Annotated in this window: 57 protein-coding genes and 5 pseudogenes (1 of these 62 running past the window's edge); 40 read left to right on the top strand and 22 right to left on the bottom strand. The window is 42.4% G+C overall.

Going from position 1 to position 57,671, the window contains the following annotated elements; genetic code table 11:
- A pseudogene (locus G343_RS15535) lies at nt 1-523 on the top strand (hypothetical protein); the annotation flags it as partial.
- Between the two features lie 248 nt (nt 524-771).
- On the opposite strand, the gene G343_RS0103195 reads toward G343_RS15535, so the two are convergent.
- The 4 genes and pseudogenes from G343_RS0103195 to G343_RS15925 form a co-directional block, all read right to left on the bottom strand.
- The gene (locus tag G343_RS0103195) at nt 772-1,353 is read right to left on the bottom strand and encodes a hypothetical protein (protein ID WP_020006666.1); all 582 of its coding nucleotides are present in this window, start codon (nt 1,351-1,353) and stop codon (nt 772-774) included.
- Between the two features lie 359 nt (nt 1,354-1,712).
- A complete protein-coding gene (locus tag G343_RS0103205; RefSeq protein WP_156823558.1) occupies nt 1,713-2,000 on the bottom strand; it encodes a hypothetical protein in 288 nt (95 codons plus the stop codon).
- Nucleotides 2,001-2,074: 74 nt separating this feature from the next.
- Nucleotides 2,075-2,350 carry a hypothetical protein gene (locus G343_RS15920; protein ID WP_169336662.1) on the bottom strand — a complete coding sequence of 92 codons (276 nt, stop codon included), beginning with the start codon at nt 2,348-2,350 and terminating at the stop codon, nt 2,075-2,077.
- Between the two features lie 67 nt (nt 2,351-2,417).
- Nucleotides 2,418-3,345: pseudogene (locus G343_RS15925) on the bottom strand (relaxase/mobilization nuclease domain-containing protein).
- A gap of 81 nt (nt 3,346-3,426) precedes the next feature.
- On the opposite strand from G343_RS15925, the pseudogene G343_RS15700 reads away from it, so the two are divergent.
- From G343_RS15700 to G343_RS0103245, 7 genes and pseudogenes are all read left to right on the top strand, one after another.
- A pseudogene (locus tag G343_RS15700) lies at nt 3,427-3,780 on the top strand (signal peptidase II); the annotation flags it as partial.
- 12 nt (nt 3,781-3,792) lie between these two features.
- Nucleotides 3,793-4,104, top strand: a pseudogene (locus G343_RS15705) (mercury(II) reductase); the annotation flags it as partial.
- A 76-nt stretch (nt 4,105-4,180) separates the two neighbouring features.
- Nucleotides 4,181-4,513 (top strand): thioredoxin family protein, encoded by a 333-nt coding sequence (locus G343_RS0103225; protein ID WP_020006672.1) that lies wholly within the window; start codon nt 4,181-4,183, stop codon nt 4,511-4,513.
- Nucleotides 4,514-4,531: 18 nt separating this feature from the next.
- The gene (locus G343_RS0103230; protein ID WP_020006673.1) at nt 4,532-5,611 is read left to right on the top strand and encodes an FAD-dependent oxidoreductase; all 1,080 of its coding nucleotides are present in this window, start codon (nt 4,532-4,534) and stop codon (nt 5,609-5,611) included.
- 89 nt (nt 5,612-5,700) lie between these two features.
- A complete protein-coding gene (locus G343_RS14245; RefSeq protein WP_020006674.1) occupies nt 5,701-6,054 on the top strand; it encodes an ATP-binding protein in 354 nt (117 codons plus the stop codon).
- Nucleotides 6,055-6,897: 843 nt separating this feature from the next.
- Nucleotides 6,898-7,521 carry a flavodoxin family protein gene (locus tag G343_RS0103240; RefSeq protein WP_020006675.1) on the top strand — a complete coding sequence of 208 codons (624 nt, stop codon included), beginning with the start codon at nt 6,898-6,900 and terminating at the stop codon, nt 7,519-7,521.
- Between the two features lie 89 nt (nt 7,522-7,610).
- Nucleotides 7,611-8,960: a dihydrolipoyl dehydrogenase family protein gene (locus G343_RS0103245; protein ID WP_020006676.1), complete on the top strand. Its 1,350-nt coding sequence runs from the start codon at nt 7,611-7,613 to the stop codon at nt 8,958-8,960.
- Between the two features lie 328 nt (nt 8,961-9,288).
- Here the strand turns inward: G343_RS0103245 and G343_RS0103250 are convergent, their stop codons facing one another.
- A complete protein-coding gene (locus tag G343_RS0103250; RefSeq protein ID WP_020006677.1) occupies nt 9,289-9,927 on the bottom strand; it encodes a LysE family translocator in 639 nt (212 codons plus the stop codon).
- A 242-nt stretch (nt 9,928-10,169) separates the two neighbouring features.
- Nucleotides 10,170-10,505, bottom strand: a pseudogene (locus G343_RS14250) (HAD-IA family hydrolase); the annotation flags it as partial.
- 323 nt (nt 10,506-10,828) lie between these two features.
- On the opposite strand from G343_RS14250, the gene G343_RS0103260 reads away from it, so the two are divergent.
- From G343_RS0103260 to G343_RS0103270, 3 genes are all read left to right on the top strand, one after another.
- Entirely contained in the window at nt 10,829-11,026 is a 198-nt protein-coding gene (locus G343_RS0103260; protein WP_020006679.1) for a hypothetical protein, read from the top strand.
- A gap of 302 nt (nt 11,027-11,328) precedes the next feature.
- Nucleotides 11,329-12,168 carry a transporter substrate-binding domain-containing protein gene (locus G343_RS0103265; protein WP_020006680.1) on the top strand — a complete coding sequence of 280 codons (840 nt, stop codon included), beginning with the start codon at nt 11,329-11,331 and terminating at the stop codon, nt 12,166-12,168.
- Nucleotides 12,168-12,866, top strand: coding sequence for an amino acid ABC transporter permease (locus G343_RS0103270; RefSeq protein WP_020006681.1), 699 nt, complete (start codon nt 12,168-12,170; stop codon nt 12,864-12,866). Before G343_RS0103265 ends, G343_RS0103270 begins: the two co-directional genes overlap by 1 nt.
- Nucleotides 12,867-13,227: 361 nt before the next feature.
- On the opposite strand, the gene cudC is transcribed toward G343_RS0103270, so the two are convergent.
- The gene (gene cudC / locus G343_RS0103275) at nt 13,228-13,806 is read right to left on the bottom strand and encodes a choline uptake/conversion transcriptional regulator CudC (RefSeq protein WP_020006682.1); all 579 of its coding nucleotides are present in this window, start codon (nt 13,804-13,806) and stop codon (nt 13,228-13,230) included.
- A 249-nt stretch (nt 13,807-14,055) separates the two neighbouring features.
- Nucleotides 14,056-14,955 carry a glycine betaine ABC transporter substrate-binding protein gene (locus G343_RS0103280; RefSeq protein ID WP_020006683.1) on the bottom strand — a complete coding sequence of 300 codons (900 nt, stop codon included), beginning with the start codon at nt 14,953-14,955 and terminating at the stop codon, nt 14,056-14,058.
- Between the two features lie 383 nt (nt 14,956-15,338).
- On the opposite strand from G343_RS0103280, the gene betB reads away from it, so the two are divergent.
- The 4 genes from betB (at nt 15,339) to fadH (ending at nt 20,586) form a co-directional block, all read left to right on the top strand.
- Complete coding sequence (gene betB, locus G343_RS0103285) at nt 15,339-16,796, top strand: betaine-aldehyde dehydrogenase (protein WP_033426518.1); 1,458 nt, start codon at nt 15,339-15,341, stop codon at nt 16,794-16,796.
- Nucleotides 16,797-17,049: 253 nt separating this feature from the next.
- Nucleotides 17,050-18,735 (top strand): choline dehydrogenase, encoded by a 1,686-nt coding sequence (gene betA / locus G343_RS0103290; RefSeq protein ID WP_020006685.1) that lies wholly within the window; start codon nt 17,050-17,052, stop codon nt 18,733-18,735.
- Nucleotides 18,736-19,043: 308 nt separating this feature from the next.
- Complete coding sequence (locus tag G343_RS0103295; protein ID WP_020006686.1) at nt 19,044-19,592, top strand: DUF420 domain-containing protein; 549 nt, start codon at nt 19,044-19,046, stop codon at nt 19,590-19,592.
- 229 nt (nt 19,593-19,821) lie between these two features.
- Complete coding sequence (fadH, locus tag G343_RS0103300) at nt 19,822-20,586, top strand: 2,4-dienoyl-CoA reductase (protein ID WP_026366253.1); 765 nt, start codon at nt 19,822-19,824, stop codon at nt 20,584-20,586.
- A gap of 243 nt (nt 20,587-20,829) precedes the next feature.
- On the opposite strand, the gene G343_RS0103310 is transcribed toward fadH, so the two are convergent.
- From G343_RS0103310 to G343_RS0103325, 4 genes are all read right to left on the bottom strand, one after another.
- The gene (locus G343_RS0103310; protein ID WP_020006689.1) at nt 20,830-21,768 is read right to left on the bottom strand and encodes a glycine betaine ABC transporter substrate-binding protein; all 939 of its coding nucleotides are present in this window, start codon (nt 21,766-21,768) and stop codon (nt 20,830-20,832) included.
- Nucleotides 21,769-21,875: 107 nt separating this feature from the next.
- Nucleotides 21,876-22,859 carry a glycine betaine ABC transporter substrate-binding protein gene (locus G343_RS0103315; protein ID WP_020006690.1) on the bottom strand — a complete coding sequence of 328 codons (984 nt, stop codon included), beginning with the start codon at nt 22,857-22,859 and terminating at the stop codon, nt 21,876-21,878.
- Nucleotides 22,860-22,940: 81 nt separating this feature from the next.
- A complete protein-coding gene (locus tag G343_RS0103320) occupies nt 22,941-23,780 on the bottom strand; it encodes an ABC transporter permease (protein ID WP_020006691.1) in 840 nt (279 codons plus the stop codon).
- Nucleotides 23,773-24,987 (bottom strand): quaternary amine ABC transporter ATP-binding protein, encoded by a 1,215-nt coding sequence (locus G343_RS0103325; RefSeq protein WP_020006692.1) that lies wholly within the window; start codon nt 24,985-24,987, stop codon nt 23,773-23,775. Before G343_RS0103325 ends, G343_RS0103320 begins: the two co-directional genes overlap by 8 nt.
- Nucleotides 24,988-25,553: 566 nt before the next feature.
- On the opposite strand from G343_RS0103325, the gene G343_RS0103330 reads away from it, so the two are divergent.
- The 8 genes from G343_RS0103330 (at nt 25,554) to G343_RS0103365 (ending at nt 32,917) form a co-directional block, all read left to right on the top strand.
- Nucleotides 25,554-26,468: a daunorubicin resistance protein DrrA family ABC transporter ATP-binding protein gene (locus tag G343_RS0103330; protein ID WP_020006693.1), complete on the top strand. Its 915-nt coding sequence runs from the start codon at nt 25,554-25,556 to the stop codon at nt 26,466-26,468.
- Nucleotides 26,469-26,484: 16 nt separating this feature from the next.
- Nucleotides 26,485-27,306, top strand: a complete 822-nt coding sequence (locus G343_RS0103335) for an ABC transporter permease (protein ID WP_020006694.1) — start codon at nt 26,485-26,487, stop codon at nt 27,304-27,306.
- A gap of 117 nt (nt 27,307-27,423) precedes the next feature.
- Nucleotides 27,424-28,140 (top strand): hypothetical protein, encoded by a 717-nt coding sequence (locus G343_RS0103340; RefSeq protein ID WP_020006695.1) that lies wholly within the window; start codon nt 27,424-27,426, stop codon nt 28,138-28,140.
- Nucleotides 28,141-28,474: 334 nt separating this feature from the next.
- Entirely contained in the window at nt 28,475-29,461 is a 987-nt protein-coding gene (locus tag G343_RS0103345) for an iron-siderophore ABC transporter substrate-binding protein (RefSeq protein ID WP_020006696.1), read from the top strand.
- Nucleotides 29,458-30,537, top strand: coding sequence for a FecCD family ABC transporter permease (locus G343_RS0103350; protein WP_245541928.1), 1,080 nt, complete (start codon nt 29,458-29,460; stop codon nt 30,535-30,537). The genes G343_RS0103345 and G343_RS0103350 overlap by 4 nt, the downstream gene beginning before the upstream one ends.
- Nucleotides 30,537-31,583 carry a FecCD family ABC transporter permease gene (locus tag G343_RS0103355; RefSeq protein WP_020006698.1) on the top strand — a complete coding sequence of 349 codons (1,047 nt, stop codon included), beginning with the start codon at nt 30,537-30,539 and terminating at the stop codon, nt 31,581-31,583. Before G343_RS0103350 ends, G343_RS0103355 begins: the two co-directional genes overlap by 1 nt.
- A 57-nt stretch (nt 31,584-31,640) precedes the next feature.
- Nucleotides 31,641-32,465, top strand: coding sequence for an ATP-binding cassette domain-containing protein (locus G343_RS0103360; RefSeq protein ID WP_033426519.1), 825 nt, complete (start codon nt 31,641-31,643; stop codon nt 32,463-32,465).
- A gap of 5 nt (nt 32,466-32,470) precedes the next feature.
- A complete protein-coding gene (locus G343_RS0103365) occupies nt 32,471-32,917 on the top strand; it encodes a YaiI/YqxD family protein (protein WP_156823561.1) in 447 nt (148 codons plus the stop codon).
- 16 nt (nt 32,918-32,933) lie between these two features.
- Here the strand turns inward: G343_RS0103365 and G343_RS0103370 are convergent, their stop codons facing one another.
- Nucleotides 32,934-33,551, bottom strand: coding sequence for a LysE/ArgO family amino acid transporter (locus G343_RS0103370; RefSeq protein ID WP_020006701.1), 618 nt, complete (start codon nt 33,549-33,551; stop codon nt 32,934-32,936).
- A gap of 446 nt (nt 33,552-33,997) precedes the next feature.
- Between G343_RS0103370 and G343_RS0103375 the strand changes: the two genes are divergently transcribed.
- Nucleotides 33,998-35,854 (top strand): purple acid phosphatase family protein, encoded by a 1,857-nt coding sequence (locus tag G343_RS0103375; RefSeq protein ID WP_020006702.1) that lies wholly within the window; start codon nt 33,998-34,000, stop codon nt 35,852-35,854.
- Between the two features lie 101 nt (nt 35,855-35,955).
- Here G343_RS0103375 and G343_RS0103380 read toward each other — a convergent pair whose 3' ends face one another.
- A complete protein-coding gene (locus G343_RS0103380) occupies nt 35,956-36,906 on the bottom strand; it encodes a threonine/serine dehydratase family protein (RefSeq protein WP_020006703.1) in 951 nt (316 codons plus the stop codon).
- Nucleotides 36,907-37,054: 148 nt separating this feature from the next.
- On the opposite strand from G343_RS0103380, the gene G343_RS0103385 reads away from it, so the two are divergent.
- The 10 genes from G343_RS0103385 (at nt 37,055) to G343_RS0103430 (ending at nt 45,734) form a co-directional block, all read left to right on the top strand.
- A complete protein-coding gene (locus G343_RS0103385; RefSeq protein ID WP_245541929.1) occupies nt 37,055-37,333 on the top strand; it encodes a DUF3219 family protein in 279 nt (92 codons plus the stop codon).
- A gap of 15 nt (nt 37,334-37,348) precedes the next feature.
- On the top strand, nt 37,349-38,317 hold the full coding sequence (locus tag G343_RS0103390) for an LLM class flavin-dependent oxidoreductase (protein ID WP_020006705.1): 969 nt from the start codon (nt 37,349-37,351) through the stop codon (nt 38,315-38,317).
- Nucleotides 38,318-38,835: 518 nt separating this feature from the next.
- The gene (locus G343_RS0103395) at nt 38,836-40,053 is read left to right on the top strand and encodes an MFS transporter (RefSeq protein ID WP_020006706.1); all 1,218 of its coding nucleotides are present in this window, start codon (nt 38,836-38,838) and stop codon (nt 40,051-40,053) included.
- Between the two features lie 33 nt (nt 40,054-40,086).
- Nucleotides 40,087-40,668 (top strand): TetR/AcrR family transcriptional regulator, encoded by a 582-nt coding sequence (locus tag G343_RS0103400; protein WP_020006707.1) that lies wholly within the window; start codon nt 40,087-40,089, stop codon nt 40,666-40,668.
- 163 nt (nt 40,669-40,831) lie between these two features.
- Complete coding sequence (locus tag G343_RS0103405; RefSeq protein WP_020006708.1) at nt 40,832-41,821, top strand: zinc-binding dehydrogenase; 990 nt, start codon at nt 40,832-40,834, stop codon at nt 41,819-41,821.
- 136 nt (nt 41,822-41,957) lie between these two features.
- Complete coding sequence (locus G343_RS0103410) at nt 41,958-42,656, top strand: TMEM164 family acyltransferase (protein ID WP_020006709.1); 699 nt, start codon at nt 41,958-41,960, stop codon at nt 42,654-42,656.
- 124 nt (nt 42,657-42,780) lie between these two features.
- The gene (locus G343_RS0103415; protein ID WP_020006710.1) at nt 42,781-43,479 is read left to right on the top strand and encodes a YwaF family protein; all 699 of its coding nucleotides are present in this window, start codon (nt 42,781-42,783) and stop codon (nt 43,477-43,479) included.
- A 92-nt stretch (nt 43,480-43,571) separates the two neighbouring features.
- Nucleotides 43,572-44,297, top strand: coding sequence for a hypothetical protein (locus G343_RS0103420; RefSeq protein ID WP_020006711.1), 726 nt, complete (start codon nt 43,572-43,574; stop codon nt 44,295-44,297).
- Between the two features lie 86 nt (nt 44,298-44,383).
- Complete coding sequence (locus G343_RS0103425; protein WP_020006712.1) at nt 44,384-45,163, top strand: Cof-type HAD-IIB family hydrolase; 780 nt, start codon at nt 44,384-44,386, stop codon at nt 45,161-45,163.
- Nucleotides 45,164-45,278: 115 nt separating this feature from the next.
- A complete protein-coding gene (locus G343_RS0103430; RefSeq protein ID WP_020006713.1) occupies nt 45,279-45,734 on the top strand; it encodes a Dps family protein in 456 nt (151 codons plus the stop codon).
- Nucleotides 45,735-45,804: 70 nt separating this feature from the next.
- Here G343_RS0103430 and G343_RS0103435 read toward each other — a convergent pair whose 3' ends face one another.
- Entirely contained in the window at nt 45,805-47,370 is a 1,566-nt protein-coding gene (locus G343_RS0103435) for a BCCT family transporter (RefSeq protein WP_020006714.1), read from the bottom strand.
- Nucleotides 47,371-47,536: 166 nt separating this feature from the next.
- On the opposite strand from G343_RS0103435, the gene G343_RS0103440 reads away from it, so the two are divergent.
- Entirely contained in the window at nt 47,537-47,980 is a 444-nt protein-coding gene (locus G343_RS0103440) for a MarR family winged helix-turn-helix transcriptional regulator (protein WP_020006715.1), read from the top strand.
- 32 nt (nt 47,981-48,012) lie between these two features.
- On the opposite strand, the gene G343_RS0103445 is transcribed toward G343_RS0103440, so the two are convergent.
- The 7 genes from G343_RS0103445 to G343_RS0103475 all read right to left on the bottom strand — a co-directional run bounded on the left by G343_RS0103445 (nt 48,013) and on the right by G343_RS0103475 (nt 53,729).
- On the bottom strand, nt 48,013-48,672 hold the full coding sequence (locus tag G343_RS0103445) for a metal-dependent transcriptional regulator (RefSeq protein ID WP_020006716.1): 660 nt from the start codon (nt 48,670-48,672) through the stop codon (nt 48,013-48,015).
- A 49-nt stretch (nt 48,673-48,721) separates the two neighbouring features.
- Entirely contained in the window at nt 48,722-49,813 is a 1,092-nt protein-coding gene (locus G343_RS0103450; protein ID WP_020006717.1) for a metal ABC transporter permease, read from the bottom strand.
- Nucleotides 49,806-50,690 (bottom strand): metal ABC transporter permease, encoded by an 885-nt coding sequence (locus G343_RS0103455; protein ID WP_020006718.1) that lies wholly within the window; start codon nt 50,688-50,690, stop codon nt 49,806-49,808. Before G343_RS0103455 ends, G343_RS0103450 begins: the two co-directional genes overlap by 8 nt.
- A gap of 1 nt (nt 50,691) precedes the next feature.
- A complete protein-coding gene (locus G343_RS0103460) occupies nt 50,692-51,411 on the bottom strand; it encodes a metal ABC transporter ATP-binding protein (RefSeq protein WP_020006719.1) in 720 nt (239 codons plus the stop codon).
- A 4-nt stretch (nt 51,412-51,415) separates the two neighbouring features.
- On the bottom strand, nt 51,416-52,336 hold the full coding sequence (locus G343_RS0103465) for a metal ABC transporter solute-binding protein, Zn/Mn family (RefSeq protein WP_020006720.1): 921 nt from the start codon (nt 52,334-52,336) through the stop codon (nt 51,416-51,418).
- A 215-nt stretch (nt 52,337-52,551) separates the two neighbouring features.
- Nucleotides 52,552-52,977, bottom strand: coding sequence for a hypothetical protein (locus G343_RS0103470; protein WP_020006721.1), 426 nt, complete (start codon nt 52,975-52,977; stop codon nt 52,552-52,554).
- 29 nt (nt 52,978-53,006) lie between these two features.
- A complete protein-coding gene (locus tag G343_RS0103475) occupies nt 53,007-53,729 on the bottom strand; it encodes an SDR family NAD(P)-dependent oxidoreductase (RefSeq protein ID WP_020006722.1) in 723 nt (240 codons plus the stop codon).
- 153 nt (nt 53,730-53,882) lie between these two features.
- Here G343_RS0103475 and kynU point away from each other — a divergent pair, with 153 nt between their 5' ends.
- From kynU to G343_RS0103500, 5 genes are all read left to right on the top strand, one after another.
- Nucleotides 53,883-55,148, top strand: a complete 1,266-nt coding sequence (gene kynU, locus G343_RS0103480) for a kynureninase (protein ID WP_020006723.1) — start codon at nt 53,883-53,885, stop codon at nt 55,146-55,148.
- Complete coding sequence (gene kynB / locus G343_RS0103485) at nt 55,145-55,780, top strand: arylformamidase (RefSeq protein ID WP_020006724.1); 636 nt, start codon at nt 55,145-55,147, stop codon at nt 55,778-55,780. Before kynU ends, kynB begins: the two co-directional genes overlap by 4 nt.
- Nucleotides 55,773-56,615: a tryptophan 2,3-dioxygenase gene (locus G343_RS0103490; RefSeq protein WP_020006725.1), complete on the top strand. Its 843-nt coding sequence runs from the start codon at nt 55,773-55,775 to the stop codon at nt 56,613-56,615. The genes kynB and G343_RS0103490 overlap by 8 nt, the downstream gene beginning before the upstream one ends.
- A 25-nt stretch (nt 56,616-56,640) precedes the next feature.
- On the top strand, nt 56,641-56,961 hold the full coding sequence (locus tag G343_RS0103495) for a hypothetical protein (RefSeq protein ID WP_020006726.1): 321 nt from the start codon (nt 56,641-56,643) through the stop codon (nt 56,959-56,961).
- 164 nt (nt 56,962-57,125) lie between these two features.
- Nucleotides 57,126-57,671, top strand: the 5' portion of a protein-coding gene (locus G343_RS0103500) for a TAXI family TRAP transporter solute-binding subunit (protein ID WP_020006727.1). Its footprint extends 519 nt past the window's final position; the window shows 546 of its 1,065 coding nt (coding positions 1-546); the start codon lies at nt 57,126-57,128; the stop codon falls past the right edge of the window.

A 57,671-nucleotide genomic window follows, 5' to 3' on the forward strand; every position in this document is an offset into this window, starting at 1 on the left:
CATTGCACAGGCCATCGGTTGTCACCGTCAAACAGTAAAAAATGAACTGGATCGCGGATCGGTGTCACAAGTGAAGGCACAGACGCAAAACGGTAAAACATATCGCTATACGCATACTGTTTACTTCCCGGATGCCGGCCAGCGTCAGTACGAAGAAAACCGATTAAATTGCGGGCGCATATCGAAATGGGCCAGTATCCCTGCATTCATGGAATGGGCGGATACAAAGATGCTTGAAGCGGGATGGTCTCCCGACGCTGTCATCGGTTATTTGAAAATCCATTTCCCGTATGCCACAGCACGACTGCCGTGTCCGACGACGCTCTATCATTGGATTAACATCGGGTTGATGCGGACGAAGAATATCGATCTGCTTGAGAAAGTCAGCCGGGCGCCCAGAAAGACCGGCCGGTTAACCCTAAGTTCTCATTTTGGCGATTTTCTTCGTTTTTCATATAAAAAACTCCTTTTCCATTCAGAAAAAGAGTCAGCTATGTTTGATTATTTACGAAACATGATATAATATCATTACGTAAATAAAGAAAACATAAAGTTCTAGTAATCTTCGGTCGCCAAACTTTCGGATTACTTGAACAAACTCTTTTTCAAATTATTGATGAGAACAGTATAGCATATTGCTATACTGTTCTTTTTTTATTATCAATCTATCTATATCTATAAAAAAGTTAAAAGATTGAAAGTACTCTTTTGTCGATATGTACAAGTACTTTCAATCTTTTTCTTTAATAAATAAAAGATTAATATTATTAATTATAAAATAGGTATAAGTAAACTTAGAGTTTTAGAAACTGTCCAAGCTGCCCAATTCCACATTCCACGATCAACCAAGAATTGATGTATCCATCCTTCTACATTACTTCCAAATGCAACATAATGATCAGCAGTATTTATCAAAGCTGTAACAGTTATAGCTTCTTTCCAATTATCTTTAATAGACTTTGATACAGGCAATTTATTAATTGCTGAATCAATAGCATTATCTACTTTGTCTTTATTCGCTTTCAATACTTTGACTGCTTGTTTTACAGTAAATCCTATCTTCCCTCTAGTCTGAAAAGTATTTTCGTCTTCAACAATACTTTGATTTAATGTAATTTCCTCTTCTGAATAACCAAGATCTTTAAGTACATCCATACTAAATTCTTCTTGATCGAATCCTACTGGATAAAATACCTTTTGATTAAGATCTAAATTTTTTTCTTCCTGAACAACAGCTTCTCTCTCACTTTTAATTAAATCATAATTTTCTCTTGCTGATGCAGCATAAACACTACTACTCAAACTACTAATAATAAGAGTTCCTGATAATACTGAAAGTAAAGTTTTTTTCATATTTCTACCTCTCCTTTAAATATTATATTTCTTAACCAGTGTACAAAAAACTCCAAAATTAGTAAAATTTGTTTGAAAATAAAAATAAGGTGGTAATATTCATCCTAATATACATATATCAATTTCTTTTATTTACTGGTATCGCTATAGTCTATGGATTAACTTTAGAAGGTACTGCTGAACTAAAGAATGAACATATCTTTATCCTAGTTTTAATTATCATTAATATCTTATATTTATACTATATAAATATTTTTGATAAAAAAAAGGAAACATTCATTTCCAATAAAAAGTCTATAAAAATAAGTACAATTGTTTTTATCGCCTTAACTTTGCCATCAATACTAATGACCATACATTTACTCTTCATCATTAATTAAATTCATAAATACCATTCTAGAAAATATTGAACCTAAAATAAAAAGCCAAACAAAAAAAGAATCCATCATATCTGTATAATATAAATACAAAGAACCAACAATTGACAACATCAATAAAATATCAATAACTAACCCCACAAAAAATTTCAAACTGACTAATACTCCTTTTTTTATTCCAATTTCCTTTTGTTCCAATTTCCTTTTGGTGTGAACCAACGGCACCCCTAAAAACCCAAAAGCTGTCGGTAGGCATCTTTGATACCTCACGGTATCTGCCTACCGGCTTTTTAGTTTATTCAGGGGGGCTTTTCCCACCAAAAGTTTTCTCGGCATAAATGGATCTAGAACCGCATTTCTTCAAATCCTTTGATAATTAAGACTACCAACCCACCAACCAGACCGACAAGAATTACTACAGTCAAAGCACTCCAATACCAACCCTCCAAGTTCCAAAGCTGTGATAGAAAAAGCCCTTCCCACACACCAATCGCAAGCGTCCGAGCAATCAAAGCAATAAGTAATACCATTGCGATAATCGATAAAGCAAAGTATGAATATCCTTGTATCTTATGGAATTTCTGACTTAACTTATTTTGATTTTTAAAACTCTTTTCCAATTCTTCAAAGTTTCTCCTCTGTGTATTCAGCAACTGCTCACTGACCTTCTCCGTCGCTTCATGGACTTTATAATTCCAATCCGTTGTCCCTTTTTCTAGCTTTCCTAACAGGTTGTCTATCCTCTCGTTCCGTCCCTCTTGTGACTTCTCTATCTCTATCATTCTTTCTTTCAGCAGTGAGTTTTGCTTTTTCACTTCTGACAATTCGTTTTCCAGATGTGTCTCTCTCGAACTGCTCCCAATCGTTTGAGGTGCTGATTGTTCTTTCTTCTGGTTCAGTCTGTCTTGCAAACTCATTTTCCAACCCTCCCCACTCATAATCAGACCCTAATTTCTTTGCACGCACCCATTTATTCAGGTCAGGGTGCTTATAAGAGACCGTAGAGCCTCTTAATTTCGTTTCAATGCCCAAATCCCCCCAAATCGTCCTGAAAGCTCTCAAAATCGCTTGTATGGCTTTTAGAGAGATCTACTGCTTGTCTTAATTCATCTTTCCAGCTGGATTGTCCTTTTTCTAATACTGCTTTTTCCGCTTGTGTATATCTGACCGCTGCTTTTTGTCCCTCAACCACAGACAGCCCATGTGCTTTACACAGTTCATCATTTGCTCGTCGAATGTCATGCAACGCTTTTTTATTATTATTAAATTTCTTACCTGTCTCCAAATTCACAGCATTAATCACGATATGATTATGGATATGGTCTTTATCATCATGCGTATAGATACTGACTTGATGTTTAGGTGCTATCTTCTGCGCCAACTCAAGCCCCAGTTCATTACATTTTTTCGCATCGACTTCGCCCGGGGAGAATGATTGGATCACGACGTGCCCCTCATTTCCTCCTGTCTTGCCATAGAGCTCTCTGGTGGCTTTAAAACTACTTTTGGCATAATCGACATCACAATTTAAACCCGACTTCTCCACAGCTCTCTTTTCAGCGTAATTAATGGCTCTGGCAGTGGATTTCGCACTGCTTATTTTAGTTGTTGCCATAGTGCATTCACTTCTTTAGGCAATAAAAACATCTAATTATATAGTAGACTTAAAAGAAAAAGGAGAAACCTATGAAAAAGAATGTTTATTTGGCTAACATTGTTTTTCCTCGCAATCGATTTAGGAACAAAAACTTGGGCTGACATTGCGTTGGAAATCGGTGAAGGACAGGAAACGACAATTCCTTATATAACTTGGCAGTTACTCTACAATGAAGGAATGAGTTTTAGCTTACTTGCATATTATCCTCAACTGGTTCTGATATTGAATTTTGTGGCAATTTGTGTTGTTTTTGTTTTGATTAAGTATATAGCTTACTCGTTCATGTGGAATATTACGAGTGCCCTTATAATTGCAGGCGGATTTGGGAACTTTATCAATCGATTATTTTCAGGACATGTAGTCGATTTCATCTCCGTTCAAGGATACCCAGCTATCTTTAATATGGAAAAGGGCTATCAAGTAAAGACTTCTGTCATACCGCTGGACGCTGTACCAAGAGCGTTAGTTAATCATGAAACGACTGGCGTATTTAAAATTGTAGCAGAGGCTGATACATTAAAAGTTCTTGGAGTACATCTAGTTGCAGAAAATGCAGGTGATGTCATTTATGCTGCGACATTAGTCGTGAAGCATGGATTGACAATAGAAGATTTACAAGAAAGTTTTGCACCTTATTTAACAATGGCTGAAGGACTTAAATTAACTGCACTAACCTTTGATAAGGATGTATCAAAGCTGTCTTGCTGCGCTGGGTAATCGGCCAATATGTAAGTTAGCTTACGGAATATATATGGGAAACGTTTTATCCTTTTATCTAAGGATTTGATTAAAAATGGCAGAAGATATTATGAACAAACAACAATTTGATAAACATATTGCTGGTAAAAAACGAGTTGTGATTAAATTTTTTGCGGATTGGTGCCCGGATTGTAAACGAATGGCCTTTTTCATCGAAAGTGTACTAAAAGAATTCTCATCTTTTACATTTTATCAAATAAATCGAGACAATTTTCCGGAATTAACAGAACAGTATGAGGTTATGGAGATTCCTAGCTTATTGGTTTTTAAAAATGGTATAAAGATTGGTCACTTGCACAGTGCTAATGCAAAAACACCGGAGGAAGTTACTGATTTTTTAGCTGGATATTTTACGAATACACGGTAGAAATGTAGGGATTACGTAATGAATAGAACATTGATTCTAGCAGGAGGAGGGCATGCACACCTATTTGCTGTGCATGCCCTTTTAAAAGAGAAAGTAGATTTCCGTATCATACTGATCTCACCATCACGCTATCAATATTATTCAGGCATGTTTTCTGGATTTACTGAAGGGATTTATGGTGAGAAGGACATTCGTATAGATTTGAAAGATCTTTGTGAGCGGGCCGATATTACTTTTATTCAGGACCAGGTAGTTAGCTTCGATCCAACCGTCAAAAAAGTACAGTGCAGCAGGGGGCAACCCGTTTTATTTGATGCGGTCTCTTTTGATATTGGATCCGTATCAGAGATAGGCTCGTCTATTCAAGATCATATCATACCTATCAGGCCAAACTATCTATTTACAGAGCGCATAGAAAACATTAAAAGATCGCCTAAGCCGGTTGTTGTTGGTGGTGGAGCTGCGGGTGTAGAACTTGCCTTGTCTATGCTTGCATGGAGAAAAAACCATGCCGAACAAAAAAATGTGACCTTAGTTACATCTTCCAAACTATTACATTCCTTTGGCGTTTGCACTTCTAAAAAAATAAAAAGGATAGCAACTTCAAAGAGCCTGCATGTAATAAAAGAGGAAAAAGTAACGGACATAACCTCTAGCCATGTACACACAGACAAGCAAAACAGTCTGGAACATACAGGTGTTCTATGGCTGACAGGCGCTAATTCGTCCGATTTATTTGAAGATGCAGGAATGACAACGGATGATTCAGGATTTCTGCTTGTCAATAATTATTTGCAAGGTGAAGATTGCCCGTTTGTATTTGGTGCAGGGGACTGTGTGACCATTAATAAGCATAGAAGCTTGCCCAAAAATGGTGTTTACGCTGTACGACAGGCACCAGTTCTATGGGAGAATATAAAAGAGTACTTGAATGGCGGGGAACTAAATGAATTTATACCACAAAAAAGATATGTAGCTATTTTATCCACTGGAAATAAACAAGCGTTATTCACGTATGGTAATTTTTCAGTTCATAGTAGCCTGGCTTGGAAATTGAAGCACTTTATTGATGGGAAATTTATCCGTAAGTTTAAATAAACCAATAAAAGAAGGGAACGGATTAGTCAAAGTCATATAATTGAATCAATTTCATAATTGCTCCTTCTTTACGCGAGCAGGATGGTTGGATGGATTACAGATTAGGATTGTTTGAAGAAATAATAAAAGAGGGCAGGAAATTCGGTTTTTTCTTAACGTTGGCAAGTCAACGTCCTGCCGATATATCACCTACAATCCTTTCACAAGTGCATAATTTCTTTCTACATAAATTGGTGAATGAAAGGGACCTACAGATCATAGATAATTCCATATCAACATTAGACAAGGTTTCTAAATCTATGTTACCTGTCCTTGCACAAGGAGTATGTATCATATCCGGCACAGCTTTAACAATGCCTGTAACTGTTTCTGTAGATTTTATTGATAACATTAACTTAAGACCCGAGAGTGATACTGTTTTATTAACTGATTTATGGAAATGATTTTACTTGATTTTTTTATAAGGTGATATCCAATTGACGAACGTCTGAACCAACCATCAATTAATCGGCATTTAACGAAATTGATTGAGAACATAGCGAAAGATAAATCCTGTTACATCGATGGTTTGATAGACTAAGAGATTTATTGATAGTAAATCCAATAACTATGGCAAAGAAAATGTCATTTATTTGAATGGACGGTCTTATCAAAAAACTTGAAATTAAATGCGACAGAAGGTAAAAAGTATGTCCAATTTTATTTTAGCTACTTTATAAAACCTGTGGATAAGTTCATGTAACATACAAGTAGCATACAAAAACACCTGCAAACGTTGATTCTACTGCCTCCCACAGTTCTCAAAACGTTAAGAAATCAAAAATTGAAAATCCCCCAACCGCCTATGGTTGGGGGATTTTACTATATATGCGTTGCTTTAAAAACTTCCAAGTAAAAGTGTATAGATCCCAAGTTTAATCCTCCCTGAAACAATATGGCCTTGGAACGCAATAGTGGGCACATTATTGCGTTCCATTAAAGCGGCAGTTTCCGGAACAGTTCATATCTGATGTCAAGGGCAACTTATAATTGTAGGTTAAGGGCAGAATAAAAATGACCACTAAAAGACCCAATATTTTGGGGGTGCACCTCAATATCTCCAAGTAAACGAATAAGCAACTTTATTTTCATTAGAAATAGTATTCTTTTTTGCCTTATGCATAATGTAATTAATCTTACATAATCAAAAAAATGTAAGATAGATTACATTATTAGATGTTTTAGGATTTCTATAAATAATTAATGGGTATTGTTAAATTGTAATGAACTTAAAGGAGGAATATGAAATGAATGATTTAAAAGTTTTGTTTTTGAATGGGTCCTTAAAAGACAGTAAAGAAGGATCCAACACGGAAGCGCTGTTTGAACAATCCAGAGATATTTATGAACATGAAGGAGTCGTAACTGAAAGTATTCGGCTGGCAGATTATCATATACCATACGGAATTAATGGAGATATGGGAAATGGAGATGAGTGGCCGATGATCTTGGAAAAGATAAAAGAAGCCAATATTGTACTAATTGGAACGCCTCTTTGGTTAGGGGAAAAAAGCAGTTTAGCAACACTTGCAATTGAACGATTATATGGAAGCAGTGGTGAAACAAATCAGAAGGGGCAGGCAATCTATTACAATAAGGTAGGAGGAGTGATTGTAACTGGTAATGAAGACGGTGCTAAACACGCTGCTGCTTCTATTTTATATGGATTATCTCACATTGGGTTTGTTATCCCGCCCAATGTTGACACATATTGGGTTGGTGAAGCAGGTCCAGGACCGTCTTTTGTTGATGCGGATGGAAAAGAAAATAATTTCACCCAAAAGCATGTAGAAATGTTAACCTACAATACAATGTACTTTGCTAAACTCCTAAAAGAACATTCAATTCCTGCTAAAGGTAACACGTTATGAAAATTAAACCCTGCACAAGGTACATGGTTTAATAAGGAAATTATTATGGGAAGATAAAATGAATCCACAGTAAAGGAGTAGATAATGTAATGATGAAAGAATATAATCTGGTCGTAATTGGAAGTGGTACAGCTGGATCTATTGCTGCAGCAAAGTGCAAAAAATCCGGCTGGAGTGTAGCTATGATTGATGAACGTCCATTTGGTGGCACCTGTGCGTTAAGAGGATGTGATCCCAAGAAGGTACTGGTGGGCATTACGGAATATATGGATGGTGTTGAACGATTAAAGGGATCTGGTATTAACGGAGATATTCATATCAATTGGAATAATCTGATGAACTATAAAAAAACATTTACGGATGACTTTCCTGAAATGAAGGAAAAAGGGCTGAAAAAGCAAGGGATTGATACGTATCATGGTCACGCTGCGTTTATTGATGAAAACAAGATAAAAGTAAACGAGGAAACGCTCAAAGGGAACTATTTTCTAATTGCGGCGGGGGCATCTCCTGCTAAATTACCGATTGAAGGCAGTGAACACTTTACGTTTAGCGATGATTTTTTGGAACTTGAAGAACTTCCAAAGGATATCGTATTTGTGGGAGGTGGCTATATTTCCTTTGAATTTGCGCATATTGCTACCAGGGCAGGTGCTAATGTTCATATCATACATCGGGGAGAACGGCCATTAGAAGACTTTGATAAAGACTTAGTGGATCAATTAGTAAATTATTCAAAGGATATCGGAATTCAAATCCACCTTTCAACTGAAGTGAAAAAGGTCGAAAAAATGTCCAATCACTTTATAGTAACCGGAAGTAATGGTAGTGATAAAAAAGAATTTTCGGCTGATCTTGTTGTTCATGGAGCGAGCAGAGCGCCTAATACTGATTCCTTAAACTTAAAAAGCGCAAATGTGAATGTAAGTAAAAAGGGTATTGAAGTTAATGACTATTTACAAAGCACCAGCAATTCTCGTGTATATGCTGCAGGAGATGTCTCGGATTCACCGGGTATGCCGCTAACGCCTGTAGCTGGTATGGAATCTCATTTAGTTGCTTCTAATTTATTGAACGGGAACAATCGTACGTATACCGAACAAATAATACCCAGCAGCGTATTTACTCTCCCTAAGTTGGCAACGGTGGGTATGTCAGAAGAAGATGCAGCGGAAAAGGGTCTTGATTTTAAAGTGAATGCTATTGACACAACCAAGTGGTTTACCTATAAGCGTACAAATCAAGCGGTTGCTTTTGTGAAAATATTAATAGATGAGGAAAATGACCAAATCATCGGAGCCCACTTACTCAGTCATGAAGCAGATGAATTAATCAATATTTTTGCTACGGCTATTCAATTTGAACTATCAACCAAGGATCTTAAAAAGATGATGTTTGCTTACCCAACAGCAGCCTCAGACATTGGCTACATGCTATGATGAATTGTTGGGTGATCTTATAAAAAGGATCTTTTCGTAAATTTTGTTGCTCTTTAACCCTCGTAATTGATAAAAACTGCGACGTAACTAAAAACCATGTTCGGTGCCCTGCGATCGCTGCGGAAAAACACTACGCTTTCCGCGGGCTCGCGCTGAGCCTCCTCGATCGCAAAGACCGCTCTCTGCGGGGCCTCATCGTCTTCGCTTTCCCGCAGCGGAAATTACGTTGCTGTTACATCACGGTTTAAAGATTTTGTGTCAAAAACAACAATCTTTTAGAAAACAGCTTATAAAAAACACAAGGTGAAGAAGAAAAATGGACTTCATATTAAAAGAATGCTTTAATTCTAATTATAGCCTCATAAGTGAAATGGAAACCAAATCCTAGTAAAACCAGGTTCGATGTTAGGGAGATTACTTTCATGATTTTAGGATTCAGCAGTGTTTTACTGAAGTGAATGGTTAGCGCCAAGTTCAAGTTCCACAACCCTATGCCGATAAAGACAGCGCTGTTCACGTAAAATGCTTTTATTATGTTCTCGTTATCAAATGAATCACTTAACACGGATCCATAAATTCCTAGCCAAAACAGGATATTTAAGGGATTGAAAGCCGCTATGGATAATCCTGTAAGATATGAGCTGATCAATCCGGTTCTCAAACGATCGCCCCTGTTTTCAGAAGAATCCACCATTGGATCTGTTTTATGAATGAAGCTCTGTACACCAGTATAGGTTAAAATTAGTGCACCAAATATTAATAATGTAAGTTGTACCAAGTTTAACGTTAGAAATTCTGAAAGACCTTGATACATAAGGAACATTAAGAAGAGATCAGAAGTCATTCCTCCCGCTCCGACAAGAAGTGAAGGCCACAATCCTTGATAGATGCCTCTTCTAATAATTTCTATGTTAATAGGGCCAACTGGTGCAGCGATGGATAAACCAAGTACGATTTGTCTAATCAAAACTAAAAATATTACTTACCCCCATTGTTTGCTTGTCTTTAAATTAAATGCGTATACAATCGCAATTAGAAGTAAAAATGCGGTGTTTTCCAAGGAATTACTAGAGGATTATATAAGTTAATCAGCATAAGTCGGGGGTGGAAAACTTGTTTTGACTAAACTTACTTTTTAACATAGGATTTTAAGGTAGTATAAAAAGCTGATTTTAAGAGTCGTTCCTCTCAAAATCAGCTTTTAATCAGTCACTTCCATTCTAATATGCCTGTTAAGTCTTGATAAATAATATTTGGTTCCAAATTCAATTCCTCAATGGGAAGGTTTTGCCGATTTATCCAAGCGGTTTGGAATCCGTAGTTTTTTGCTCCTGATATATCCCAACCATTAGAGGACATGAATAATACTTCTTCGGGTTTTACTTTCAATACTTTTGCAGCATGATCATAGGAGGCAAGGGTTGGTTTAAATTGTCTTATTTCATCGATGCTAATTATTTCATCAAATAGATCGCAAATTTCCGATTGTCTAATTAAAGGATCAAGCATATCATGTGAAACGTTAGAGAATACAGCTATTTTTTTGTGTGAATGAGTGTATTGAATTGGCCGATGTCTCCTTTTTTAATGACTCGGCCAGGGCATCATGGGCGTATTCATGATTATGCCCAGCGTGTCATCCACATCGAGCAGATACTGCACAAAAATTTAACATGAGCCAACTGATTAACAAATCTGACCCATAATAATTCGATTTTAGAGATAAATTCAAAAGGAGTTTCGAAGATTTTACCCTCTGAGATATGATCATCTTAAAAAGTTTTTATGGTGAAAAAAACTATGATGATTATTCCATTAATGGGCCATATTGCGGAATAACGGATGATTTATAGAAAGGAGGTAATGTTATGGGATTTTGGTACTTACTATTGCTTTTGATAGGTATTGTTCTCATTATTTTAGGCTTTATGAAAAAAGGTGTATCAGCGGCCGTTAAAGCAGTTATTTTGTTTTTTGTTATTGGTGTCCTACTCATTATTGTTTCATTAGTTTTATTGATGCCTGGTTCTTCTGATTTAATTGCAGAACTTTTAAGGTTAGAGTAAGTTGATATTTAATGTTAAGGCAAACGGGCATAGTTTTGAAATAAACACTGTGCCTGAACAGTGCCAGTTAGCTAAAATTTTGTGGTGGCATTCTGTAATGATGTGAGGAGGGATAATGTTAAAATTTAGGGTTAAAATTCAAATAGGTCATTGATCAAAAAATGGTTAAAGGAGATTTTGTAGATGGCGTGGTCAGATATAAGTTCATTTCTAATTATGCTTGCGTCTTGTTTTAATGGTATAAAATCATTACAATGTTCGTTTTAATTTTTATAATATGTATTTAAAAGCGGGGGAGAAGGTTGCGGTTAAAAAGGCATTTGTTAGTTGTTGTATGTTTCGTATTTGTATTAGGTGGATGTGGTCAGACAAGTGATCATGCTAATGATGACAAATGGGACAAAATAAAAGAGGGAGGGGAGCTGGTTGTCGGAACTCCCGGAACGCTGTATCCTTCTTCCTATTACCCGGAAGATTCCGATGAGTTAACCGGCTATGATGTAGAAGTCATGAAAGAAGTTGGCAATCGGTTGGATCTCAATGTGCAGTTTGAGGAACTTGGTTTTGACGAAATGTTTGCCGCTTTGCAGTCAGGCCGAATTGATGTTGCGCCGGCCGGCGTAAGAGGTGAGACTAAGAAAAAGTTTTCGTATAGCAAGCCATATAAATATTCATATGCGACCATGGTTGTACGTGAAGATGCGGTAGATGATTTCACGTCGCTTGAAGATCTGGATGGAAAAATTGCTGGTGGCGCTGCGACAACGGTATATAGCGATATTGCTCGTAGATTCGATGCGGAAGTGAAAACATATGGAAATGTTACAAATGATGTTTACTTAAGAGATGTTGAGAATGGCAGAACGGATGTCGTGATTAATGATTATTACTTACAATTGCTGGCTTTAAAAGCACTTCCTGATTTGGATGTGACGATTCAGCCAGACTTAAAATTTTACCGGTCTAATCAGCATGCTGTCATCGAAAAAAATGCTGATAGATTAAAAGAAAAAATCAATGAGACACTGGCTGATATGAAACAAGACGGAACCCTTACTGAACTGTCTGAAGAGTTTTTTGCTGGAGAAGATGTATCAGAGAAGCCGGAGGAGAATATACGAACAATCGAGGGTATTGATTAATGTTTAACCTAGAAATGGATCAAATTCAGTTGAATAGATTGTTTGATTGGCATTTAGCATGGGATAGTCTGCCATTTCTTTTAGAAGGTGTACCAGCCACATTAACTGTATCCTTTATTGGAATGGTTATTGGTTTAGTCCTGGGTTTCTTTTTGGCTCTGGGACGCGGTTCGAAGCGGATTATCTTAAGATGGCCGTCACGTCTTTATATATCGTTCATGCGCGGAACGCCTATCCTTGTATTTTTGTTTATATTGTATGCAGGACTTCCAGCTATTGGCATTGAACTGTCTGCTTTTTTAGCTGCTTCGCTGGCATTTGGCTTAAATAGTGCCGCTTATATTGCGGAAATTAACCGTTCATCACTAAGCAGTGTCGATAAGGGACAATGGGAATCGGCTAAGGCTTTGAATCTAGGGTATTGGCACACAATGCGAAAGATTATTTTACCGCAAGCGACTCGTATCGCTATTCCACCTCTAACCAATGTTTATTTGGATCTGCTGAAGGCGACATCGCTGGCAGCCGTTATTACAGTTCCAGAACTGTTTCAAAAAGCGCAAATTGTAGCAGGGCGCACATATGATTCAATGACCATGTATATTCTTGTTGCTCTTATTTACTGGCCTATATGTATTATAATTTCCGCTCTGCAAGAACGGCTGGAAAAACGATTCAACCGGTATTTAAAGCCCTAAGTAAACTAGTGCAATCGAACAGAGGATAACAGGGGGGATCGTTGCGACATATCTGCGTACTATTATTCGTCCGAGATATAACTTCGACATTTTAGGCAGTATATCTTGAAGGTACATGCCACATGCCCCCCTTTTTGTCAAAAATCCTACTATATTCTATAACAGTTTGCCAAATCCTTTTAAATTCTCAATTCAAGTTGAACGCGGCAAGAAACTCATGAATACCTCAAAGCACAATGATCAGCATTCAAAGAAAAGATAGAGAGCACCATTAGAGACTTCTGAGCATGAAGACATTAGAACGACTGCACGTTGAGAATCGGAAACAGTGCATGTGACCTGAACGACACCCTTATTGTAATTAATTCTTGTCATCTGCACTTTCTGCGGGGATATAATTATATATCTCCCCAGATTTAGTGAGTTTGGTAAGATGATTTAGCCAATGATAATATTCCTTGGCATTGTCCAGTTGCTGATAATCCAATTTAGCCCTTTCCCGTAACGTTTCATCTGCTTCACTATTTTCGATCACTTCATTGAGTTGTTTTTGAGCGTTCTTAATGCTGGACAAAAACATATTCACTTCGCGTTCCCATTTCATGCCAAAAAATTGGGAAAAATAATTGAAGAAATTTTTCTCACCTATGAATGAATCTTTTCTTGATCCCTTCTGCCACACTTTTTGAACAATATTGATATCTTGAAGCTTTCTAACAGATGTACTCATACTCGGTTTACTCATGCCGAGTTCATCTTTCATTTCATCCAGGGTGATTGGCTGATGTTTAAAATACATCATGCCATACAGCCGGCCGACTGACGGGGTAACGCCATAAAGATCCATCGTTTCTGAAATCGTGTTAATCATCATATTTTCAGCTTGATCGATTTTTTCTTTGTTTTTTTCATAATTAAAATTTTCCTGATTACCTTCCATTATGGCACCCCTTTTCCGAGGGAAATAACAACATTTGATGTTATTCACTATTAAAATTGTTAATAATTAATTAAACGTTTGTCTATTTTATAATGAATATTACTGATATGTCAATTTAAACTCAAGAACAGTTAAAAGATCTAACTATCTCAATCGCTGATCTGTCTAAACAAACATCTGACAAAAGGCGTTCTTATGTAAGGAAAGAGACGATTCTCTTATATGAGAATCGTCTCTTTCTTTTTACGTTTATTTCATCCATTCCTCAACTACATCCTGATTCTCTTCTACCCATTTCTTTGCCCCTTTTAGAGGATCGTCTTCATTCTCCTGGACATCAAGCATTAATTCACCAAGTTGATCATCAGTCAACTTCCAATTTCTCATCCATTCATTCACCTGCTCATAGTCTGAGTCAAAACCTTCCCGGGTGGCCATGTAAATTTTTTCCGTTTCACCGAACGATTCTTTTGGATCGTCCAAGAACTTCAAGTCCACTTCAGAAAATATATAATGGGGTTTCCATAACGGTGCCACGATAGGTTTTTCCTGGTCCACTGCATTCCTGATGGATGTAATCATTGCTGCTTCACTGCTCTCAACCAGATCATAATTAAGATCGTAGGCATCGATCATTTCTTCTGTAGTTATCATTGTTCCTGCCCCGGGCTCAAATCCTGTTATTTCACCATTGAATTTATCTGTATTTTCATTTAAATCTTCAATGCTATTTATATCATCCATATATTCCGGAACGGCTAATCCAACTTTCCCGTTTTCGTACCAAGGGTCTTCCGCAAAATCAACATCCTCTTTATACTCTTCATAATAACTTTTATCCTGTACCGGCAACCAAATTTCGGGAGCAATATCTAAATCCCCTTCAGCTAAAGAGGCCATCTGGGGTCCCATCTCAACAAGCGTTAATTCCACATCATAACCTTCATCTTCCAGAATAGCTTTCCACATATTTGTAACGGCAATATTTTCAGGCCAGTTAATTTGTCCAATAGTGATTGTACCTGTATTTTCATTAGCTTCATCACTTGTACTGTCCGATTCACCACTGGCACCATTTGAATTGCAAGCTGCTAGTACAAAAATTAAAACGGTGAATAATATCAATTGACCTTTTCTATGAAAATTCATTAAATAACATACACCTTTCTAGTTTAAAATTAGGCAAACGTAACGTCTATTATTAATACATTTTGTCAAAAGCGTGATTAGCTAATTTTCACTTTCATCAGATAATTACCTCCTTTGATAAATTCGTTTAATAAATTAAATAAATTTTTAACAGAACTCTACTTAATAGATTAACGTAAGATATTATTTTGTCAAATACTAAAATTTGATTTATATCGTCTCATTGCGTTCTTATCAATGATGTTGGGATTTTATATATTTTTAGAGTTTGACAAATGAATAAGTATCTTGATAGTCTAAAACTATTAATAGTGTTAAATAAAAATTTAATATATTTAATAGAACAGTTATTGTAAAGGAGTGATGGTTTGAGTTTACAAAAAATGTTTATTAACGGGGAATGGATGAACGCTCAATCTGGGGAAACGCGGGATATCGTGAACCCTTATAATCAAACAGTCATTGCAACTGCTGCAGAAGGAAATGAAAAAGATACCAGAGCAGCTATTCAAGCAGCAAGACTGGCATTTGATGAAAGCAGCTGGTCCGTGTTACCTGCCAATGAACGCGGTGAACTTGTTTACCAGATAGGTACATTGATCCGCCGAGACTTACAAAAGCTGGCTGAATTGGAGACATGGGATACAGGTAAAACAGTGCAAGAAAGCCGTGATGATATGGCGGATATCGCTAATGTCTTTCTTTATTTCGGTGGTTTAGCGGACAAAGATGGGGGTGATGTCATCCAATCACCGATGCCAGCTGCTGAAAGTAAAGTCGTACGCGAACCTGTCGGTGTTTGTGGTCAAATCACCCCATGGAATTATCCTTTATTACAGGCTGCGTGGAAGATTGCACCGGCTTTGGCAGCAGGTAACACCATTGTTGTGAAACCGAGTGAGATTACACCATTAACAACAGTTAAAGTTTTTGAACTAATAGAAGAGGCTGGGATACCAAAAGGGGTCGCCAATCTTGTGCTTGGTCCCGGGGCGTCCACAGGGGCAGAACTATCTGTTAATCATGACGTTGATCTAATTTCATTTACCGGTGGCATTGAAACCGGTAAAACAATCATGCGCTCAGCCAGTCATAATGTGAAAAACATCGCACTTGAGCTCGGCGGAAAGAATCCCAATATAGTTTTTGCCGATGCTGATTTTACAACGGCAGTCGATCAGGCATTAAATGCTGTATTTTTCCATGCCGGCCAAGTTTGTTCTGCGGGGGCTAGACTTTTAGTGGAAGAAAGTATTCATGATGCATTTGTTGAAGCACTCGTTGAACGGACGAAACGAATCAAATTGGGCGATGGCTTTGACGAAAATACACAGAGCGGCCCCATGATTTCGGCAGAACACCGTGCGAAAGTGGAACACTATGTAGAAATAGGTCAAAAAGAAGGCGCTGTACTAGCAGCGGGCGGACAGCGCCCGGATGATCCTGAATTGCAACATGGCTTTTTCTATTTACCTACCATTTTCACAAACTGCACAAGCGATATGCGCATTGTCCAAGAAGAGGTATTCGGCCCGGTATTGACAGTAGAAACCTTTCAATCTAAGGAAGAAGCGGTCAAATTAGCGAACGATACGATTTATGGTTTGGCTGGTGGCGTGTGGACACAGGATTTGGATAAAGCTGAATTTGTCGCAGCACGCTTGCGGATGGGGACCGTTTGGATTAATGATTTCCATCCTTATTTTGCACAAGCGCCGTGGGGGGGCTATAAGCAATCAGGCATTGGCCGTGAGCTAGGTCATGAAGGTATAGAGGAATATACCGAAGTGAAGCATATTTATCGTAATAAACAACCTGAACCTATTCATTGGTTCCAATAAATTTTAACTGTCTTTGAATTTTATGTTTAATCATAAAAGATCTAAGCCTTTCTAACAGGAAGGTTTAGATCTATATTGAGTTTGTACCACCACGTATCTTGTATAGGTCCCAATGATTAGAATGCTGTCTGGGGATTTACAAGTAAAAGACGTGGTAAATTATATTGTTTCACTTGTTAAAAATATATTTAATAAATTAAATAAAAGTAGCTTTAAAATTATCTATTTAGCAATCTTCAAGGAGGTTTTATGAATGAATCAAACTTATGATTATGTAATCGTTGGTGGCGGCAGTGCAGGTTCTATACTCGGCAACCGTCTGAGTCAAGATAAATCGAGCAGTGTACTTGTACTGGAAGCAGGGCGCAGTGATTATTTTTGGGATCTGTTTATCCAAATGCCAGCCGCTTTGATGTTTCCGTCAGGCAATCGTTTCTATGACTGGATCTACTCTACGGATTCTGAACCTTATATGAATGGACGGCAGGTCGCGCATGCTCGAGGGAAAGTGCTCGGGGGATCGAGTTCCATCAACGGTATGATTTACCAGCGTGGCAACCCAATGGACTATGAACGGTGGGGAGCTGAACCGGGTATGGAGACGTGGGATTATGCCCATTGTCTGCCGTATTTTAAACGATTGGAAACAGCCTTTGGAGCAGATTCATCTGATGAGTACCGTGGTCACCATGGCCCGGTTAAATTAAAGCGCGGGCCGGCAAAGAACCCTTTGTTTCAAGCCTTTTTTGATGCAGCTGTTGAGGCTGGTTACTCGAGAACACCCGATGTAAATGGCTTTCGTCAAGAAGGGTTTGGACCATTCGACAGCCATGTCCATAACGGGAGACGGGTTTCCGCTTCACGTGCGTATTTGCGACCTGTGATGCGACGCCAAAACCTTACGGTAAAGACGCGTGCTTTTGTTACCAATATCAATTTTGAAGGTACGCGAGCCAATGGTGTGACATACCAAAAGAATGGGAAAACCTATCATGTGAACGCAGGCGAAGTGATCCTTGCCGGAGGTGCTTTCAATACACCACAACTGCTTCAGTTATCCGGTGTAGGGGACGCAGACCATCTAGGTTCGCTTGGCATTGACCCTGTTGTTGACTTGCCCGGCGTAGGTGAAAATCTTGAGGATCACCTCGAAGTATATATTCAGCATGCGTGTCCCCAGCCGGTTTCGGAACAACCCAGCTTAAATAAATTAAAAATGCCTTGGATTGGCCTGCAATGGCTGTTTGGACGTACCGGCCCTGCAGCATCGAACCATTTTGAAGGCGGCGGTTTTGTGCGTTCGAATGAAGATGTTGATTATCCGAACCTGATGTTCCATTTCCTTCCGCTTGCGGTTCGATATGATGGTCAAAAAGCAGACGCGGAACATGGGTTCCAGGTACACGTTGGCCCGATGTATTCCAATTCCCGAGGCAGCCTGAAGATTCGTTCGCGTGATCCATTTCAGCATCCAAGCATCATATTTAACTATCTATCTACCGAAGAGGATCGGCGTGAATGGATTGAAGCGGTACGCGTTTCACGTGAGATCATTTCTCAATCAGCATTAGCGCCTTACAATTCAGGCGAAATTTCTCCTGGATCTTCTGTCCAAACAGATGAAGAAATTCTTGAGTGGGTGGCGAATGATGCTGAAACCGCACTCCATCCATCCTGTACGGCAAAAATGGGTCCTGCAACTGATCCGATGGCTGTCGTAGATCCGCTAACCATGAAAGTTCATGGTTTGGACAATGTACGGGTGGTGGATGCATCTGTCATGCCACATACGACGAATGGAAATATCCATGCGCCGGTGCTGATGCTGGCAGAAAAAGCAGCCGACCTTATCCGTAATCAAAAACCAATGAAGCCTGAGTATAAGGACTATTACCGTCATGGCATCCATCCAGCTGAGGCGGGCACAGTTGAGAAGTAAGTGAATATACGCTTATTTCTCAATCGCGAATTTCAAGTTTAAGTTAGCCACCAGGATATAACCGTATACCAGAGTTTGTGAAAGCACTCTGGGTGCTGGGTTTCTCCTCCCCTCCGGGGGAGGAGAAAATTTTACAATCGATGTGTCCAAAAGAAAAAGTCTAAATGGCATTACGGTATGATGGTCTTTTTCTGTCAAAAGTATGACATTTTCCATTTTCAACGGAAATGGAGTCCTTCAGCATTGCTCTTTACAATTAATTTTCTTATGCTTATTGAAGGGCATTTTATATTGGAGTGGAAAAACGTATGAGTAATGACATTAACAATGCTAAACAGCGCAATTACAATTCGCTGATATGGTTTTTAACCATATTGATCATAGGCGTTATTTTGGGAACGTATTTATTGCCAACAAACCCAGATGCCACAATAGGCGGCATTGAATTAACAGTATTGCCAATGCTGAATGCTATCTTGAATAGCTTTACTTTTGTCTTTTTGTTAAGCGCCTTAATAATGATTAAGAAGAAAAACATTAAAATGCACCGCAGATTGATTATTGCTGCATTTGTAACAACCTTTTTATTCTTCATCTCCTATTTAACGTACCACTCTATGGCTGAGTCTACAAGCTATGGCGGAGATGGCGCTCTGATGTATATTTATTATTTTATCCTCATTACACACATTGTTCTGGCTGCATTGATTGTGCCGCTTGCACTGATTACACTTGGAAGAGGCTTGAACATGGAAGTAGAAAAACATCGCAAAATCGCACGCTGGACAATGCCGCTCTGGCTGTATGTCAGCTTTACCGGCGTTCTGGTTTACTTAATGATATCACCATACTATTAGATATCCGGAATTCCAGGCGCTTCTTCCCCTTCCTATGCTGCCTGAAGGTTGGATTAAAGGCCCTCTAACAGAATTCGAAATACAAATGAACCTTTTAATTTCTACAAATTTTTGCGCGGTTCCAGCTGTATTGGCACTCGGAATAGGGTATGGGATAAATGAAAGCCTTTTTATAATTCGGGCGGTTATGCCCAGCATACTTCTATAAGACAGGGGGCGCAGGATGACTATGAGAAACAAAACGGTAATCGTAACGGGCGGCAGCAGCGGAATGGGGAAAGCAATGGCGAAAAAGTTTACTGCTGAAGGGGCGAATGTGGTAATCACCGGACGTTCTTTAGAACGTCTGGAAGCGGCAAAAGCTGATATTGAAGATCCGGAGGGACAGGTTTTTTGTATTGAAATGGATGTCCGGGACCCTGAAAAAGTGCAGCATACAATTAATAAGACAAAAGAACGGTTTGGCAGCATCGATCATTTAGTCAATAATGCCGCCGGGAATTTTATCTCCCCTGCGGAAGATCTCTCTATCAATGGCTGGCGCTCAGTGATTGATATTGTCCTGAACGGTACATGGTATTGTTCACAAGCAGTCGGTAAGGAATGGATCGATAATGGACATACAGGGAGTATACTTAATATTGTCGCAGCTTACGCGTGGACAGCCGGAGCCGGCGTTATTCATTCTGCGAGTGCAAAGGCAGGTGTACTTTCGATGACGCGAACGCTTGCTGTCGAATGGGGGTCAAAATACGGAATCTGTGTAAATGCTATTGCCCCGGGTCCCATTGACAATACTGGCGGGGCAGAAAAGCTGTCCTTATCTGAAGATGCCCGCCGGCAAACAATTGAGAGCGTTCCGCTTAGCAGAATGGGCCAGCCTGAGGAAATCGCGGATTTAGCCCATTTTCTCTTATCTTCCAAAGCCAGTTACATCAATGGGGAATGTATAACGATGGACGGTGGCCAGTGGCTGAATCGCAATCCTTTTTAAAGGGTGGTGTCAAAAGAAAATTGAAATTGTTTAGAAATATAGTTTTTAAGATTTCCCAGGCAACTGTGGCTGAGACGTTTATCATTGTGTATTCGTTGACATTGGTGGGATGACTGTGGATTATTACGGTCCGCTCAAAAAAGATTTTGCAAACGATTGTTTAATGAGGCTGGAAGATACGCTTCTGTGGATAGAAAAATACGGTGGATGAACTAAAAGTCATCCACCGTATTTTTCTCGCAATTAATTAATACCTTCTGTCCATTGTTCGACCAAATCTGGATTTTCTTCCATGAATTGCTGTGCGGCTGCTTCTGCATCCATGCCTTCCTGAACGTTAAACATCATCTCTTGTGTGTCTTCTTTCGTGATGCTAAATTGGTTGATGAGTTCATAAGCTGCCGGAGAATCTTCTTGGAATCCTGTTCTTGAGACGGATAATATATCGTCTGGCTCACCAAAGGCATTTTGTGGATCATCCAGGATTTTTAAATCAAACTGATTAAAAGTCCAATGCGGTGTCCACAGTGTGACTACAATCGGTTCTTCGTTGCTGATCGCATCTGACAAGGATGCAGACATGGCTGCACCTGAGCTTTCCACCAGTGTCCAGTCATTCAGTTCATAGCCGGGAATCACTTCATTTTCCATTAACTGCATCTGTCCGGCTCCCGGACTGATACCAGTAATTTCCCAATCCAGCTGTTCTCCGATACCATCCGTGTTATCTCTCAGATCCTCGATAGAATTAATATTTTCCATATAAGAGGGGACTACTAAGCCGAGCTCTACTTTTTCTGTAACTGTATTGATTTGTTCGAGATCATCCTGATACTCTTCCCAGTAACTTTCATGGGTATTTGGAAGCCATGCGCCAACGATTGCATCGGTCGTTCCGTCAGCTAAGCCTGTATATTGCACACCAACGTCCGTCTGGTTGACTTCGACACTGTAACCGACTTCTTCAAGCAGGAGTTTAGTCAAATACGAGTTTACAGTGTTGGATACATAGTTGTCGGTACCGAGGGTAATTTCTGTTTCTCCGAGGCCGGATTCGCCATTGGAATTGCTGTCACCGGAGCTTTCAGAGTCATTATTTTCGTTACTGTTTCCGCATGCGGTTAATACTATGGCCAACGTCAATACAGACAACAAACTTAAAATACGATTAAATTTTCTCATTGTGTAAGTTCATTTCCCCTTTATATCAAAGTTGTAAGTCAAAAATGACAAAAGAAAAGCTGTCTCATACGGGATTCGACAGCTTTTCTCTTATATTGTAATGTAAGTTACTCGCCTAAGCCTTCTGTCCAGCTTTCCAGAAGATCTGGATTATCTTCAAGGTATTGGCTTGCAACTTCTTCTGGTTCTCCACCTTCATCGATAGAAGCCAGAAGCTCGTTCTCAATGTCCTCATTGTAATCTTCAGTAAACCGCTGCATGACTTCATATGCTGCAGGTGAGTCTTCCTGGAAGCTGGTATGCGCTACAGCTTCGATGCGGTCACCTTCGCCACCATAGACTTCCTCAGGATCTTCAAGCATTTTTAGATCCATTGTGGCGAACATCGGATGTGGCTGCCAGCCTGGGACTATAATTGGTTCTTCATTGTCCACGGCTGATTGAAGTTCTGAAAGCATGGCACCTTCAGAGCTTGATGTCAATTCCCAGTTCTCCAGACCGTATGTTTCGATTGCGTCTTCAGTACTTTGCATGACGCCGGCACCAGGATCAATACCAGTAATGCTCCAGTCCAATGCCTCACCGAGTTCTTCATTGCCCTGCAGGTCTTCAATGGCATCAACATCCATATAGGATGGAACAGTCATGCCCAGTGGTGCCTGCGCTACGAATTCGCCAAGCACTTCCACGTCGTTTCCATATTCTTCCTGATAAGATTGGTGAGTTGCCGGGAGCCATGACGCTGTCATGAATGCTGCATCATCATTGGCAACACTTGACCACATTGCACCTGCTTCAACCTGGGATGTTTCCACAGTATATCCAACTTCTTCAAGCACTTGTTGAACCAGGGGTGTACGCGCAATTGCGCCTGCCCAGGCTACGTAAGGGATAGTCAGTTCTGTTTCACCGAGTTCTGCACTGCTTGAGGCGTCGGATGAACCACCGCTGCCTTCTTCAGTCGTTTCTTCACTGCCACTATCGCCTTCTTCAGAAGTGTCTTCTTCGCCACTTCCGCCACCGCATGCAGCCAGTACAAGTACTGCTGCAAACGTGGCAAGTAACCCTAATAACCTGAATTTCTTAGACATAAGAAATAAGAACCTCCTTGAAATAATAATTTATATTCTCAACTCACCGCCTCATATTGAGGTCATGAGCTTGAAACCCAATTAATTTTTATTTGCTCCCTGTGTAATGCGGTCAAGCAGCATTGCCAGGATAACAAGTGATAAACCACCTTCAAATCCAGGTCCGATTGCGACCTGTGTTACCGCCCGATAAACAACGGTACCGAGACCAGGTGCCCCGACCATGGATGCAATGACAACCATTGACAATGACAGCATGATCGTCTGGTTAATGCCTGCCATGATGGATGGCATCCCCAGTGGTATCTGCACTTTTGTCAGCCTTTGACCGGTAGTGGAACCAAAAGCGTTGGATGCTTCGATCAATTCTTCATCAACCTGCCGTATACCCAGGTTTGTCAGTCTGACAGTCGGCGGCATGGAAAAGATGATTGTTGCGATGACCCCTGGAACCATTCCAAGGCTGAAAAATACAACTGCCGGAATCAAATAGACAAATGCCGGCATGGTCTGCATGAAGTCCAGGATTGGTGTAACGATGGTCTGGACACTGTTTTTCTGTGACATCCAGATGCCAATCGGTATACCGATAATCATCGAGATAATGACGGAAACCAAAACAAGTGAGACGGTTTCAATCGTTTCCGGCCAATAGCCAAGGTTGTTTATGAGTCCAAGACCCAGCAGAGCAAAAAGACCGATTTTCCAATTTACGATCCACCATGCAAAGAGTGCAACGATCACTATCAGTAAAAGTGCGGGCAGGAATCCCAGTGCTAATACCAGATTTTCTGTAATAAATGCTACAACGGTCGAAATCGTGTCAAATACAACCGAAAAATAGTTAGTCAAAAAATCGACAAATGATTCAATCCAGCTTGCTAATGGAATTTTTGGGAAGAGTCCTGTACTTTCATTCATCTGCTACGTCACCCCCGCTTCCATTCAGTACATCATCATTGCCGGCAAGTGCGCCAAGCACGGCCCCTCTGACAACAATGCCAACCAGCTTGCCTGAGTCATTCACGACAGAAAGGGGAGCTTTCCTTTCTGTCATTGGTTCGAATAGATCAGACAACGGGGTATCAGGGTGAACAGTTGGGATATCAGTTTCCAGTACCTCTTCCAGTCCTTTACCTGCTTTAACGGCCTGGTCGGCTTGATCTGCCGTCACATAACCGAGTAATTTCTGCTGCTTGTCGACGACATAAATGGTGGAAACGCCATTTTCCCTCATTAATCTTAATGTGACTTTGGCCCCCCGGTCGACAGCTACCGTTTCTGCCCGTTTCATGACATGTCCGGCTGTCAGGACTTTGGCAAGGTTGACATCCTCAACGAAACGTTCGACATAATCGTTGGCGGGATCCATCAGAATCTCTTCAGCTGTACCGACCTGCACAATGCTGCCATCTTTCATGAGAGCAATTCTATCACCGATTCTGAGTGCCTCATCCAGGTCATGTGTGATGAAGATAATTGTCTTATGTACACGTTGTTGCAAATCCATGAGTTCGTCCTGCATGTCTTTACGAATCAATGGATCCAGTGCACTGAAAGCTTCATCCATCAAGAGAATTCCCGGATCATTGGCCAGTGCTCTTGCCAGTCCAACGCGCTGCTGCATCCCTCCGGACAGCTCATTCGGAGACTTGTCCAAATAATCGCCTAAACCAACCAGTTCCAGCGCTTCACTGGCTCGTCTTTCCCGTTCTTCTGTGTCAATCCCTTGGATCTCCAAGCCGTATTCGGCATTTTTGAGAATTGTTTTATGTGGAAGTAATGCGAAGTTTTGGAAAACCATGCTCATATTTTTCCGGCGCAGGTCGCGCAATTCTTCTTTGTTCATCTTTGTTATATCTTTATCTTCCATCCATACTTTGCCTGATGTCGGTTCAATCAGACGATTAATCATACGGACGAGTGTCGATTTACCGCTCCCGGATAAACCCATGATCACAAAGACTTCGCCATCCTCCACCTCAAATGTAGACTGGTTAACACCTACTGTCATACCGGTCAAATTCAGGATTTCCTCCTTTGATTTACCTTCACTGAGGTATTTGACAGCTTGTTTCGGCCGTCTGCCGAATATTTTTGTTAAACCTTCTACTTTAATCTTACTCAAATTTTCACCCCACTTAACGTTAGTTGTTTAATCTTCAGCAGAACTTCAGCGTAATGTGAACGGCTGATACATACATAATGAATATGATTATCCGCTGTCTGTGTATCAAGAACCAGACATGAATGAGAAGGATAAAAGCTCTGCAGTTGCTCTATCAAATCGTTAAAATTCATATAACGTTAAAAATAACCAAATGTTAAATTTAAACCAAATGACATCGCCTCACTCACTCTTTTAACTATAAATCTATTTCTTATAGAAATCAACATGCTGTCAGGAAGTTTGTGTAAATGATATGGAAATTCCGTGATTTCAGATGATTGGTATTTCAGAAGGAATACTTGAAGATGAAACGGGGAAGGGCAGTGTTTGAGCGGGTTCAAGAGCTAAATTTAAAATATCTAAAAAGTTAATTTTGGTCTGTTAATATCATGTAAAATTGGCATGATTGAGTTGGAAAGTTTACCATGTAGTTATAAGTGCTTCTTTTCATATTCAATGTGCTCAACGCCGACCGTATGCAACAGGTATACGGCATCATTGCAGAAAGAGAGGGGTTATCGGTAATGATCGATATCCATAATTTAAATAAAAGTTATAAATCTTTCCAGGCTGTAAAAAACAGCAGCTTTTATGTGGAAAAAGGAGAAATCTTTGGATTTCTTGGGCCGAACGGGGCAGGGAAAAGCACGACAATCAATATCTTATCCACTATGCTGCAGCCGACGAGCGGCTCAGTTACTATCAATGGTTATGATGTAATAAAACAGCAGAATCGGGTGCGGGAGAGCATCGGAATCATTTTCCAGCAGAATACGCTGGATGAAAAACTGACCGCCAGGGAAAATTTAATGCTGCATTGTAAATTCTATGGGGTGCCCCGCACTTCCCGCAAACACCGAATTAATGAAGTACTGGAAATTGTAGATTTGCAGGAAAGCATAAATACGCTGGTAGAGAAATTTTCCGGCGGCATGCAGCGCCGCTTGGAAATCGCCCGCGGTCTGCTGCATTATCCGAAGGTTTTATTTCTTGATGAGCCGACGGTGGGGCTTGATCCGCAAACGCGTGCGCATGTCTGGGAATACATTTTAAAACTGAAAGAAAAAGAGAATATTACGATGTTTCTGACCACCCATTACCTGGATGAAGCAGAAATCAGCGACCGTATTGCAATCATGGATCATGGCGAAATTATTGCTATTGATACACCAAAACGATTAAAACAGCAGCTCGGGGGCGATATTATCGAAATCACCACGAGTGACAATGAAGCGGCAATGAAGGAAATAAAGGATAATTTCAATGTTGTGGAATTATCGCTCAAAGACGATGTAATCTATTGCAAGGTGAAAAACAGTGATGCGTTTGTTTCCGATTTTATCAAAACGCTGCAAACACCGCTGACTGGGCTGGATATCCGTAAACCGACACTCAATGATGTTTTCCTGTCATTTACAGGGCGGGAAATCAGAGACTAAAAAGGAGGGATGGCTGATGGAAGGAATTATTGCAATCTGGCAGCGGGATATTATCAAATTTTTCAGAGACCGGCCCCGGATGGTTGGATCTTTTTCCATGCCCATATTATTTCTGGTGGTATTCGGTGTCGGGATGGGCGGTTCGATGGAATCATTGGTCAGTGCTGGAACCGATGCAGAGAATTTCAATTATACAGAGTTTATCTTCCCCGGGATTGTATCGATGACTCTGCTGATGACATCCATTTTTTCATCGCTTTCGATTATACAGGACCGTGATTTTGGTTATATGCGGGAAATTCTTGTATCTCCGGTTTCCCGGGTAAATATTGCAATCGGTAAAATGCTTGGATCAGCGTCCGTTGCATTTTTGCAGGGGGTCATGATGTTTATACTCCTCCCGGTGCTCGGTATAAGCATTGATCTGATTTCATTTTTACAGATGCTCCCTGTAATGTTCATGATCGCTTGTGCCTTTTCGTCACTGGGTTTGCTCGTGGCAAGCCTCCTTAACTCAATGCAGGGATTTCAGCTGGTTGTAAACATTCTGGTTATGCCGATGATCTTTTTATCCGGTGCCTTATTTCCGCTAAATAATATGCCCGGATGGGTCAATTTCCTTGTGACATTGAACCCCGTCACCTATGGTGTCGATCTGATGAAACATATCATGATTGATGTGGAGCGTTTGAGTGAGACTGTAAGGGAGGAAATGGGGCTTAATCTCTCATTCTTTGGTCAGCCTGTAACCACGACCGGAGAGGTGCTCTTCCTGCTGATATTTACAGCCCTCCTGATTTTGCTGGCGACGTTAAGCTTCAGGCGGGCAAACAGTTAATCCGACAGGCTCTCCCTATGTAAATAACAAATAAAGACTTCGGTAATTGAGAAAAATTCTCAATTAGTGTATGCTGAACATTAACCATACAAGTAATTGAGTGAGGGGAATATCTAATTGCAAATATACTGGACAAGGATAAATAGGATCATTTCAGAAGCGCGTGAGATTAAAACATACATGCTCGACCGGCCGGCAGGTTTTACATGGGAAGAGGGTGCACATACCCATTTTGCACTGGAGGGTTTCAATGCCGGAGAAAAACCGGACCGCAGCCTGATCCGCCACATGTCAATCTCCACTTTACCGCATGAAAATCTAATCGGCATTACCACCCGCGTCAGGAAGCAGTGCTCTGAGTTTAAAACAATTTTAAGCAGCCTTAAAGCTGGCGATGAAGTTGCAATATTTAAAACACATTCGAACGTTCCGCTGAAAAGGGAAGACAGAAATGTTTACCTCTTGTCCTCAGGAGTCGGTCTGGCGACTTTCAGACCGCTTGTACTCGAGTATTTCGAACGTGCCGGCAATGTCAATCAAGTCCATTCTCTGAACATCGATTCATCGAGAGACTTCATATTCACTGATATTTTTGGGTCCGCGCCTGACAGGCAGTTCACATCACAATTCGTCGATAACCGTAAGGACTACTATGAAGCAATGAAAAAACTCACTTCGGATCAGAATGGCCTGTTCTATATTGTCGGAAGCGACGAGTTTCTCATGCATAACATTGAAGTCCTGCGCGCAGCGGGGATTCATCCAAACCAGATTATGCTTGATAAGCATGAAACAGCAATGTCCGAGTTTTTATCAAGGGATGTGTCCATCTGAACGGCATGAAACACTTTACTGACCCTGGATGCTATGGAGAGCTTGGGACAGAAAAATATTTCATTTAAAAATCCATATGTTTATCTCTTAAGAGATAAACATATGGATTTTACTGTTCATGCTGCAATATTTTATCACTTTATAAGCTTCTGACCCAGATCCTTTTAATTTATATAAGGGACGCCTGGAGCATAAGTGAATACTCATGAAATGCCGGCGGTAAATAATCGTTGCTGTCATCATCGTATTCTGTTGACAAAAATTTTCATCCTTGTATAATTTAATTGAAAATGATTATCAATTAAACGATTAACAATTGGGAGGATACATATAAATGAACAGAAATGTGCTTTTTTCTAAGCTTTTTACAGCAGCTATTGCAATGATCATGCTGACGGCTTGTTCATCGGGAGAAAATGAAGGGGCGGAAGAAAGTGCAGGTAATAGTTCTGCCAATACTGTCGACACGAAATTCGGGGAAGTGGATGTGCCGGAAGAACCCCAACGGGTGGTTGCGCTTGGCTGGGGAGATGCTGAAACTGCACTGGCGCTTGGCGTAGAACCGGTCGGTGCAAGCGACTGGCTTGATTTTGGAGGAGACGGTGTAGGACCATGGATGGAAGATAGTTATGAAGAATCTCCTGAAATTATCGGGACGATGGAGCCTGATTATGAACAAATTGCAGCGCTCCAGCCGGACCTTATCCTGGATACCAAGTCTTCAGGTGATGAAGAACGTTATGACAGATTATCCGATATTGCTACAACAGTTGGTGTACCTGAAGGCGCAGATAATTACCTGACTTCCATGGAGGATCAGGTGCAGATGATTGCAACGGCACTTCATCGGGAGGATGAAGGTGAGGCGTTACTGCAGGAAGTGGATACTGCATTTGAGCAGGCGGCTGAAGAAAATCCGCAATTTGAAGGACAGACCATTACTGTTGCTGCCTATGATGCCAACGGTTTCGGAGCTTATGTAGAAGGGGATTCCCGCATCGATTTTGTCAGAAGGCTTGGATTTGAAACGAAAGATGAGATCGAAGCACTTGCTGAAGACAGTTTTTATGTCAGTTTGTCTGACGAACAGCTGGAACTTCTGGACGCCGATCTTACTGTTGTCCTCCCGATCGGTGTAGACAGAAGTCAGATAACTGATAATCAGCTGTACCAGCAGATACCTTCAGTTGCTGACGGGCGGTCGGTCGTACTGGACAGTGATCTGTCAAATGCATTTTCAACTGGGACAGTGCCTTCCATACTATGGGCGATTGACAATGTAACGCCTGAGTTAGCCGAAGTTCTGGAAGATGAGGAGTGAACTTATTGGCAGCATCAAAGCAGCCAAGTCATCAATCAACTGTGATGACAAAAAAAGAAACAAAATCAATCAAATCTGTAAGAAGACAGCGTTTTGCAGGTTTAATCGCTGCACTCATACTGCTCGCGGCGACAGTTTTGGTAAGTCTGATGGTCGGAACCAAACCGCTTCCGCCCATGACTGTCATAGAAGCTGTTTTTTCACCGGCCGGCACTTTTGATCATACGATCGTCCAGGCGGAACGAGTGCCCCGCACTCTGGTGGCGATGGCGGCCGGGCCTGCTTTCGGCCTGGCGGGCGCATTGATCCAGTCTCTGACCAGGAATCCATTAGCAGATCCCGGCATTCTTGGGGTGAATGCCGGGGCTTCCTTTGCAGTGGCAATGGCTGTCGGCGTATTTTCTGTCACTTCAATGACCGGCTATCTCTGGTTCGCATTTGCCGGAGCGCTGGCTGCGACAATTGCAGTTTATGTCATCAGCGGCGGTGCCGGGAAAAAATCACCGTCGCCTGTACAGATTACCCTGTCGGGGGTGGCCCTGGGTGCTGTTTTGAGCGGTGTCACGACTGCGCTGACACTGATGAATACGGATGCTTTCTCAAATATGCTGAACTGGAGTGTGGGGAATTTGGCCGACAGAAGTCTCAATGATCTTTTGTTGATACTGCCATTCCTTTTCATTGGAGTTATATTATCATTGGCTATTGCGCATGCATTGAATGCAATTGCATTCGGAGATGACCGGGCGGCATCCTTAGGTGTCCGCGTCGGCCTTATCAGGGTGGTTGGTTTGATTGCCATCACTCTCCTGGCCGGCGGTGCGACCGCTATTGCAGGCCCCATCGGTTTTATCGGATTGATGGTTCCGCATTGTGTGCGGTGGTTTGTCGGTCCTGATCAGCCATGGATATTTATTTATTCGTTAGTGGTGGCACCTATGCTGCTGCTCCTTTCGGATATTATTGGAAGGATAATCATGTTTCCTGCAGAGGTCCCGGTCGGCATCATCACCGGTTTCGTAGGCGCCCCGATTCTATTGATTCTTGTAAGAAGAAGAAAAGCGAGTGGTTTATGATGCGGCATATTGATTTTGGACGAGGCTATGTACGGCTGAAGGGGCTGTTAAAATGGCGAATAGACACAAGGAACATTGTTGTCACGGCCATACTCCTTTCTGTAACTGTGATCGCAGCAATGTTTGCGCTGACGATGGGATCGGTGGAGCTGACAGTCCGTGAGGTTTTAGCAGCCCTGACTGGTCAGGCGGAGGGCACGGCTGATACTATAGTTGTGGAATGGCGTTTACCACGAGTGATAGCGGCAATTATCTTCGGGGCGGGACTGTCCGTCAGCGGCGCAATTTTTCAGTCAATCACAAGAAATCCTCTGGGTTCTCCCGACATCATCGGATTCAGTTCTGGTTCTTATACCGGGGCATTATTCGTAATGCTCGTGCTGGGCTCAACATCCTATATGAATGTAGCTGCCGGTGCTTTGGCAGGCGGCTTCCTGACAGCTGTCCTCATCTATTTATTTGCGTTCCGCAAGGGTACTCAGGGATTTCGTCTGATTATTGTCGGTATCGCTATCTCCACCATTTTGAGCAGTCTGAACTCCATGCTGCTGATCAGAAATGAAGCAGAAGTCGCTTTGACTGCAGCGGCATGGGGCGCAGGCTCATTAAACGGGATGGATTGGGGACAGGTGCTGCCTGCAATGATAGTTGTTATTTTTTTCTTAATTTGTGCATGGGCGATGAACAGGCCTTTACGCGAAATGGAACTGGGCAATGATACCGCAATGTCTCACGGCGTCAGGATTGAACGTTCCCGCTTTGTGTTGATCTTTATCGGGATGGCATTGACTGCTGCACCTACGGCGGTAATGGGTCCGGTCAGTTTTGTTGCACTCGCTGCTCCCCAAATCGTAAAGCGCTTTACCGGAAATGAGGAAAGCCTCATCCCATCAGCAGCAATGGGTGCTTTGCTTCTGCCGGCGGCAGATATACTCGCCCAAAGCATTGTGCAGGATGCGATTCTCCCGGTGGGTATCGTCACGCTGTCTTTAGGCGGCGGGTATCTTCTATGGCTGTTGTTCCGCCAGGCGCGCTCAGTATACTGACGGATGAAGCGGTCGCGGCAGGATGAATTTATATATTGAAAGAGGTTGTACTTGATTATGGCGACACAATCAGATGCTGAAAACCAATCATCTGCAGTTCAACATGATTCCCGGTTGTGGACAGAGGACATCACACTTCAATATGATGACCGGATTATATCGCAAAATCTATCTGTAACTATCCCGCATAAGTCCTTTACAGTAATCGTGGGTCCCAATGCATGCGGAAAATCCACTTTGCTGCGGGCGCTGTCCAAACTGCTAAAACCGACGGCCGGTAATGTTTTTCTGGACGGGAAAGATATTGCAGCATACAAGTCAAAAGAAGTAGCGCGAAAGCTTGGTCTTTTGCCGCAATCTTCCACCGCTCCGGATGGCATCACAGCAGCCAATCTGGTGGCACATGGCCGTTATCCACACCAAAATCTCGTGAGACAGTGGACGGATGCCGATGAAGCGGCTGTATTATCTGCCATGGATGTCACCAACACGACAAACCTCTCAAACCGCTTCGTAGATGAGCTCTCAGGCGGCCAGAGACAGCGGATTTGGCTGGCAATGGTACTTGCACAGGAAACGCCCGTGATGCTGCTTGATGAACCAACGACTTTTTTGGATATTGCCCATCAAATTGAACTGCTCGAACTATTCAAAGATCTGAACCAGCAGGGCAACACATTGGTTGCTGTACTTCACGATCTTAATCATGCGGCGAGATATGCAAATCATATGATTGCCATGAAAGATGGCCAGATTGCTGCACAGGGGGATCCCCGCGAGATTGTTACTGAACAGCTGGTAGAGGAAGTGTTCGGCTTAAGGTGTACCATTATGGAAGACCCTGTGGCCAAAACCCCATATATTATTCCATTAGGCCGATAAAGGTGATGATAATGAAGAAAGTGCTTGTCGATGCGGACGCCTGTCCGGTAAAAGATATTATTATTGAAGAGGCGGGACATGCAGCAACGCCGGTCATATTGGTGTCCAGCCTGTCACACTACTCGCCTCAAAATCAGCCGGATCATGTGGATACAGTTCATGTGGAAGCCGGACCTGATGCCGCTGATTTTAAAATTGTTGCACTGGCGGATGCAGAGGATATCATTGTCACCCAGGATTACGGTCTGGCTTCGTTGCTTTTGCCCAAAGGGTGTACTGTCATACACCATAAAGGATTCAAATACGATGATAGAAATATTGATCATCTGCTTGAAATGCGTCATATGGGGAGCATGATCCGTAAAAGCGGCGGGAGAACCCGGGGGCCAAAGCCTGTATCAAAAGAAGATAGACAGGCTTTTCTCCATTTATTCAGGGAAGTGATGAAGTGAACTGGGCACCTTCGGCTTATTGCAATAACTCGATTATATTATTTAAGATAATCGCTGCAACAATCAGAATAATGAGGCTGGATATTTTATTCAATATCACGATGTATCTTCCGGTTGAATCGATGCTCCCGATAAATTTTCCGGCAATTGACAGCAGGAGGAACCAGAGCCATGAAATGAAAATTGTTGTAATGGTAAAAATGATTTTTTCAGTGCCTTCATATGCAGCCGCACTTGTCCCTATGACACCGACGGTATCCATGATGGCGTGAGGATTGAAGATGGATACGGAAAATGCGAAGGAAATTTGTTTTATCGGACTCATGGCATTATATTCATCTGCATTTTGCGGTTTTTCATGCCACAGTGACCATGCCATATACAGCAGGAATGCCAGTCCAATCAGGAATACAGCCAGCTGGAGTGCCGGAAAGGACAGCAGCATAACCGATATTCCCAGTACTGCAATAGTAATAAGGAAAGTATCGCATACCCCTGCCGTAATGATGACAGGGAGTGATTTTCTTATGCTTTTGTGGTTGGCGCCCTGGTTAAAGATGAAAACGTTCTGAGCGCCCAGTGGCAGGATCAGGCCAAGTGCTAAGATGAAACCATGCAGAATCGGCTGCATCATTATATTCCTCCATAAATATGCGTGACTTTCTATCATGAAATATGTCTATTTTATCATATATTCCTTGGTAAACTTTGAAACTGGCTATTTCAGAAAAGTCAATATAACAGGGCGAAGGTTCATGAATCTTCGTCCTGTTTAATAAGAAATTCTGTTCTGCTGTAAAAACCGTCTTTTATTGTCCTGATTCTGTGCAAGCTTCTTATGCGGTTATTTCTGCTGACTTTAACACTTAAAAAGTGAAAACGGGGGCCAAACTGCGGTGTTGATTTTATGGCCAATATCGGTTTCAATAAATGCCGGTAAGAAAGCTATATTTCGAAAGTAAATTTTTTCTTTACATAAAATTAATCATCATTAAATATTCATTTTCTATACTGGATATGCAACAGGATTTAAAATTGATTGGAAGTCAATTAAAATTTACTTAGAAAGGTGGTCCATCAATGGATTTTCAGTCATTCAGCAACAGAAAAAATCTATTCACAGCCGCGATAACCTTTATCATCATCGCGCTGATTGCTTCAGCATTCTTAAGCCCTGCAGCTTTTGCTGCAGGCGGCGGCCAGCCAGCAGACCCTGAAGATAAGGGGGCCGATGAAGAGGCGTTTGATCCGGTCCTGACCGAAAGCAAGCCTGAAGTCGCAGAGGTTGAATCGAACAATATACCGAACAGAATTACCGCGAACTTCAATGGAAATACGACAAGTAAAATGGGCTTCAGCTGGTACACAACAGACAAGTTTGACGATGCTAAAGTCTGGGTCTCCAAATCCGGCAATTTCGATGATACGCTGGAGTTTGATGCTGAACCTAAAGAAGTGACCTCTCATTATGCTGAGCGTGACAAAAATGGCAATTACATCTACGCAGATCCGGTCACAGATGAAGAAGGGGAACCCGTGGAAGACGAAAATGGCGAGACCAAGATCAACGGTTATTACACTGATGCTCAGGCACACGGCGGCGACTGGATGGCCGGTGATGAACATGGTCAATTGGAATTGATTGATGTGACGGAGTATTCATATAAAGCGACAGCCACTGATCTTGAGCCGAATACCACCTATTATTATCAGGTTGGCAGTGAATCCGGTAAAGTGAGTGATGTGGGACAATTCAACACATCAGGTGAAAAAGGCGATCCGTTCAAATTTGTCCATTACACGGATACACAGAATGCCTATTGGAACGAGAATGTCAGAAACGAAGCGGCATTTGGTGCCGATACGATCAAACGTGCCTTGCAGACAGCCGGCAACGCTGATTTTATCATGCATACTGGTGATGTAGTAGAAACAGCTGAAGTCGAAGATGAATGGGTGGACATATTCCAGCAGTCCCAGCCTTACTGGATGTCAGCACCTATGGCTGTTGCACCTGGGAACCACGATGAATATGCACTTGAATACGATGACGATCCTGTCACTGAAAAATTCAATGAGCATTTCAATGTGCCTGCTGAAAATGACGCGGTCAGCGGCGGTTCCTACTACTCCTTTGATTACAATGGTGTGCACTTTGTAACGCTGAATACAAATGACAACAAGGAATCTGAAGATAATCCCGAAGAAAAAGCAATCGGCCAGGAACAGATTGAATGGCTGGAAGAAGATGTTAAACAAGCCCGCGAAAATGGGGCACAGTGGGTGGTGCTCAATTACCACAAACCGCTTTATTCCAAGTCCTATCATTCCCTTCAGGATGAAGACGTGCAGAAAGTCAGAGAAGAACTGACAGCATTGATTGACGAATTGGATATCGATATTGCGCTGCAGGGACATGATCATGTCATTTCAAGAACACACTCCCTGGAGCATGTGCCAACAGATGAAAACTTCTCAAACGCTGAAGTCGAAGATGTAGAAACGCATGTGGGACAGAATGGTGTGGAATATCTGCAGAACCCTGAGGGTACAACGTATGTGCTGCCAAACACAGGCGGAACTAAAGAATACGATGATGTCTATTCCAAAGGGGAAGAGCACCTCCATGAAGTGAGGCCGGAGCTCGACTGGATGACACAGTCGGATATGGATGACTACAACAGCCTGTTCGCTTTCGGTAATCAGCCGCAGGAAACAGATGCATTTGAAGACTCCCATGATAACAATCGTGATTCAGCAGTACAGAACTTCGCAACTTATGAAGTAAAGGATGATGAAATGGTTGTTAATATGTATCAGGTAGAAGGGGAGCTCCTGCAGGGTGAAAAACGGAATGTAAAACTGATCGATCAGTTCGGTATCTACAAAGATGCTAAAGAAGAACAGTCACAAGACTCCGATGATGATGCTGCATAATCGGTGAAATATCATGTCAGGCATCCCCTTTAGCCGGGGATGCCTTTTCGTGCTGATCAGGGCTGTCATTCTATACTAGCCACCCAGGGCAGCGGGCATGTTCATCCTTCAGGATTAGCGAAGTAATCCAATCCGGCATTGCCGCCTGAAAGAACCAGACATACTTTGTCATTCGGCCCTGCATCCAGCTTATCTTCCATCAGCGCAGCAAGGGTAATTGAAGCGGAGGGTTCGGCCAAAATTTTACCTTCGGAAAGCAGCAGTTCCATAGCCTTCAGTATTGTTTCATCATCTGCACTCAGCATGCCGTCCGAATATTTTTGGACAATCGGAAAGTTCTTTTCACCCGGCTGATCGGTTACAAGTGCGTCGGCTATTGTTTCCTTTGCGGGGACACGTGTCAATCTCCCTGCTGACAGACTGTTTGTATAGCGGGGGAGAGCTGAAGGTTCTGCGCCATATACTTTGATACTGGCTGAGGCGCGTTTGATTGCTGTAGAAATCCCTCCAAGTAAACCGCCGCCGCTGGTCGGTACAATGACGTAATCCAGACCCGGCTGCTGGCTCAGTATTTCCAGCCCGACAGTGCCTTGTCCGGCGATGACATCTTCGTCATCATAAGGCGGGATATTAATATAGCCATGTCTTTCAGCAAGGTTTTTGGCCATGGTCATTCTCTCTTCAACTTTACTAAAGACGACTTTGGCGCCTTGCTTTTTTATCTCCTCCACTTTAAATTCGGAGGCTGTGTAAGGGACCACGACAGTTGCATGGATGCCCAGCTGTTTAGCAGTGAAAGAAACGGCTTTCCCATGGTTGCCAGAAGAAGCGGCAATAACCCCTCTGTTTCTCGTTTCCTCCTCCATTTGCAAAAACCGGTTTAGAACGCCTCTGATTTTAAACGCATGGGTCTTCTGCATATTTTCAAGCTTGGCGAAAATCTTGCAGCCCGATATATCATCCAGATGATGCATGCGGATCAATGGGGTTTCATTGATATAGGGAGCAATACGGACGTGTGCATTTTGAATTTTTTCAAGTGATACTGCCATTTTTATCTCACCTCAGTTTATATTTTATAATACCCGGGACTGGCTGGTAATAAAAACGGACAAGCAGTGTTTTTTAATTTTCATGTCTGAATATGGTATAACAGTATACATACTGTATTTAAACAAATTGCAAAGGAATGATCACTTGGTGGAAAAAATTACGCTCAATAATCAGGAAATTGAACTGAAGGAATTTCAACAGACTGAAGAGAACGGCCGCATAGTGGTCTCAGTGGTTTTCGATGTGACAAGCGAGGAATATCATGATGTTTCTGTACTCTTATATGAAGAAAAGTTTGATATCGAAGTGCCTGGAAAAGATATGAAATTCAAAGGCGTAATTTCTCAATTTTCCACATCTATCGACAATCTTTATGAGGAAGATAATGTCGGAGAATACAGGGTTACATTTACAGAAATTGAATAAAATGGAGAATCGAAAATGGAATTAAGTATATTGGATCAAGCACCTATTTCAGCCAATCAAACCCCCCGGGAAGCGTTGCAGGCAACGATGGAGTTGGCTGAAAAAGGCGAGTCACTTGGATATACACGCTTCTGGGTGGCGGAGCATCATGCGCTTGACGGCCTTGCTTCCAGTGTGCCTGAAGTACTGCTGAGTTACATCGGGGCTAACACCAAGCGTATCAAGATCGGTTCAGGAGCCGTGCTTCTTCCGTATTATAAACCCTATAAAGTGGCAGAAACTTTCAACATGCTGGCGACCCTGTTCCCGGACCGGATAGATCTTGGCATTGGCAGAGCACCCGGCGGACCGGCTGAAGCTTCAGAGGCTCTATCAGACAACTTCCTGCAGGGGGTTTTCAGCATGCCGGAAAAAATGCATGAGCTGATTAAATATACAGATAACGCAGCACCCGGATTAACAGCGTCCCCCCTGCCGGACTCCCCTCCAGAGATTTGGATGCTGGGAACAAGTGATAAAAGTGCCGAATCAGCAGCAGAAAAGGGGCTGTCATATTGTTTTGGACAGTTTATGAGTGATGGTAACACTAGAGCGGTTATCGATCAGTATCGCCACTCATTCCAGCCACGGGATATGGAACAGAAGCCTTATGTCATGCTGGCTTTATCTGTGGTTTGTGCTGAGACAACTGAACAAGCAGAAGAAATATCATTAAGTTCAATTGTCTGGCAGCTGCAAAAAGATGCTGGCGCCGAGCTGAATGGGATACCGTCCATAGAGGATGCAAAGAGCTATATATCCGAACAGGACGCCCATGAGACGATAGAAAATATGAAAAAGAATATGATTATAGGCAATCCGGATGAAGTGAAAAGCAGACTCAAAAAGATACAATCACAGACATTAGCCGATGAACTGATGATTGTGACAATCACTTACTCACCTGAAGATAAAAAAAAGTCATACCAGTTGATCGCGGAATAGTTCATCATAGCGGCCTCCAGCTTGACGAGGATCATCCCTCATATTCCTAGAAAACACTTCCGATATTGGGAAGTGTTCTTTTCGTCATAATGTAAGTTTAATAGGGTTTCGAATTTAATTTCTGGCATTCAACGATTTGAGACTTATATTTACATAGTTTCTTACATCTTCATGGCTTCGCTGATGTGACGGTGACGGTAAGGGGTGCTGTCTCGGTCTCGTCGTTTTTTCAAACCCGGGACTCGGGCCTGTCCCGGTCTCGTCGCTTTCTCAAACCCGGGACTCGGGCCTGTCCCGGTCTCGTCGCTTTTTCAAACCCGAGACTGTTCCCCAGAGACGATCTACGCCCCAGTTGCTCTTATCCTTGGCCTGCATTAAACACTGTCATATTTTTCCCAGAAGCAGCGCCCGTAGTCTTATTTCCAGCAAGCAGCTTGAATTGCATTAGTGTAAATTTCATGGTACATTTTAGCTACCTAACGTTAGGTAGCTAAATTTTTAAGAGAGGTACTGTGAAAATGACGAACACACTTACACCATTAATCAAAAATAGAACGTTTGTCTTATTGTTCGCAGCAAGTATATTTGCTGTCACAGGCTTCAGTATGTTCTTAACAACAACCACCTGGTATGTCATTACTGATTTTAACCTGCCATCATTACTCGGTATTGTACTTATCGCTATTACAGTACCGCGTCTTGTCATGATGGCATATGGCGGTGTGCTGGCAGATAATTATAAGAAATCGACAATCATGTTTGGGACAAATCTGATACAGGCTGTACTTTTACTTATCATCACCTTATTCGTGTGGAATAATGCGATGTCCTTCGTGTTACTCTTGGTGTTTGCAGGTTTGTTTGGTATGCTTGATGCTTTCTTTGGTCCGGCGAGTACATCGCTGCTGCCTAAAATCGTTGAACGGCCGCAGCTTCAAAAGGCGAATGCCTATTTTCAGGGTGTGGACCAGTTGTCATTTATCATGGGGCCGGTGCTGGCAGGGGCGACTATGGAGGTTGCGGGCGTATCAGCAAGCTTTTTCCTTGCTTTTATACTTGTCTCTTTATCTGCTGTCATTATATTTCCACCGTTAATCAGAGAAGCGGCAGTTGAAAATAAAGTGAATCAATCCCCGATTACAAATCTTAAGGAAGGATTTAATTACGTCCGGGGTTCCAATTTCCTGTTGATCGGGATGCTGATACTCATCACATTGAACTTTTTTATTTTTGGGACACTTCATGTTGCCATGCCGCTGCTTGTGGATATTCATGGCGGATCGCCAATCAATTTGAGTTATATGGAAATGTGTTTAAGCATCGGAATGGTCTTTGGAACGCTGGTATTGGGAAGATATATCATTGCTGAAAAAGGAAAAATGAGTTTATACGGCCTTCTGGCCACAGTAATATTCTATATCATATTCAGTTTTATGGATCATTTGATGCTGTTACCCCTTATGCTGTTATTCATCGGTTTTGCTATGTCATTTGTATTCATACCCTTTTTCACAGCAGCCCAGGAAATTACTGAAAACCGTTTGATGGGGCGGGTGATGAGTCTTATATTTTTAGCGATGAACGGGTTTGATCCTATTGCCTATGCTTTAGTCAGCGGCCTGAATTCTATCGGCGTCCCTCTGCAATTCATATTGTTCGGATTTGGAAGTATCGGCTTAATCATTACAACCACTATATTTGTAAAGGCAAGGGAATTCCAAAGAATAGTCACTTGATAATGATATACAGGACAGAAGGAGTTTTAATCATTGGATACGAAAGAGAAGATACTGGTTACAAGCAGGGCGTTTTTCGCCTCTTATGGTTATGAAGGCACGACCATGTTAATGATTGCCAAAAAAGTAGGTATTAAGAAACCTTCATTATATTCTCACTACACAAGTAAAGCGAAGCTTTTTGAAGATGTGCTGGATAAAGAAGTAACAGAATATATATCATTTCTAAAAGAAATGCTAATATCATATGACAGCCCGGCAGAAGATAAACTATATAAGTTACTCGCAGAGCATGCTTTGGGTGATAATGATAAAGCAAGCATGAATTTTTACTATCGTTTTATCAAATATCAGCCCCAGGGTCTGGAAGATTATGCAGTCGCAAAGTTTACAGAAATGGAAAATGAGACAAAAAAAATATTTGATCAAATATTAGATCGTGGTAAAGAAGACCGAGAGATAGATCCGGCGTTATCCAATTCCCAAATTTATGAGACATATTTTCTGCTGTTGGATGGTCTGTCTACCATGCCGGATCTTTATAAGAAAAATTTTGATGAACAGGATACACAGGGCGTATGGGAGCTCTTCTACAGAGGGATAAGAAATGGATGATGGAAATCAAGGATGGATCCCCCCCTTTTGAATGTCAATTCTGGATAGACCATCAGTCCAATATCTGCCCGGCCCGCTAATTTTAAGCGCAATGTTTGAAGTTTATTCACTGGGGGACTTAAGATGAGTGGGAAGCTAATGATGAAAACGGGAGGCATACATGATGAAAGCACTATTTCACTATGGTAAAAGCGGTGCAGACGGTCTGCAGTATGGAGAAATTGAACAGACGGCACCCGCTTCAGGCGAGGTCAGAGTCAGAATAAAAACAGCCGGTCTCAATCACAGGGATCTTTTTGTTCCCGACAGGCATGAGGCAGAAGCGCCGGCAGTTGTTCTCGGCTCGGACGGCGCAGGCGTTGTAGATGCTGTCGGTGCAGGTGTAGACAAATTAAAAACGGGTGATGAAGTGATCATCAACCCAGCCCTCAACTGGGAGGACAACAGTGAGGCTCCGCCAAAAGGGTTTGAAATATTGGGTGTTCCCGCCCACGGTACATTTGCTGAGTACATTAATGTGCCGGCAGAAAATGCGGTGATGAAGCCAAAACATCTGGATTGGCAGGAAGCGGGTGTGCTGGCACTTTCCGCTATGACAGCCTATCGGGCCCTGTTTACCAGAGGCGGACTGAAAGCGGGTATGACAGTGTTTATCCCCGGTGCCACAGGGGGCGCGGGCACATTACTTCTGCAGTTTGCTGCGGCCGCCGGCGCATCAGTCTATGTCACTTCAAGGTCTGAGGAAAAGCGCAGGGCAGCATTGGCACTTGGTGCAGATAAAGCGATAGACAGTGAATCCGACTGGGAGGAAGCATTGGACGGAGAAAAAGTCGACCTGGTTATCGAAAGTGTCGGTGCTGCAACTTTCAATCAATCGCTGGACCAGCTCAGACGCGGCGGCACATTGGTCGCTTTCGGCGCGTCAGCGGGCGATACGGTTGACTTTAACCTGCGCAAATTCTTCTATGGTCAATATAATCTGCTCGGCTCCACTATGGCCAGCGGAGAGGAACTTCGTGAGATGATGGACTTCATCGCGCAGCACGACATTAAACCAGTCATGGATAAGCGTTACGACCTGTCTGAATATGATGCAGCATTTGCTCGGATGGAAAATGCCGGGATGATGGGCAAAATTGTATTTGATGTATAAAAATAAGGAGCCAGCTGCAATATTTTGCAGCTGGTTCCTTATCAAATGCTTTCTGTAATTTGTGAGCACAAATACAAAATATCATTACCTGTGTTAAAATTTGGTTGAGTGGATTAATGACAAGAGAGGGACTAAGATGAACTGGTTTTGGAATGAAGCGGTGCCTTACATAGAAGTCGGCGGGGTCGCCCACATTATTTATATTATAATGCTGTTCATCATATTCGGTATTATATACAGGCAAAGGTACCGATTTGCCGGCCGGCTGAAGGGTGTTTACATCGTCTTTGCCCTTCTGGGTATCATGCATCAACTGATGATTACGAGCTGGTACATCTTTGAAACAGGGTATGATTTGACGAATGCACTGCCTTTACATATTTGCAGAGTGGTGGTCTGGTTTATCATTTTGCAGCCATTCATAAAAAGCGTGTGGCTGACTGATGCTATATTTTTCTTTGGATTGTTTGCATACGGCTCTTTTGCACTGCCGATTGCTATCCACCCGCCATTTCATTTTGTCGGCTGGACGTTCGTCCTGCTGCATTCCATGAATATCATTTATCCGTTTGTCATTCACTGGACGACTGGATGGATACCGACGTTTAAAGGTGCATTACAGACTTTTGGATTATTCCTGATTTATTTTGCTGTCATATTCATTGTAAATGGATGGGTGGACGGCAATTACTTTTATTTGAATGACAGACCTTTTCTGCATGATATGGCGGATATGCCTTATACAATCCTGAATGCAGTGGGTACGTTTGGTATATTTATGCTCGGCCTCTTACTGTCGAAACTATTGCTTAAGTTTGAAAAGCGTAATTATTAACAGCCTGTATGACGCTGTTTCTTCTTGTCATTCTCTTTTGTGGAGGGCTTCATACTGAATTGGAAGCGGGCGCAACTGTGTTAAAATTTAAGTAAATAAACCACTATGTTAAAAGGGGGATGAGATGAACTGGTTTTGGGACGGTGCAGTGTCTACGGTTGAAGTGGGCGGCGCGGGTCATATAGTATACATCATGCTGTTGGTTATCACCTTCGCTGTCATATACAGGCAGAGGCACCGATTTCGGGGGCGGCTGCTTTGTATTTATATATCTTTTACCATTCTGGGCATCATACACCAGCTGATGGTTACCAGCTGGTATATTTTTGAGATCGGTTATGAACTGTCGAATGCATTACCGTTACATATTTGCCGGGTGGCTGTCTGGCTCATCATTTTACAGTTTTTTGTCAAACGGACATGGCTGACTGAGGTAATTTTTTTCTTTGGATTATACGCCTATGGTTCTTTTGCGCTGCCCATTGCCATTCATCCGCCGTTTCATTTTGCAGGCTGGACGTTTGTCCTGATGCATACAATGATTATCATTTACCCTTTCGTTATTCACTGGACGACTGGATGGATACCAACGTTTAAAGGCGCAGTGCTGAGTTTTGGATTGTTTTTAATTTATTTTGTGTTAGTACTGATTGTAAATGGACAGGTTGATGCCAATTATTTTTATTTAAATAATAGACCATTTCTGCATGATATGGCGGATATTCCTTATATGCTCCTGAATGTAGCAGGTACGTTTGGTATTTTTATGCTCGGCCTCTTACTGTCGAGAGTTTTGCTTAAGTTTGAGAAACGGGAATATTAATGACCTGTAATAGATAATGCTCTGTTGAAAGCATTATCTTTTTTTGTGGTTTAAGCGGGTCTGTGTCATAATTTTTTGAGGAGGTGCCGAAGATGGTTTTTACATTGATTTTTATATTATTGGCAGGATTGCTGATCAAATCGTTTTATACACATTACATATCTGAAAAGAGAAAGTATTTCAGCTTTGATGACCGGCGGTTTACAGATGATGATTACCTGAAGGTGCAGGATTTGAATATTGGCAGTATTGAACGCGTGTTTTTGTATGTCATGCTGGCGCTTTATATTCTCGCACTTGGGGTTCACCTGTTCATAAACCCAGTCTGGGCCGTCTGGATCGCTGCATTATTTGTATCAACGATGCTGACGCTGAGTATCGTTGTTGATTTAAAACTGTACACGGTCTCTTATGATAAGAGTCATTTGGTGATGGTGGCCATTTGGGCAATCGTAATCATTGCTTTGTTCGTATTCCTTTTCATAAGAAGTATCAATGATGTGAACCTTGCTTTTGAAGATGATGGGGTCAACCTCACAGGCCAGGACTATATGATTGCTTATGAAGACATCAACAGCGTTGAAATGACAGATGAACTCCCTGATATACCCTTCAACCACATTGTGCTTGGGGTTGGCGGACATCTGCACGGTTCGTTTGTAAAAGAGGGGGAGGCATTCAGCATTATGGCCGTTGAAGATCAATCTCAGGAAATGATACGGATTGATACAGCGCAGGGACCTGTGTATGTGAACGATAAAGATCCGCAGACAACGGCATCGTGGTTTGATGATCTGCAGGCTGCGACCGCGGAATAATACCTGCATATTGACATGGAAGGCTTTTCATAGAGTAGACTATAGAGGATTCCACAATTTATAAAAACTGACTCGAGGTGCAGAAGATGAATGAGAGAAGTATTATTTTCTTTGATATTGACGGGACGCTGCTGGATACGGAAAAGAAACTGCCTGAGTCCACGAAAAAAGCGGTTGGGCAGCTGAAGGCGGATGGTCATATTGTGGCGATAGCCACCGGACGGGCACCGTTTATGTTTGAAAAGCTGCGGCAGGCGCTGGACATTGATACTTATGTCAGTTTCAATGGTTCCTATGTTGTTTTAGAAGGTGAAGTCATCCATAAAAACCCATTGGATAAGGAGGCGTTGCTGCAGCTGACAGAAGAGGGACTGGCCAACGACCATCCCGTTGTTTATCTGAGTGAAGAAGATATGATGTCCAATGTGCCGGAACACGCACATATCAACGAGGGCATTGCATCACTCAAGCTGGGCATGCAGCCGGGCCATGATCCTGAATACCATGTGGGCCGTGACCTGTATCAGACACTATTGTTTGCCCCTGAAGGTGAAGGTGCCCAATACACTGAGAAATACGATGCTTTTGACTTTATCAGATGGCACCGCGTCTCTTTGGATGTCATCCCCAAAGGCGGATCCAAAGCAAAAGGCATCGCCAAAGTGATTGATACACTCGATATTCCAAAAGAAAGACACTATGCATTTGGAGACGGGCCAAATGATAAGGAAATGATGACCGAAGTCTTTAACAGCTATGCAATGGGCAATGCTGTGGATGAAACAAAAAGTCTGGCAAGATATACGACCAAACATGTCGATGAAGGCGGCATCGAATACGGTCTTAAGATGAGCGGTCTGATTTAATGTTATCTTGAATGACTTGTGTCTTTTTTATGATATCATCGTCGGTTTCGGTTTATGCACAGTAAAGCAGGGTAGAGATATATCGACAGAATATTAAAAGGACAGGTGATTGTTGATGGCAAAAACAGACAGCAGGCAGAAAGTCAGAGAAGCACTAAATTTGCAGGTAGCCAATTTTACAGTTTTATGGACAAAACTCCATAATTACCATTGGTATGTCAAAGGGGACACTTTCTTCTCTCTCCATGATAAGTTTGAAGAACTTTATACAACTTCAGGTTCCTATGTGGATGAACTTGCTGAGAGATTGCTGGCCATTGGCGGCGGACCGATTGGGAAACAGTCAGACGCCATTGAAGCGGCAAGCGTAAAAGAAGCTGAATACGATATTGATGGCGGTGAAATGGTTTCACAGGTTGTTGCAGATTTTGACACTGTGGCCAAAGAGATGGATGAAGGTAAAAAAGCCGCAGAAGAAGCGGGTGATGACCGTACAGCAGACATATTCATCGGCATGATTACCGAAATTGAGAAAAATGTATGGATGCTGAAATCATTCCTTGGAAAATAGCAGTTAAAGATCAAATAAGAAGCGGCCAGTCTTCATTTAAGAGACTGGCCGCTTCTTTGTGCGGATTCAATTACTCCTCTTCCGATTTTCTGACATTGTACTTCCACGCTTTGTCTTCATCTATCATTTTCTTGGCAGCGTATATTGTCAGGAACTGGATGATGATGATTGGTATTCCCATGATCCCTGAAACAACTTCAAGCGGTGGCAGACCGCCGATCTGCATCATTGTCAGCGCCAGTGCTGTAATCACGAGGGCGATGAAAATTCTCACGAATTTTGAAGGGTCATGCTTACTCATATCATTTTTGCTTGTATATGCCGCGATCGTGAATGTTGTGGAGTCCAGTGTTGTGGTGAGGAATATCGTCGCAATGATAATGAACAGAACCATGATGATTTGCCCGTAAGGCAGTGTCTGGAGGATATCTGGTATGACTTCCACCGGTTCGCTATTCTGTACCATCCCAAGAATATCAAGCTGTCCATTGGTCTGACGGTGTACACCGACGCCTCCGAGAATGCCTGTCGCAATCCATGACAGGGCTGCCGGCGCAAGCATATAAGTCAAAATCATTTCCTGGATGGTTCTGCCTTTGGATATCCTGGCTGCAAATATACTGTGCAGCATTGCCCATGTGGCATTGTACGCCATCCAGAAAGTCAAGTGGCTTTTCATATGGGATGCCTGGTCCATTGCAATAGAATCTGTAAAGAAAGAGAATACCATATAATTACTCAGCAGATGACCCACGGAATCTGTAAAGTAGTCCATGATGAAAACGCCCGGTCCGACGATAAGTATTAAGATGCCTACAATGCCTGCCAGGTACATATTCCACCGGCTGAGACGCTGTATCCCTTTCCGGATACCCAGGTAGGCACTTGTAGAAAAGAGTGCGACCCAGATAAGTGTGACGATCAAGGTCATCGTAAACGTCACTTCTGTATTGAGCAGTGAAGCAAGGTTGGAAGTGATGATCGGAGTCCCCAGTCCAAGTGTGACTGCAGCTCCTGAGAGTATACTTACGAGGAACAGGATATCCAGGATAATCCCTCCGATACCATCGGTGAACCTGTCCCCAAATATGACGCGTGTCGCTTCAGAAATACGCATCATCGGTCTTTTTCTTACGTGTATGATATACGCGATGGCCGGGGCTGCCATGACAAAGATTGAGAAGACCTGGAAACTCCACAGGTACATTGAATAGGAATTTGCCCATAGCAATGCATCGGCAGAACCAGGTTCAAGACCGAAAGGCGGGTCATTGGCAACTTGTGTCCATTGAACCATGCCTGTACGCATAATTGTTGAACCCAGCCCCATGCTGATCAGGATGGCAGTATAGGAAAAGAATGAGAAATCCGGTTTTTCATCCGGATGGCCGAGCACGACCTTCCCATACTTTGAGAATGCCAGGTACAACCCTGCTGTCAGCATAAGCAGTGCGTACCAGATATATCCCCAGCCGAATTGGGTCACAATCTGATCGAATATTCCGTTGAGCAGCTCCATTGATTCTGATTCAAATAAAGCCAGAGGAATACTGATCAGAATAACGATGATTATGGCCGGCAGGAAGATTTTTAAATCCAGCGATTTCCAGCCTTTCTTTTTCTGATTTTGGTCCAAGCTCAAGCCCTCCTATATGGCATCAATATTCATAATTAATTTAAATGTTAACATATTTGCAAAGTATATGATTTTAGGATACTTTTATAGATGCAGTAATATAATGTACCCAAGCAATATTAAAATAATGCACAGTGATCACAGAAATCAGGCAGGAGGCATTCGCATGTCCGATGATAATGACAATCGCAGTCTTTCTTTAAAACTCTATGTAGTGCTGCATCATGCATTTACTGCAGTGCAGACGGAAGCATTCAAAGACATGAAAAGATATAATTTGAATCCAACCGAATTTGCGGTTCTTGAACTGCTTTATAATAAAGGCCCCCAGCAGGTTCAGCAGATTGGAGAAAAAGTGCTCATTACATCCAGTTCAATCACTTACGTGGTAAATAATCTGGTTAAAAGCGGACTGGTATTAAAAGAGAAATATGAAATGGATAAGAGAGTGTCGTATGTATCTCTGACGAAAACCGGTCAGAACCTGATGGATGAAATCTTTCCACAACATGCTGAGCGCCTTGAGCAGGTAACCAAGGGACTGGATGCACAGGAAAAGGAAGTAATGATAGAAATGCTCAAAAATCTGGGGAAAATTCAGGATAAGTAAACACAGCCGGCGCTTAAACCGGCTGTGTTTTTTTACGATGATATGATTTCCACGAAAAGATATTGGGCGATGGTCTGGGAAATCTGGATCGTTTCCTTACTGGAGATATGGTGTACTGTCATCAAATCCAAAGAGATGTCCCTGCTAGTGACAATGATTGAATCACCAATATTCAAATCATGGTTTCTGAAATACTGGAGCAGTTTCTCGTCATCGACAATGCGGGAAATTTTAACAGGCGTGTCGACTTCAACTTCTGGAAGATGCAATGTTTTGACTTCCTGTGCTTCCATACTGTCGACAGGTATTGCTCCGCCGTGGGGACAGTATTCAGGAAAATTGAGGTATGTCTCGAGCTTGTCTGCCAGTACAGTGCTGGTTGAATGTTCAAGCAGTTCGGCTTCGGGATGGACTTTGTTGATGTCAAACCCAAGATGTTTCACAAGGAACACCTCCCATAACCGATGTTTTCTGATCAGTTTTTTGGCATATTCCGTCCCTTTCGGTGTCAATTTGCTGCCTTTATACGGAGTGTAGACGACCCAGCCGGCTTTGACAAGACTGTTCATCATCTCGGTTACTGTAGGCGGGGATATGCCAAGACGGTTGGCGATTTCTTTGTTCGGCACCTGTTCTGTCCTGCCTCCGAGTTCAAATAATATCTTCAAATAATCTTCTTTGGTCGGACTCATAATGTTCACTCCGTTTTCTGATATCAGTTCCCATTATGAGTCAAGATATCTAAACAGGCAAATCATACTTCTCACGGGTATAATGGGTATATTCTTCACCGAGTTCGGTGAGAGTGTAATGTTCGTTTGTCCGTGTAACATAATTGTTGAATATAAGATATTTCATATGTTTATCAAACTTCCCGGCATTGAAATGGAAGTGTGATATAATCTCACTTTTTGTCAAACTTTGATGGGACTCCTCGTTCATCAGCATAAGAATCATGGCTCTGTTGAATTCACGTTTTTGATTTAGCGATCTGATTTTTCTGCTGACGAACCCATTCGGATTCAGAAGAAAAACAATGATGAACGTAATGAATGCAACAAACGAAGTGACTCCGGCAATCGACAGATCATAGGTGATACCGATGAAATAGCCGGAAACACTGTTGATGACTGCGAACAACATGGAACACCATATCATCGTTGCCAGCCGTTTGACGAGCAGATAGGCAGTCAGTGCAGGTGCCACAAAGAAGTTTATCACCAATATTGAACCGACCGCGTCAAATGCTGTTACTGCTGTAACTGAAACCAGCGTCATCAGAATATAGTAAATCAATGTTGTTGAGAAACCGGCGATAAAGGCAAATTTCGGATCAAATGAGGAAACTTTCAACTCTTTGTAAAATATGATGATAAATAACAGATTGATCAGCAGAATGATGGACATCTGCAAGAGTGCGCTTGGAATACTCCAGCTGAAGATTTCGGTACGGGTGAATGGTGCAAAGATAACTTCTCCCATCAGGACAATACCCGTATCCAGATGTACATCGGCGGCATACTTGGATATCAGAATGATTGCTGCTGCAAATAATGCAGTGAAAACAATGCCGATTGATGCATCCGGGCGGATCAGCCGGGTTTTTGAAAGAACTTCTATGATGTAAACCGTCAATACACCGGCGATGCTTGCACCAAGAATAAGCCATGGCGAACGGAGATCATTTGTGATAAAGAAAGCGAGTACAATACCGAGCAGGATCGTATGACTGATTGCATCAGTGGTCATCGCCAGAGAACGCAGCACCAGAAATACGCCGAGTAAACTTGTGGCAAGTGCAGTAACAATCAGGACCAGTAATACTTCAATCATATTGATCTTCCCCCAGCTTTCCCTTATGAGCTCCTCTTCTTAAAATCCCCTTCGGTGATAAAAATATCGAAAGTACTAAAATAGCTGACAGGGAAAGTATAATCGCAGGCCCCGTGGCGATATTCTCTCCGGCCGTGCTGATATATGTTCCGGTAAAGGCAGCCGTTGCTCCTGAGAATCCTCCAATCAGCAGTACGACAGGAAAACGGTTTGACCAAAGCTGACCGATGACGGCCGGAGCAATGAGTATATTGACGATGAGTACTGCACCTACAGCTTTAAGTCCTGTCGCAATTACCAGGATTGTGATTGTCAGGATCAGAAGGTTCATAAAATTTTCGTTAATGCCTATCGTTCTGCTGAATACAGGGTCAAAGATATATATCCTTATCTGATGGTAAAAGATTATAAATAATAATAGGCTGATTGCTGAAGCGATGATGATCAGGTACACATCACTGCTCAGCATGTACGCGGCCTGGCCAAAAATATAATCATTCAGACCCTGTGTACCTCCGTAATCCGGGTTGCCCTGGACAAAGCTCATAAGCGCCATGCCAAGCCCAAAAAAGGAAGAAAGTATGAGCGCCAAAGCACCATCCAGAGTAACTTTTGAATGCTTGGTGATCATCTGTATGGAAAAGAAAGCGATAATTCCCAGAATAATCGCACCGAGAGCTAATGTAAAAGTCTCGCGTATCCCAATCAGCATGAAGGAGAGGACGACCCCTGGAAAAGTTGCATGTCCGATAGCATCACCAATCAGGCTCTGCCCCTTCATCACACTGATTGTACCTGCCAGCCCGCCAGTAAAAGCCAGCACCATAGTGCCGATTGCAACAATAAGGAATGTAAAACTCGTTAAGACATCCATCATATCAATTCACCTTTTCGCGATACGCTTTTTCGATGTTTTCTTCAGTAAACACTGTCTCAACCGCTCCAGCAGCGATTAATGATTTATTAAGGATGATTGCATGATCGAAATATTCCCCTACAGTGTCAAGCTGATGATGGACGATGACGAAAGTCTTTCCTGACTGCTGAAGATGCCTGATGACTTCGATGATCAGATTTTCTGTAGTCACATCGATGCCTTGGAGGGGTTCATCCATCACATAGATTTCAGCATCCTGTGCAATTGCACGTGCAAGAAAAGCCCTTTGACGCTGGCCGCCCGAGAGTTCTGATATTTGACGATCTTTAAATGCTTCGATCCGCATCGTTTTCAGCGCTTCGAGTGCCATTTCCCTGTCTTTGGCATTTGGACGTTTAATCCATCCTTTATGCACATAACGTCCCATGAGCACAACGTCAAATACCGTTGCAGGAAAATCCCAGTTCACTTCACCTTTTTGCGGGACATAGGCAATCTTCTTAAGTTCATGTTTATCTTTACTGCCATTGATTTTCACCTCACCGGATAAGGGCTTGATGAGCTGCATCATTGTTTTTATCATTGTGGATTTACCGGCTCCGTTCGGACCGACAATGGCAGTACAGCTGTTTTTGGGGATATCCAGGCTGATATGCCACAAGACGGGTTTTTCCTGATAGGCTGCGTTTAAATTTTTAATGGTAATAATATTTTCAGTCATAAGTTCAATCCTCTGCAAGATGGTTAACGATTGTATCAATATTGTGTTCGTACATACCGATATAGGTCTCCCCTGCTTCGCCCGCTTCTCCTAATGAATCAGAGTATAGCGCTTCGTCTTCGCCGCTCACCACTTCCACTTCCTGACCGCGGGAATTGACAATCTCCTCAAGGCGGCGCATCTGGTCAGGGTTGGTTGTGGTCTCTACGAAAATGGCGCTGATGTTATTTTCAATGATAATGTCCGCGGTTTCATTGATGACGCTGTTGGATACTTCGGATTCAGTGGAAATCCCCTGCGGTGCATGCACCTCAAGGTCATTGGCCTCACTTAGATAGCCGAATGCATCATGGGGAGTGATCAATATTCTCGATTCCTCAGGTATTTCTTCTATGCGGTCAGTCACGTACTGATCGAGTTCATCGAGTGCTTCGAAATAGTCATCCAGGTTTGTCTGAAAAGCTTCTTCATGTTCGGGCGCAGCATTCGAAAGTTCATTTTTTACTATGGTCATGGCTGTTTTATACATATCAATGTTAAACCAGAAATGAGGATCGGTCTCTCCGCCTTCCTCCGTTTCAAGCTGCTCGTCTTCAAAATTTTCTCCGACTGCGGTGCCGTCTGACAGTGCATCCGCCATCCTGCCTTCAAAATTCAAACCCTGATAGAGTAAAATATCTGACTCCGAAATGGTTTCAAGATCGCTGGATGTGGGCTGGTATACGTGAGGATCTTCGCCGGCGGGTATGATAAGTTCCGTATCAAAAGCATCGACGCCGTCGTCTATGACCCGGACCATGTCATGCAGAAACGTTGTGGACACAGCCACATTATTGTCGTTCTCAGAAGTTTCAGCATTGCCGCCTCCGCTGCATCCGGCAGTCAAAAGCAATACTGACCATGCTAAAAATATTAGCTTTTTCATAATTTGCTCCTCCATAAGTAAGTTTAGATATCTATAATTATTAGGGTATCCTAAATTTATTAATTAGGCAACCCTAAATTGAAAACAGCCATTATATGACTGCATAAAAATGCCCTTCTCGTAATTGAATACGAGAAGGGCTATTCTATGCAGATAAGTGCTCAAAGCGGGGAATGTTCCTTCATGTGGGAATATGAACCAGTCTTTGTATGCTGTCAGTCCTCCATCAATAGATCTTCTTCATCCCTGGAATGGATTTCATCCACCAGAATTATGGATACTGAGTGGTCGATCAGCTTCTGGAAATCTACTTCATCGTGAGAGAGCTCCTCTTTCATCCGATCGACCATGACCTGAATCAATTCGTGATCTCTGCGGAGACGGCGGATTTTCTCGACATTTTTTGGATCATCTCTTTCAATACTGTCATACAGCCCGCCGGGTGTTTCTTCCTGTTGAGCATGGCCAAGCACTGATTCTTCTACGTATTCGATGAACGCCCCCATTTCTTCGGCAAGTTCTTTGTGTTCAAGTTTGTTAAGCAATGTTTTCATAGACTCGAGTTGTTCCTCTGCACCTCCCGAAATTTCATCATGCAATGCTTTATGTGATTTTAGATATCTCAATGAGGATGCTGTCATGGAACTGTGCCTCCTGTTTATCCCGTATATTACTGGTCTTTTTGGATTGGGTTTGTGGCCCACATCTGGCTTGTTTTGATAAACGTCCGCTGGTTGAGTTTGAGCTGGCTCGCGATGATGTCGGCAATATCTTCAGCATGAGTCATGGATTCCTGTTCCAGTTTTGGCTCGCCGATGAAATCGGTTAGTACAGCAGAAGGGGTCAGGTACGATACTCTGATGTTGTGTGTGCGCATCTCCTGCATAACGCCTTCTGTTAATCCGATCACTGCATATTTCGTTGCAGAATACAGGGAACTGCCAGGTGTGGCCTTTAATCCTGACATGGAGGAGATATTGATTACGTCACCCGCACCCTTTTCGGACATCTGCGGAAGGACTTCCTGCATCATGTAATAAATACCGAAGACATTGACGTCCATCATTTTTCTGAAAGTGGCTTCTTCTGAATCCAGAAATGCGGTATGTCCTGATACGCCCGCATTGTTGATGAGTATGTCGATGGTATCGAACACTTCATTGATAGATTGTATCATTGTGACAACATCTTCGGAATTGGACACATCTCCGTTTGCTGCAATCACTTCAACGCCATGCTGCTTCAATTCTGACTGCGCATTGTCCAGGGTATCCCTATCCCTGCCGATAATCGCAACATTCACGCCTTCTTTTGCGAGCGCATGCGCGGTTGCCAGGCCGATGCCTCTCGTTCCGCCTGTGATGACTGCATTCTTACCTTCAATATTCTGCATGATATAAAAACTCCTATCCATAATATTTTATCTTCATTGTAGCAAAGTGGTCGAGTGTCCTTCATTGATGCTGCTTTTTATTTATCAGATTCAATTGTATAATAGTATCGAAAAGGCTTACAATTTAATCGGATAATATGAGGAGGCTCCTGAATGAATGATTGGTTAGAGATGGCAAAAGATAAAGATGATAAGGATGTTCTAAAGCAATACAGAGATGAATTTTACCTCGGTGAGGGTATTTACTATATGGATGGGAATTCTCTCGGGTTGATGAGCAGGCGTGCTGAACAGTCTCTGCTCGATGTGATGGAGGACTGGAAGCGGCATAGCATTGAAGGCTGGACGAAGGGCGACCGGCCATGGTTTTATATGAGTGAGCGTATCGGGGACAAAATGGCGGCACTTGTCGGTGCCGAGAGCGGGGAAGTGCTTGCCACAAATTCAACGACGGTGAATATCCATCAGACAGTACGCACTTTGTATCAGCCTGACGCGCACCGCTATAAAATCATGGCGGATGAACTGAATTTTCCTTCGGATATCTATGCCCTGAAGTCCATTTTGGATGACCATGGACAAAAAGACGGCTTGGTCAAGGTACCGACAGCGGACGGACATACACTGAAAACCGAAGATATCATCGGTATGATGGATGAAAGCATCGCTTTGATACTGCTTCCGTCCGTGCTTTACCGCAGCGGGCAGGTGCTGGAAATCGAAAAAATAACAGCAGCGGCTCATGAAAAAGGCATTATCGTCGGTTTTGACTTATGCCATTCGATCGGTGCCGTGCCGCATCACTTGAAAGAATGGGGAGTGGATTTTGCTGTCTGGTGCACGTATAAACATTTGAATGGCGGTCCGGGCGCCATCGGCGGCCTGTACATTGATGAGCGGCACCATAAGAAAGCGGTGAGTCTCAAAGGCTGGTTCGGCAATGATAAAACGACACAGTTCGATATGAAGCACGACTTTGATCAGGCTGCTGATGCCAGTCAGTATCAGACCGGAACGCCGCATATCTTCTCGATGGCACCGCTTTTAGGCGCCCTGGAGATGTTTGAAGCGGCAGGTATAGAGAACATACGCAGTAAATCACTTGAGCTGACAGATTTCATGATGGCAATGATTGAAGAGATCCTGGCGGCACATGACATTGAGATGGTGACGCCGAAGTCGCATGCGCATCGCGGCGGGCATATTCTCATCGGCCATGAAAAAGCTGCGGGCATCAATGCAGCATTGAAAGCGAGAGGTGTCATCCCGGATTTCAGGGCGCCAAGCTTTGTGCGTCTTGCGCCTGTCGCTCTGTATAATTCATTCGAAGATGTTTACCATACGGTGATGATACTGAAGGAAATTATGGATGACAGGACTTATGATCAATTTGATAACCAGCGGGGGGTTGTTGCATGATGTGGATTGATATTACCCAGACACTGGATGAAAGCATTGCCAGCTGGCCTGAAGATACACCGTTTCAGTACTCTTTGCCTGTGACGAAAGCACAAAGCGGTTCGGTTAATATCGGAAAGATTGAAACCAGCACGCATATCGGGACGCATATCGATGCACCGTTTCATTTTGATGATGAAGGTATTAAAGTGGATGAATTGAATATTGACCGTTATATCGGTGATGCTGCTGTCATCGAAGTGATGGATAAAAAGGAAATTACAGCCGAAGATCTGAAAGCTTCTGATATCAGCGGCACGATACTTCTTATTAAAACAAAACGGGAGGCGGATAGACAATATTTCCCTTCTGAAGTGCCTGTTTTAAGTGCGGATGCTGTAGATTATATTGCTCGGATTGGCATACGGCTTTTCGGGATTGATGTGCTTTCGGTTGACGATATCGATTCGAAAACGCTTGATATTCATCATAAGCTGCATCAGAACGATATCATGATTATTGAGAATGTTGTACTTGAAAATGTGAAGCCAGCTCTGTATAACTTTATCGCGCTTCCGCTGAAGATCAAAGATGCTGACGGCTCACCGGTCAGAGCCGCAATCAGGCCTAAAGGAGAGAGACGGAATGAATGAATATCAGGATCAGTCACTTGAAGGCGAAAGAATTAAAACCGATTTTCTAAAAGATATGACTTACAGCGAGTACCTGAACCTGGATAATATTCTGACTGCTCAAAAGACGTTGACCGATGAACACGATGAAACACTTTTCATCATCATTCATCAGGTGGCTGAACTATGGATGAAGCTTGCAATACATGAAGTGAATGCGGCGATAGAAGATATCCGCGGGGACGACTTCAGAATGGCTTTCAAGAAGCTGGCGAGAGTAACGAATATACAGAATCAGCTCATCACATCATGGGATGTACTGGCGACACTGACACCAAGTGATTATCTTAAATTCAGAGACAGCCTGGGCAGCGCATCGGGATTCCAGTCCTATCAAAACCGTATGATGGAATTCAGTCTGGGATATAAGACCACCCATGCGTTGAAAATTTATGAGAAAGACCCTGAAATATACAGGCTGTTAAAAGCCCAGCTTGGAACACCGAGCATATATGATGAAGTCATCCATGCAACAGCCAGGCAGGGTTTTGACATTGATGAAGGGGTGCTCAAACGGGATATTACTCAAAATTATGAACCGAATGCGTCGGTGAAAGAAGCGTTTAGGCAGATTTACCTCAATACGGATAAGTACTTTGAACTGTATGAAATGCTTGAGAAACTCGTTGATGTCGAAGATCTATACAGCCAGTGGAGATTCCGGCATATGAAGACAGTCGAACGCATCATCGGTTTTAAAAAGGGCACCGGCGGCAGTTCAGGCGTGAATTATCTGAAGCGTGTCATCGATGACTATTTCTTCAGAGAGCTGTGGGAGCTTCGGACTGAATTATAGATTATTAAATGCGAGGAGTGGAATTATGAGGGATTATGGTCAGACAAACATATTTGATGATGTCCTTAAGGCAGACGAATCATTTGTCATTGTGGTGCAGGAAGTGTCTGAACAAAATGGACAGCTTCAGAAAAAAGTGCTGAGAGAATACCCGAGTTTAGATATGGATGGTATGAAGAATCTCTTTGAGCATTTGAAAGATGTCTATCTGACAGAACCATTCTCGGAAAATGGCAGGTACTTTGATCTTACAGTTTATACAAACGAAAATTATGCCGGGGATAATATCTACGCTCATACAAAGCGTTACAAAAATTCCAAGGAATGGACAGCGACAGCTAAATGATTCAATTTTGTTAAAGGCACCTGATGAAGGTGTCTTTTTTTACCCGTCTTTTTTTTACCATAGAAAATAAAATAATAAAATTATTGAAAATTCTATTAAGTGGAAGCGCTTTTTGATATACTGTTACTTAAGAAAGGAAAAATTTGAAAAAGGGGAGAAAAAATGTGAGAAAAATCTCTTGGCTTTTTGTGTTGGTTCTGACGCTGTCGTTAGTCCTTGCAGCTTGTGGCGGCGGTTCTGGAGAAGACAGTGAAGGCGGTACGGACGATGAAGGATCCGGTGGTGAAGAAGGGACTGAAGAATCCGGGGGAGATTCAGGGGGCTCCGATGACGGAGGCACTGAAGCCGGCGAAGACTGGGTAGAAAACATCACGCTGCTGACCGGCGGGGAAGCGGGGGTCTATTTCCCTCTGGGTGTAGCGCTTGCTGACATTATTGATGCCAATGTTGATGGTGTCACAGCCACTGGTGTTTCTTCAGGTGCATCCGTCACAAACGCAGAGCAGTTGAATAACGGAGAAGCTCAGCTTGCACTCGTGCAAAATGACATTGCATATTTCGGTGCCGAGGGGATAAACATGTTTGATTCACCACTTGAGAATTATAGTGGCATGTTTACGATCTATCCGGAAACGATACAGCTGGTGACAGTTGAAGGTACCGGCGTTGAATCTGTCTCTGACCTTGAAGGAATGAGAGTTGCCATAGGG

It is taken from the genome of Salinicoccus albus DSM 19776 (assembly GCF_000385175.1).
GTDB classification, from domain to species: domain Bacteria; phylum Bacillota; class Bacilli; order Staphylococcales; family Salinicoccaceae; genus Salinicoccus; species Salinicoccus albus.

What these genes read in the sequence shown, in the direction of transcription:
- G343_RS0103195 (WP_020006666.1), bottom strand. Translation starts at nt 1,353, where the DNA reads ATGAAAAAAACTTTACTTTCAGTATTATCAGGAACTCTTATTATTAGT.
- G343_RS0103225 (WP_020006672.1), top strand. Translation starts at nt 4,181, where the DNA reads ATGGCAGAAGATATTATGAACAAACAACAATTTGATAAACATATTGCT.
- G343_RS0103230 (WP_020006673.1), top strand. Translation starts at nt 4,532, where the DNA reads ATGAATAGAACATTGATTCTAGCAGGAGGAGGGCATGCACACCTATTT.
- G343_RS14245 (WP_020006674.1), top strand. Translation starts at nt 5,701, where the DNA reads ATGGATTACAGATTAGGATTGTTTGAAGAAATAATAAAAGAGGGCAGG.
- G343_RS0103240 (WP_020006675.1), top strand. Translation starts at nt 6,898, where the DNA reads ATGAATGATTTAAAAGTTTTGTTTTTGAATGGGTCCTTAAAAGACAGT.
- G343_RS0103245 (WP_020006676.1), top strand. Translation starts at nt 7,611, where the DNA reads ATGATGAAAGAATATAATCTGGTCGTAATTGGAAGTGGTACAGCTGGA.
- G343_RS0103260 (WP_020006679.1), top strand. Translation starts at nt 10,829, where the DNA reads ATGGGATTTTGGTACTTACTATTGCTTTTGATAGGTATTGTTCTCATT.
- G343_RS0103270 (WP_020006681.1), top strand. Translation starts at nt 12,168, where the DNA reads ATGTTTAACCTAGAAATGGATCAAATTCAGTTGAATAGATTGTTTGAT.
- cudC (WP_020006682.1), bottom strand. Translation starts at nt 13,806, where the DNA reads ATGGAAGGTAATCAGGAAAATTTTAATTATGAAAAAAACAAAGAAAAA.
- G343_RS0103280 (WP_020006683.1), bottom strand. Translation starts at nt 14,955, where the DNA reads ATGAATTTTCATAGAAAAGGTCAATTGATATTATTCACCGTTTTAATT.
- betB (WP_033426518.1), top strand. Translation starts at nt 15,339, where the DNA reads ATGTTTATTAACGGGGAATGGATGAACGCTCAATCTGGGGAAACGCGG.
- betA (WP_020006685.1), top strand. Translation starts at nt 17,050, where the DNA reads ATGAATCAAACTTATGATTATGTAATCGTTGGTGGCGGCAGTGCAGGT.
- G343_RS0103295 (WP_020006686.1), top strand. Translation starts at nt 19,044, where the DNA reads ATGAGTAATGACATTAACAATGCTAAACAGCGCAATTACAATTCGCTG.
- fadH (WP_026366253.1), top strand. Translation starts at nt 19,822, where the DNA reads ATGAGAAACAAAACGGTAATCGTAACGGGCGGCAGCAGCGGAATGGGG.
- G343_RS0103310 (WP_020006689.1), bottom strand. Translation starts at nt 21,768, where the DNA reads ATGAGAAAATTTAATCGTATTTTAAGTTTGTTGTCTGTATTGACGTTG.
- G343_RS0103315 (WP_020006690.1), bottom strand. Translation starts at nt 22,859, where the DNA reads ATGTCTAAGAAATTCAGGTTATTAGGGTTACTTGCCACGTTTGCAGCA.
- G343_RS0103320 (WP_020006691.1), bottom strand. Translation starts at nt 23,780, where the DNA reads ATGAATGAAAGTACAGGACTCTTCCCAAAAATTCCATTAGCAAGCTGG.
- G343_RS0103330 (WP_020006693.1), top strand. Translation starts at nt 25,554, where the DNA reads ATGATCGATATCCATAATTTAAATAAAAGTTATAAATCTTTCCAGGCT.
- G343_RS0103335 (WP_020006694.1), top strand. Translation starts at nt 26,485, where the DNA reads ATGGAAGGAATTATTGCAATCTGGCAGCGGGATATTATCAAATTTTTC.
- G343_RS0103345 (WP_020006696.1), top strand. Translation starts at nt 28,475, where the DNA reads ATGAACAGAAATGTGCTTTTTTCTAAGCTTTTTACAGCAGCTATTGCA.
- G343_RS0103355 (WP_020006698.1), top strand. Translation starts at nt 30,537, where the DNA reads ATGCGGCATATTGATTTTGGACGAGGCTATGTACGGCTGAAGGGGCTG.
- G343_RS0103360 (WP_033426519.1), top strand. Translation starts at nt 31,641, where the DNA reads ATGGCGACACAATCAGATGCTGAAAACCAATCATCTGCAGTTCAACAT.
- G343_RS0103365 (WP_156823561.1), top strand. Translation starts at nt 32,471, where the DNA reads ATGATAATGAAGAAAGTGCTTGTCGATGCGGACGCCTGTCCGGTAAAA.
- G343_RS0103370 (WP_020006701.1), bottom strand. Translation starts at nt 33,551, where the DNA reads ATGATGCAGCCGATTCTGCATGGTTTCATCTTAGCACTTGGCCTGATC.
- G343_RS0103375 (WP_020006702.1), top strand. Translation starts at nt 33,998, where the DNA reads ATGGATTTTCAGTCATTCAGCAACAGAAAAAATCTATTCACAGCCGCG.
- G343_RS0103380 (WP_020006703.1), bottom strand. Translation starts at nt 36,906, where the DNA reads ATGGCAGTATCACTTGAAAAAATTCAAAATGCACACGTCCGTATTGCT.
- G343_RS0103390 (WP_020006705.1), top strand. Translation starts at nt 37,349, where the DNA reads ATGGAATTAAGTATATTGGATCAAGCACCTATTTCAGCCAATCAAACC.
- G343_RS0103395 (WP_020006706.1), top strand. Translation starts at nt 38,836, where the DNA reads ATGACGAACACACTTACACCATTAATCAAAAATAGAACGTTTGTCTTA.
- G343_RS0103405 (WP_020006708.1), top strand. Translation starts at nt 40,832, where the DNA reads ATGAAAGCACTATTTCACTATGGTAAAAGCGGTGCAGACGGTCTGCAG.
- G343_RS0103410 (WP_020006709.1), top strand. Translation starts at nt 41,958, where the DNA reads ATGAACTGGTTTTGGAATGAAGCGGTGCCTTACATAGAAGTCGGCGGG.
- G343_RS0103415 (WP_020006710.1), top strand. Translation starts at nt 42,781, where the DNA reads ATGAACTGGTTTTGGGACGGTGCAGTGTCTACGGTTGAAGTGGGCGGC.
- G343_RS0103420 (WP_020006711.1), top strand. Translation starts at nt 43,572, where the DNA reads ATGGTTTTTACATTGATTTTTATATTATTGGCAGGATTGCTGATCAAA.
- G343_RS0103425 (WP_020006712.1), top strand. Translation starts at nt 44,384, where the DNA reads ATGAATGAGAGAAGTATTATTTTCTTTGATATTGACGGGACGCTGCTG.
- G343_RS0103430 (WP_020006713.1), top strand. Translation starts at nt 45,279, where the DNA reads ATGGCAAAAACAGACAGCAGGCAGAAAGTCAGAGAAGCACTAAATTTG.
- G343_RS0103440 (WP_020006715.1), top strand. Translation starts at nt 47,537, where the DNA reads ATGTCCGATGATAATGACAATCGCAGTCTTTCTTTAAAACTCTATGTA.
- G343_RS0103445 (WP_020006716.1), bottom strand. Translation starts at nt 48,672, where the DNA reads ATGAGTCCGACCAAAGAAGATTATTTGAAGATATTATTTGAACTCGGA.
- G343_RS0103450 (WP_020006717.1), bottom strand. Translation starts at nt 49,813, where the DNA reads ATGATTGAAGTATTACTGGTCCTGATTGTTACTGCACTTGCCACAAGT.
- G343_RS0103455 (WP_020006718.1), bottom strand. Translation starts at nt 50,690, where the DNA reads ATGATGGATGTCTTAACGAGTTTTACATTCCTTATTGTTGCAATCGGC.
- G343_RS0103460 (WP_020006719.1), bottom strand. Translation starts at nt 51,411, where the DNA reads ATGACTGAAAATATTATTACCATTAAAAATTTAAACGCAGCCTATCAG.
- G343_RS0103465 (WP_020006720.1), bottom strand. Translation starts at nt 52,336, where the DNA reads ATGAAAAAGCTAATATTTTTAGCATGGTCAGTATTGCTTTTGACTGCC.
- G343_RS0103470 (WP_020006721.1), bottom strand. Translation starts at nt 52,977, where the DNA reads ATGACAGCATCCTCATTGAGATATCTAAAATCACATAAAGCATTGCAT.
- G343_RS0103475 (WP_020006722.1), bottom strand. Translation starts at nt 53,729, where the DNA reads ATGCAGAATATTGAAGGTAAGAATGCAGTCATCACAGGCGGAACGAGA.
- kynU (WP_020006723.1), top strand. Translation starts at nt 53,883, where the DNA reads ATGAATGATTGGTTAGAGATGGCAAAAGATAAAGATGATAAGGATGTT.
- kynB (WP_020006724.1), top strand. Translation starts at nt 55,145, where the DNA reads ATGATGTGGATTGATATTACCCAGACACTGGATGAAAGCATTGCCAGC.
- G343_RS0103490 (WP_020006725.1), top strand. Translation starts at nt 55,773, where the DNA reads ATGAATGAATATCAGGATCAGTCACTTGAAGGCGAAAGAATTAAAACC.
- G343_RS0103495 (WP_020006726.1), top strand. Translation starts at nt 56,641, where the DNA reads ATGAGGGATTATGGTCAGACAAACATATTTGATGATGTCCTTAAGGCA.